At 73.2% G+C, this 57,671-nt stretch carries 52 protein-coding genes (1 of these 52 running past the window's edge); 34 read left to right on the plus strand and 18 right to left on the minus strand.

Features of this window, described 5'->3' with window-relative positions:
- Positions 1-120: 120 nt before the first annotated feature.
- The 10 genes from tsf (at position 121) to Q6350_RS08265 (ending at position 9,815) form a co-directional block, all read left to right on the plus strand.
- Entirely contained in the window at positions 121-960 is an 840-nt protein-coding gene (gene tsf, locus Q6350_RS08220; protein WP_171246293.1) for a translation elongation factor Ts, read from the plus strand.
- Between the two features lie 158 nt (positions 961-1,118).
- The gene (gene pyrH, locus Q6350_RS08225) at positions 1,119-1,883 is read left to right on the plus strand and encodes a UMP kinase (RefSeq protein WP_246246398.1); all 765 of its coding nucleotides are present in this window, start codon (positions 1,119-1,121) and stop codon (positions 1,881-1,883) included.
- Positions 1,884-1,927: 44 nt separating this feature from the next.
- Positions 1,928-2,485: a ribosome recycling factor gene (gene frr / locus Q6350_RS08230; protein ID WP_304607347.1), complete on the plus strand. Its 558-nt coding sequence runs from the start codon at positions 1,928-1,930 to the stop codon at positions 2,483-2,485.
- A complete protein-coding gene (locus Q6350_RS08235) occupies positions 2,485-3,318 on the plus strand; it encodes a phosphatidate cytidylyltransferase (protein ID WP_304603657.1) in 834 nt (277 codons plus the stop codon). Before frr ends, Q6350_RS08235 begins: the two co-directional genes overlap by 1 nt.
- 111 nt (positions 3,319-3,429) lie before the next feature.
- Entirely contained in the window at positions 3,430-4,527 is a 1,098-nt protein-coding gene (gene rlmN, locus Q6350_RS08240; protein ID WP_369810845.1) for a 23S rRNA (adenine(2503)-C(2))-methyltransferase RlmN, read from the plus strand.
- A complete protein-coding gene (locus tag Q6350_RS08245; protein ID WP_171246290.1) occupies positions 4,524-5,075 on the plus strand; it encodes a DivIVA domain-containing protein in 552 nt (183 codons plus the stop codon). The genes rlmN and Q6350_RS08245 overlap by 4 nt, the downstream gene beginning before the upstream one ends.
- A gap of 17 nt (positions 5,076-5,092) precedes the next feature.
- Positions 5,093-6,277 (plus strand): 1-deoxy-D-xylulose-5-phosphate reductoisomerase, encoded by a 1,185-nt coding sequence (dxr, locus tag Q6350_RS08250; protein ID WP_305065926.1) that lies wholly within the window; start codon positions 5,093-5,095, stop codon positions 6,275-6,277.
- Between the two features lie 62 nt (positions 6,278-6,339).
- Positions 6,340-7,605: an RIP metalloprotease gene (locus Q6350_RS08255; RefSeq protein WP_304607350.1), complete on the plus strand. Its 1,266-nt coding sequence runs from the start codon at positions 6,340-6,342 to the stop codon at positions 7,603-7,605.
- Positions 7,606-7,695: 90 nt separating this feature from the next.
- The gene (ispG, locus tag Q6350_RS08260) at positions 7,696-8,856 is read left to right on the plus strand and encodes a flavodoxin-dependent (E)-4-hydroxy-3-methylbut-2-enyl-diphosphate synthase (protein ID WP_304603660.1); all 1,161 of its coding nucleotides are present in this window, start codon (positions 7,696-7,698) and stop codon (positions 8,854-8,856) included.
- 35 nt (positions 8,857-8,891) lie between these two features.
- On the plus strand, positions 8,892-9,815 hold the full coding sequence (locus tag Q6350_RS08265; RefSeq protein ID WP_304603661.1) for a DUF4081 domain-containing GNAT family N-acetyltransferase: 924 nt from the start codon (positions 8,892-8,894) through the stop codon (positions 9,813-9,815).
- A 7-nt stretch (positions 9,816-9,822) separates the two neighbouring features.
- Here Q6350_RS08265 and Q6350_RS08270 read toward each other — a convergent pair whose 3' ends face one another.
- Positions 9,823-10,701, minus strand: coding sequence for an Fpg/Nei family DNA glycosylase (locus tag Q6350_RS08270; protein ID WP_304607352.1), 879 nt, complete (start codon positions 10,699-10,701; stop codon positions 9,823-9,825).
- A 49-nt stretch (positions 10,702-10,750) separates the two neighbouring features.
- Here Q6350_RS08270 and Q6350_RS08275 point away from each other — a divergent pair, with 49 nt between their 5' ends.
- Positions 10,751-12,577: a proline--tRNA ligase gene (locus Q6350_RS08275; protein ID WP_305065927.1), complete on the plus strand. Its 1,827-nt coding sequence runs from the start codon at positions 10,751-10,753 to the stop codon at positions 12,575-12,577.
- 3 nt (positions 12,578-12,580) lie between these two features.
- Here the strand turns inward: Q6350_RS08275 and Q6350_RS08280 are convergent, their stop codons facing one another.
- Positions 12,581-13,822 carry a DUF4439 domain-containing protein gene (locus tag Q6350_RS08280; RefSeq protein WP_304603664.1) on the minus strand — a complete coding sequence of 414 codons (1,242 nt, stop codon included), beginning with the start codon at positions 13,820-13,822 and terminating at the stop codon, positions 12,581-12,583.
- 157 nt (positions 13,823-13,979) lie between these two features.
- Between Q6350_RS08280 and rimP the strand changes: the two genes are divergently transcribed.
- The 12 genes from rimP to Q6350_RS08340 all read left to right on the plus strand — a co-directional run bounded on the left by rimP (position 13,980) and on the right by Q6350_RS08340 (position 27,021).
- Positions 13,980-14,504, plus strand: coding sequence for a ribosome maturation factor RimP (rimP, locus tag Q6350_RS08285; RefSeq protein WP_171246283.1), 525 nt, complete (start codon positions 13,980-13,982; stop codon positions 14,502-14,504).
- A 2-nt stretch (positions 14,505-14,506) separates the two neighbouring features.
- Entirely contained in the window at positions 14,507-15,547 is a 1,041-nt protein-coding gene (gene nusA, locus Q6350_RS08290; protein WP_304607354.1) for a transcription termination factor NusA, read from the plus strand.
- Positions 15,548-15,561: 14 nt separating this feature from the next.
- On the plus strand, positions 15,562-15,909 hold the full coding sequence (locus Q6350_RS08295) for a YlxR family protein (RefSeq protein ID WP_305065928.1): 348 nt from the start codon (positions 15,562-15,564) through the stop codon (positions 15,907-15,909).
- A 183-nt stretch (positions 15,910-16,092) separates the two neighbouring features.
- Positions 16,093-18,978 carry a translation initiation factor IF-2 gene (gene infB, locus Q6350_RS08300; RefSeq protein WP_304603667.1) on the plus strand — a complete coding sequence of 962 codons (2,886 nt, stop codon included), beginning with the start codon at positions 16,093-16,095 and terminating at the stop codon, positions 18,976-18,978.
- Between the two features lie 87 nt (positions 18,979-19,065).
- Positions 19,066-19,497, plus strand: a complete 432-nt coding sequence (gene rbfA, locus Q6350_RS08305) for a 30S ribosome-binding factor RbfA (protein ID WP_304603668.1) — start codon at positions 19,066-19,068, stop codon at positions 19,495-19,497.
- Positions 19,498-19,592: 95 nt separating this feature from the next.
- Positions 19,593-20,552: a tRNA pseudouridine(55) synthase TruB gene (gene truB / locus Q6350_RS08310; protein WP_304603669.1), complete on the plus strand. Its 960-nt coding sequence runs from the start codon at positions 19,593-19,595 to the stop codon at positions 20,550-20,552.
- A gap of 68 nt (positions 20,553-20,620) precedes the next feature.
- Positions 20,621-21,598, plus strand: coding sequence for a bifunctional riboflavin kinase/FAD synthetase (locus Q6350_RS08315; protein WP_304603670.1), 978 nt, complete (start codon positions 20,621-20,623; stop codon positions 21,596-21,598).
- Between the two features lie 91 nt (positions 21,599-21,689).
- Complete coding sequence (gene rpsO / locus Q6350_RS08320) at positions 21,690-21,959, plus strand: 30S ribosomal protein S15 (protein WP_171246276.1); 270 nt, start codon at positions 21,690-21,692, stop codon at positions 21,957-21,959.
- A gap of 212 nt (positions 21,960-22,171) precedes the next feature.
- On the plus strand, positions 22,172-24,418 hold the full coding sequence (locus tag Q6350_RS08325) for a polyribonucleotide nucleotidyltransferase (protein ID WP_171246275.1): 2,247 nt from the start codon (positions 22,172-22,174) through the stop codon (positions 24,416-24,418).
- Between the two features lie 8 nt (positions 24,419-24,426).
- On the plus strand, positions 24,427-25,755 hold the full coding sequence (locus Q6350_RS08330; protein ID WP_171246274.1) for a pitrilysin family protein: 1,329 nt from the start codon (positions 24,427-24,429) through the stop codon (positions 25,753-25,755).
- A 10-nt stretch (positions 25,756-25,765) separates the two neighbouring features.
- The gene (gene dapB / locus Q6350_RS08335) at positions 25,766-26,545 is read left to right on the plus strand and encodes a 4-hydroxy-tetrahydrodipicolinate reductase (RefSeq protein ID WP_305065929.1); all 780 of its coding nucleotides are present in this window, start codon (positions 25,766-25,768) and stop codon (positions 26,543-26,545) included.
- The gene (locus Q6350_RS08340) at positions 26,542-27,021 is read left to right on the plus strand and encodes a hypothetical protein (RefSeq protein ID WP_305065930.1); all 480 of its coding nucleotides are present in this window, start codon (positions 26,542-26,544) and stop codon (positions 27,019-27,021) included. The genes dapB and Q6350_RS08340 overlap by 4 nt, the downstream gene beginning before the upstream one ends.
- A gap of 4 nt (positions 27,022-27,025) precedes the next feature.
- Here the strand turns inward: Q6350_RS08340 and Q6350_RS08345 are convergent, their stop codons facing one another.
- Together Q6350_RS08345 and Q6350_RS08350 are read right to left on the minus strand one after the other, a co-directional pair.
- Entirely contained in the window at positions 27,026-27,487 is a 462-nt protein-coding gene (locus Q6350_RS08345) for a hypothetical protein (RefSeq protein WP_304603673.1), read from the minus strand.
- Between the two features lie 117 nt (positions 27,488-27,604).
- Complete coding sequence (locus Q6350_RS08350; RefSeq protein WP_304603674.1) at positions 27,605-28,780, minus strand: MFS transporter; 1,176 nt, start codon at positions 28,778-28,780, stop codon at positions 27,605-27,607.
- Positions 28,781-28,935: 155 nt separating this feature from the next.
- Here Q6350_RS08350 and Q6350_RS08355 point away from each other — a divergent pair, with 155 nt between their 5' ends.
- Both Q6350_RS08355 and Q6350_RS08360 read left to right on the plus strand, forming a co-directional pair.
- On the plus strand, positions 28,936-29,595 hold the full coding sequence (locus Q6350_RS08355; RefSeq protein WP_171246269.1) for a TetR/AcrR family transcriptional regulator: 660 nt from the start codon (positions 28,936-28,938) through the stop codon (positions 29,593-29,595).
- A gap of 71 nt (positions 29,596-29,666) precedes the next feature.
- Entirely contained in the window at positions 29,667-30,650 is a 984-nt protein-coding gene (locus tag Q6350_RS08360; protein ID WP_305065931.1) for an HdeD family acid-resistance protein, read from the plus strand.
- 3 nt (positions 30,651-30,653) lie between these two features.
- Here Q6350_RS08360 and Q6350_RS08365 read toward each other — a convergent pair whose 3' ends face one another.
- Genes Q6350_RS08365 through Q6350_RS08395 form a run of 7 tightly spaced genes read right to left on the minus strand, consistent with a single transcriptional unit; the run spans position 30,654 to position 38,597 of the window.
- Positions 30,654-32,141, minus strand: a complete 1,488-nt coding sequence (locus Q6350_RS08365; protein WP_304603677.1) for an NAD-dependent succinate-semialdehyde dehydrogenase — start codon at positions 32,139-32,141, stop codon at positions 30,654-30,656.
- A gap of 2 nt (positions 32,142-32,143) precedes the next feature.
- Positions 32,144-32,959 carry an aldolase/citrate lyase family protein gene (locus tag Q6350_RS08370; RefSeq protein ID WP_305065932.1) on the minus strand — a complete coding sequence of 272 codons (816 nt, stop codon included), beginning with the start codon at positions 32,957-32,959 and terminating at the stop codon, positions 32,144-32,146.
- Positions 32,944-33,756, minus strand: a complete 813-nt coding sequence (gene hpaH / locus Q6350_RS08375; protein WP_304603679.1) for a 2-oxo-hept-4-ene-1,7-dioate hydratase — start codon at positions 33,754-33,756, stop codon at positions 32,944-32,946. Before hpaH ends, Q6350_RS08370 begins: the two co-directional genes overlap by 16 nt.
- A complete protein-coding gene (gene hpaD / locus Q6350_RS08380; RefSeq protein ID WP_171247794.1) occupies positions 33,753-34,886 on the minus strand; it encodes a 3,4-dihydroxyphenylacetate 2,3-dioxygenase in 1,134 nt (377 codons plus the stop codon). Before hpaD ends, hpaH begins: the two co-directional genes overlap by 4 nt.
- Positions 34,887-34,915: 29 nt before the next feature.
- Positions 34,916-36,427 carry a 5-carboxymethyl-2-hydroxymuconate semialdehyde dehydrogenase gene (gene hpaE / locus Q6350_RS08385; RefSeq protein ID WP_171247793.1) on the minus strand — a complete coding sequence of 504 codons (1,512 nt, stop codon included), beginning with the start codon at positions 36,425-36,427 and terminating at the stop codon, positions 34,916-34,918.
- The gene (locus Q6350_RS08390) at positions 36,424-37,146 is read right to left on the minus strand and encodes a GntR family transcriptional regulator (RefSeq protein WP_304603680.1); all 723 of its coding nucleotides are present in this window, start codon (positions 37,144-37,146) and stop codon (positions 36,424-36,426) included. Before Q6350_RS08390 ends, hpaE begins: the two co-directional genes overlap by 4 nt.
- Positions 37,143-38,597, minus strand: a complete 1,455-nt coding sequence (locus Q6350_RS08395) for a fumarylacetoacetate hydrolase family protein (RefSeq protein ID WP_305065979.1) — start codon at positions 38,595-38,597, stop codon at positions 37,143-37,145. Before Q6350_RS08395 ends, Q6350_RS08390 begins: the two co-directional genes overlap by 4 nt.
- 131 nt (positions 38,598-38,728) lie before the next feature.
- Between Q6350_RS08395 and Q6350_RS08400 the strand changes: the two genes are divergently transcribed.
- The gene (locus Q6350_RS08400) at positions 38,729-40,108 is read left to right on the plus strand and encodes an MFS transporter (protein WP_304603681.1); all 1,380 of its coding nucleotides are present in this window, start codon (positions 38,729-38,731) and stop codon (positions 40,106-40,108) included.
- Positions 40,109-40,217: 109 nt separating this feature from the next.
- Positions 40,218-42,113, plus strand: coding sequence for an FAD-dependent monooxygenase (locus tag Q6350_RS08405; protein WP_305065933.1), 1,896 nt, complete (start codon positions 40,218-40,220; stop codon positions 42,111-42,113).
- Between the two features lie 414 nt (positions 42,114-42,527).
- Here Q6350_RS08405 and Q6350_RS08410 read toward each other — a convergent pair whose 3' ends face one another.
- The 5 genes from Q6350_RS08410 to Q6350_RS08430 form a co-directional block, all read right to left on the minus strand.
- Complete coding sequence (locus Q6350_RS08410; protein ID WP_305065934.1) at positions 42,528-43,754, minus strand: MFS transporter; 1,227 nt, start codon at positions 43,752-43,754, stop codon at positions 42,528-42,530.
- Between the two features lie 313 nt (positions 43,755-44,067).
- Positions 44,068-45,741, minus strand: a complete 1,674-nt coding sequence (locus Q6350_RS08415; protein WP_305065935.1) for a thiamine pyrophosphate-binding protein — start codon at positions 45,739-45,741, stop codon at positions 44,068-44,070.
- A 196-nt stretch (positions 45,742-45,937) separates the two neighbouring features.
- The gene (locus tag Q6350_RS08420; RefSeq protein ID WP_304603684.1) at positions 45,938-46,444 is read right to left on the minus strand and encodes a GNAT family N-acetyltransferase; all 507 of its coding nucleotides are present in this window, start codon (positions 46,442-46,444) and stop codon (positions 45,938-45,940) included.
- Between the two features lie 20 nt (positions 46,445-46,464).
- The gene (locus tag Q6350_RS08425) at positions 46,465-46,785 is read right to left on the minus strand and encodes an AzlD domain-containing protein (RefSeq protein WP_304603685.1); all 321 of its coding nucleotides are present in this window, start codon (positions 46,783-46,785) and stop codon (positions 46,465-46,467) included.
- Positions 46,782-47,483 carry an AzlC family ABC transporter permease gene (locus Q6350_RS08430; protein WP_304607365.1) on the minus strand — a complete coding sequence of 234 codons (702 nt, stop codon included), beginning with the start codon at positions 47,481-47,483 and terminating at the stop codon, positions 46,782-46,784. Before Q6350_RS08430 ends, Q6350_RS08425 begins: the two co-directional genes overlap by 4 nt.
- Before the next feature lie 105 nt (positions 47,484-47,588).
- Between Q6350_RS08430 and dapA the strand changes: the two genes are divergently transcribed.
- From dapA to Q6350_RS08450, 4 genes are all read left to right on the plus strand, one after another.
- Complete coding sequence (gene dapA, locus Q6350_RS08435) at positions 47,589-48,509, plus strand: 4-hydroxy-tetrahydrodipicolinate synthase (RefSeq protein ID WP_305065936.1); 921 nt, start codon at positions 47,589-47,591, stop codon at positions 48,507-48,509.
- 26 nt (positions 48,510-48,535) lie between these two features.
- Positions 48,536-50,221 (plus strand): ribonuclease J, encoded by a 1,686-nt coding sequence (locus Q6350_RS08440; RefSeq protein ID WP_304603688.1) that lies wholly within the window; start codon positions 48,536-48,538, stop codon positions 50,219-50,221.
- 246 nt (positions 50,222-50,467) lie between these two features.
- Positions 50,468-51,088 carry a DUF4328 domain-containing protein gene (locus Q6350_RS08445; RefSeq protein ID WP_305065937.1) on the plus strand — a complete coding sequence of 207 codons (621 nt, stop codon included), beginning with the start codon at positions 50,468-50,470 and terminating at the stop codon, positions 51,086-51,088.
- Between the two features lie 292 nt (positions 51,089-51,380).
- Positions 51,381-53,948 (plus strand): DNA translocase FtsK, encoded by a 2,568-nt coding sequence (locus Q6350_RS08450; RefSeq protein ID WP_305065938.1) that lies wholly within the window; start codon positions 51,381-51,383, stop codon positions 53,946-53,948.
- Positions 53,949-53,956: 8 nt separating this feature from the next.
- Here the strand turns inward: Q6350_RS08450 and Q6350_RS08455 are convergent, their stop codons facing one another.
- Complete coding sequence (locus Q6350_RS08455) at positions 53,957-55,213, minus strand: CapA family protein (RefSeq protein ID WP_304607369.1); 1,257 nt, start codon at positions 55,211-55,213, stop codon at positions 53,957-53,959.
- A gap of 42 nt (positions 55,214-55,255) precedes the next feature.
- Between Q6350_RS08455 and pgsA the strand changes: the two genes are divergently transcribed.
- From pgsA to Q6350_RS08470, 3 genes are all read left to right on the plus strand, one after another.
- Positions 55,256-55,891, plus strand: coding sequence for a CDP-diacylglycerol--glycerol-3-phosphate 3-phosphatidyltransferase (pgsA, locus tag Q6350_RS08460; RefSeq protein ID WP_304603692.1), 636 nt, complete (start codon positions 55,256-55,258; stop codon positions 55,889-55,891).
- Positions 55,888-56,367, plus strand: coding sequence for a CinA family protein (locus Q6350_RS08465; protein ID WP_304603693.1), 480 nt, complete (start codon positions 55,888-55,890; stop codon positions 56,365-56,367). Before pgsA ends, Q6350_RS08465 begins: the two co-directional genes overlap by 4 nt.
- A 204-nt stretch (positions 56,368-56,571) precedes the next feature.
- Entirely contained in the window at positions 56,572-56,901 is a 330-nt protein-coding gene (locus Q6350_RS08470; protein ID WP_304603694.1) for a helix-turn-helix domain-containing protein, read from the plus strand.
- On the opposite strand, the gene Q6350_RS08475 is transcribed toward Q6350_RS08470, so the two are convergent.
- Positions 56,885-57,671: the 3' portion of a DNA-formamidopyrimidine glycosylase family protein gene (locus tag Q6350_RS08475; protein ID WP_305065939.1), read on the minus strand. 14 nt of this gene lie beyond the right edge of the window; only the last 787 of its 801 coding nucleotides appear in the window; the start codon falls outside the window, past its right edge — the gene reads right to left on this strand; it ends in the stop codon at positions 56,885-56,887. The two genes, Q6350_RS08470 and Q6350_RS08475, sit on opposite strands and share 17 nt — an antisense overlap.

A 57,671-nucleotide genomic window follows, 5' to 3' on the forward strand; every position in this document is an offset into this window, starting at 1 on the left:
CCCGCCGCGGGGGCCGCCACCTCGTCGGCTCGGCGGGGGGGCGGGGGGGGGGGGGGGGCCCCCCCCCCCCCCCCCCCCCGCCTCACCGCCCACCGCACACCAGCACGGAGGACATCCCCCATGGCGAACTACACCGCCGCTGACATCAAGGCCCTGCGTGAGCGCACCGGCGCCGGCATGCTCGACGTCAAGAAGGCGCTCGACGCGGCCGACGGCAACACGGACCAGGCCATCGAGATCATCCGCAAGAAGGGCCTGGCCAAGGCGGCCAAGCGCGAGGGCAACACCGCCTCCGAGGGTCTCGTCGCGGCGACGATCACCGACGCTGCCGACGGCCAGGTCGCCACGATGGTCGAGCTGAACGCGGAGACGGACTTCGTCGTCAAGAACGAGAACTTCGTCGCGCTGGCCGACACGGTGCTGCAGGCCGCCGCGGCCGCCGGTGCCACCGACGCCGAGTCGGCCCTGGCCGCCCCGGCCGGTGACAGCACGGTCGCCGACACGATCGCCGCCCAGGGCGCCACCATGGGCGAGAAGGTCGTGCTGCGCCGCGTCGCGCGCGTCGAGGGCCCGAAGGTCACCGCCTACCTGCACAAGACCGCCAAGGACCTGCCGCCGTCGATCGGCGTCCTGGTCGTGACGGACGCCGCGGGCGAGGAGGTCGCCAAGGACGTGGCCCAGCACATCGCCGCGCTGGCCCCGCAGTACCTGACCCGCGACGACGTCCCCGCGGACATCGTCGAGAAGGAGCGCGAGATCGCCCGCGAGCGGTCGATCGCCGAGGGCAAGCCCGAGGCCGCGCTGCCGAAGATCGTCGAGGGTCGCCTCAACGGCTTCTTCAAGGAGGCCGTGCTGGTGGACCAGCCGCTGGCGAAGGACACCAAGACGACCGTCGGCAAGCACGTCGAGGCGGCGGGCGGCCAGCTGCTCGGCTTCGTGCGCTTCCGCGTCGGCAACTGATGTGACCACGGCCCGGCCGCACCGGCGACGGATGCGGCCGGGCCGTCGTGCGTCCGCTCCCGGTACCTCCCCGGGCGGACGACGGCATCCGATGCCAGGATGCGCCAGGAGAGGGACCCGTACGGGGCGACCCGGACGACGACGAGACGGACGGTGGCATGACGCACTTCGACCAGGACCAGATCGTGACCGGGCACGTCCCGCCGAAGGACGCCGACACCCGGCGGGTGCTGCTCAAGCTGTCCGGTGAGACGTTCGGCGGCGGCGCCGTCGGTCTGGCCAGCGACGTCGTGCGCCGGGTCGCCCAGGAGATCGGCGAGGCCGTGCGCCAGGGCGTGCAGGTCGCCATCGTCGTCGGCGGCGGGAACTTCTTCCGCGGCGCCGAGCTGTCCCGTGCCGGTCTGGACCGGGCCCGCGCGGACTACATGGGCATGCTGGGCACGGTGATGAACTGTCTGGCGCTGCAGGACTTCCTCGAGCAGGACGGCGTCAAGACGCGGGTCCAGACGGCGATCACGATGGGCCAGGTCGCCGAGCCCTACATCCCGCTGCGTGCCATGCGCCACCTGGAGAAGGGCCGCGTGGTCATCTTCGGCGCCGGCGCCGGCATGCCGTACTTCTCCACCGACACGGTCTCGGTGCAGCGCGCCCTGGAGACGCACTGCGACGAGGTCCTCATGGGCAAGAACGGCGTCGACGGTGTCTACACCGCCGACCCCCGCACCGACGCGTCGGCCGAGCGGCTCGAGCACCTCACCTACACGGACGCCCTCGTGCGCGGACTGAACGTGATGGACGCCACGGCCCTGTCGATGTGCCGGGACAACGACGTGCACATGCGTGTCTTCGGCCTGGAGGAGACCGGTAACGTGACCCGTGCACTGCTCGGCGAGAAGATCGGGACCTCCGTCACCACCCGCTGAGCGTGCACCGACCCCCCTAACCATCACGAGCAAGGAGCACCCGGGTGATCGACGACACCCTCCTCGAGGCCGAGGAGAAGATGGACACGGCGATCGAGTTCGCCAAGGAGCAGTTCGGTGCGATCCGCACCGGTCGCGCGAACGCCGGCATGTTCTCCTCGCTCGAGGTGGACTACTACGGCGCGCCGACGCCCCTGCAGCAGCTGGCGTCCTTCAACATCCCCGACGGGCGGACCGTCCTCATCTCCCCGTTCGACAAGAGCTCGATGTCGGCGATCGAGAAGACGCTGCGCGAGTCCGACCTCGGTGTGAACCCGTCCAACGACGGCAACACGATCCGCGTCGTCATGCCGACGCTGACCGAGGAGCGTCGCCGCGACTACGTCAAGCTCGCCAAGACCAAGGCCGAGGACGCGCGCATCTCCGTGCGTGGCGTGCGCCGCAAGGCCAAGGAGCAGATCGACAAGGCGGTCAAGGACGGCGAGGTCGGTGAGGACGAGGGTGCCCGCGCGGAGAAGGAGCTCGAGGCGCTGACCAAGAAGCACGTCGACCTCGTGGACCAGCTGCTCGCCCACAAGGAGAGCGAGCTGCTCGAGGTCTGATGTCCCCCGTCGACGCGCAGCGCCGGCCGTCCCGAGCCGGACGCAACCTCCCCGCCGCCGTCGCGGTCGGGCTCGGGCTGCTCCTGCTGCTCGCCGCCTCGCTCTGGTTCCGGCCCGAGCCCTTCGTGGCGTTCGCGGTCGTGGCCCAGAGCGCAGCCCTGTGGGAGCTGCGCGTCGCCTTCGCCCGGCGTGCGATCCAGATCCCGCTGACCCCGCTGCTCGTGGGCGGGGCCGGCATGGCCGTGTCGGCGTACGCCGCCGGGCCCGAGGCGCTGCTGGTGGCGTTCATGCTCACCGTCGGCGCGGTCGTGGTCTGGCGGGTGCTGGACGGCTCCGGCCCACGAGCGCTGCGGGACGCGGCCGCCGGCGTGTTCGCCGCGACGTACCTGCCGTTCATGGCGGGCTTCGTGATGCTCATCCTGGACCAGCCGGACGGCGAGCTGCGGGTGGCGCTCTTCGTCCTGCTGGCCGTCGCGAACGACGTCGGCGGCTACGCCTCCGGGGTGTTCTTCGGGCGCCATCCCATGGCACCCTCGGTCAGTCCCAAGAAGAGCTGGGAGGGGCTGGCCGGCTCGGTGGTCCTGACCACCACGGTGGGGATCGTCGGAGCGCTGTTCGTGCTGGACGCCCCGTGGTGGCTCGGCATCGGCCTCGGCGTCCTCACCGCGGTCACCGCGACGGCCGGCGACCTGGCGGAGTCCCTGATCAAGCGTGATCTCGACCTGAAGGACATGGGGTCGCTGCTGCCCGGCCACGGCGGCGTCCTCGACCGCCTGGACTCCCTGGTCGTCACCGCCCCGTTCGTCTACCTGGTCATGGCCGCCACGGTCTGAGCTGCGAAGGAACTACTCATGGCACCACCGAACGCCCCCACCGGGGCCGGCGCCGACCTCGGCATCCCCGCGGTGCGCCCCTCCGACGAGACCGCGCCGATGCCGCTGCAGATGGCGCCCCGCCGTCGCGGCAAGCCGCCGAAGCACTTCGCGGACCTCACCCCCGCCGAGCGCGTCGCCTCGGTCGCCGAGATGGGCGAGAAGCCGTTCCGCGCCAAGCAGCTCGCCGCGCACTACTTCACGCACTTCACCTCCGACCCGTCGGAGATGACCGACCTGCCCAAGGCCACCCGGGACCAGCTGGCGGAGACGATGTTCCCGCCGCTGATCCGCCCCACCCGGCGGATGGAGGCCGACGGCGGCACCACCGTCAAGACGTTGTGGCACCTGTTCGACGACGCCAAGGTCGAGTCGGTGCTGATGCGCTATCCGCACCGGACCACGCTGTGCGTGTCCTCGCAGGCGGGGTGCGGCATGGCGTGCCCGTTCTGCGCCACGGGTCAGCTCGGGCTGACCCGCAACCTGTCGACGGCCGAGATCCTCGAGCAGGTCCGGGACGCCTTCCGTGCGCTGGACCGCGGGGAGATCCCGGGCGGCCCCGCCCGCCTGAACAACCTCGTGTTCATGGGGATGGGGGAGCCGCTGGCGAACCCGCGCGCCGTCATCGAGACGGTCAAGGCCCTGGTGGCGCCCGCCCCCGAGGGGTTCGGCATGTCGGCGCGCAACATCACCGTGTCGACCGTCGGTCTGGTGCCCGCGATGCGCAAGCTCGCCGACCTCGGCATCCCCGTCACGCTCGCCCTGTCGCTGCACGCGCCGGACGACGACCTGCGCAGCGAGCTGGTGCCGATCAACACGCGCTGGAGCGTCGACGAGGCGATCGACGCTGCGCGGCACTACTACGAGGTGACCGGCCGGCGCGTGTCCATCGAGTACGCGCTCATCAAGGACATGAACGACCACGGCTGGCGTGCCGACCTGCTCGCGGAGAAGCTCAACGCCCGCGGCAGGGGCTGGGTGCACGTCAACCCGATCCCGCTCAACCCGACCCCCGGCTCGATCTGGACGGCGTCCGACCGTTCCGTGGAGGACGAGTTCGTGGCACGATTGCGCGGGCACGGAATCCCGACCACGATCCGTGACACCCGCGGGAGCGACATCGACGGCGCCTGCGGGCAGCTGGCCGCCGAGGAGGACGACGACGAGTGAGCACGCTCTTTTCCACCGTGTCGAAGATGCGACAGGGGTACGACCCGGACGAGGTCGACGAGTTCTTCGACCACGCCCGACAGGCGTACGAGGGGCAGACCCCCGAGCCGATGACGAACGCGGACGTCGCGGCGTCCACCTTCGACCTGGTGCGCGGTGGCTACAACACCCATGAGGTCGACGCGGCCCTGGACCGCCTGGAGGGCGCCTTCATCGCCCGGCAGCGGGCCGACTTCGTCAACGGCCACGGGCAGGAGGCCTGGATGGCCGCGCTGGCCGAGCGGGCCCGCACGCTGTACGGCCGCCTCGGTCGTCCCGACGGTCAGAAGTTCGCCCCGGCCGAGCGCGGCCAGCAGGGCTACGACATGGACGACGTCGACGCGCTGTGCGACCGGCTCGTGGGGTACTTCGACCGCCAGGAGCCGCTGACGGCGGCCGAGCTGCGGTCGGCCACGTTCAGCCGCGCCAAGGGCAAGGACGCCTACGCCGAGGGGCCCGTGGACAAGTTCCTGGCGCGGGCGATCGAGGTGCTCCTCGGGGTCGAGTGACCTGGGATGATGGGGCCATGCCCCACGCCGCACGCACCCTGACCCTGCTCGGTTCCACCGGATCGATCGGCACGCAGGCCCTCGACGTCATCGACGCCCACCCGGGACGCTTCGTCGTCGAGGCGCTCAGCGCCGGAGGGTCCGACGTGGACGCCCTGGCCGCCCAGGCGGCCCGGTACGGGGTGCGTGCCGTCGCGGTGGCCGACGCCGACCGGGCGGACGCGCTGCGCGAGGCGCTGCGCGGAGCCAAGGGGCCCGGCGCGGCCGAGGTCGAGGTGCTGGCCGGTCCGCAGGCCGCCGCCGAGGTGGCCGGACGCGGCAGCGACGTCGTGCTCAACGGCATCACCGGGTCCGTCGGTCTGCGTCCCACCCTGGCCGCCCTGGCGGCGGGGTCGACCCTGGCGCTGGCGAACAAGGAGTCCTTGGTGGTCGGCGGCGCGCTCGTCAAGGCGGCCGCTGCCCCCGGCCAGATCGTGCCGGTCGACTCCGAGCACTCCGCCATCGCGCAGGCGTTGCGTGGCGGGGCGCGCGAGGAGGTCCGCCGGATCGTCCTGACGGCCTCCGGCGGGCCGTTCCGCGGCCGGACCCGTGACGAGATCCGGACGGTGACCGCGGACCAGGCGCTCGCCCACCCGACGTGGGCGATGGGACCGGTGGTCACGGTGAACTCGGCGTCGCTGATGAACAAGGGCCTCGAGCTCATCGAGGCGCACCTGCTGTTCGACGTGCCCACCGACGACATCACCGTCGTCGTGCACCCGCAGTCGGTGGTGCACTCGATGGTCGAGTTCCGCGACGGCTCGACGATCGCGCAGGCCTCGCCGCCGGACATGCGCCTGCCCATCGCGCTGGGCCTGTCGTGGCCCGAGCGCCTCGACGTCGTCTCGCCGCCGTGCGACTGGACGCAGGCGGCGAGCTGGACCTTCGAGCCGCTGGACGAGCACACCTTCCCGGCCGTCGGGCTGGCGCGGGCGGCGGCCGCTGCCTCCGCCACCCACCCGGCGGTCTACAACGCCGCCAACGAGCAGGGCGTCGCCGCCTTCCTCGACGGGCGGATCGGGTTCCTCGACATCGTGGGCACCGTCGAACGGGTTCTTGGCGAGCACGAGGGCGCGGCAGCGGCGGACGTCACTCTCCAGGACGTCGAGGAGACCGAGACCTGGGCGCGCGCCCGGGCGGACGAGCTGCTCTCCCGCCGCTGAGGCGCGGCGGGGGCCGCCGGACCGGACAGCGACCTCCCAGGAAGGTCGCCTAGGCTGCTGGGGTGGACATCCTTCCTCTCGTCGTCGGCATCGTCGTCATCGTGGTCGGCATCCTCGTCTCGATCGCCCTGCACGAGGTGGGGCACATGGTGCCCGCCAAGAAGTTCGGCGTCCGGGTCAGCGAGTACATGGTCGGGTTCGGCCCGACCCTGTGGTCGCGCCGCAAGGGCGAGACCGAGTACGGCCTCAAGGCGATCCCGCTGGGCGGCTACGTGCGCCTCGTCGGCATGATGCCCCCCGCGCCGGCGGGCCGCCGCCCGCGCGAAGGGTTCTTCGGTCAGGTGATCGCCGACGCTCGCGACGCCAGCGTCTCCGAGATCCGGCCCGGCGAGGAGCACCGCGCGTTCTACCGGCTCTCCACCCCCAAGAAGCTGGTGGTGATGCTGGGCGGGCCCGTGATGAACCTCGTCATCGCCGTGGTGCTGCTCGCGGTGGTCTTCCTGGCGATCGGCATGCCCACCGCGACGACGACCGTCGCGCAGGTCGGCGACGACACCGCCGCGGCGTCCGCCGGGGTCGAGTCCGGGGACGAGGTCGTCGCCTTCGACGGGGAGCCCGTCGAGGACTGGAACCAGCTCGTCGGGATGATCAACGACGCGGCGGGGGAGCCCGTGCCGATGGTCGTCGAGCGGGACGGCGCGCAGGTCACCTTGACCGTCACCCCGACCCCGGCAGAGCGGCCGCAGACCGACGCCGACGGCTACCCCGTCCTCGACGCGGACGGCGAGCCGGTGCTGGTCGACGGCGCGCTGCTGGGCGTGACGTCGAGCGTGGAGCGGCAGGCGCTGCCGGTCTCGTCGGTCCCCGAGGCGATCTGGTTGCAGACCTCGGAGACCGCCAAGGCGATCGTCAGCCTGCCGGTGCGGGTGTACGACGCCGCCTACGAGGCGTTCACCGACGCGCCGCGCTCGCAGGACTCGGTGATGTCCGTGGTCGGCGTGGGGCGCGCGGCCGTGGACACCGCGGGGGCCGAGGACTACTCCGTGCTCGCCCGCGTCCAGCTGATGCTCATGCTGCTCGCCTCGTTGAACGTGGCGCTGTTCATGTTCAACCTCATCCCGCTGCTGCCCCTGGACGGCGGCCACGTGGCGAACGCGCTCTACGAGGGCGGCCGGCGCACGGTCGCCCGGGTGCGGGGGCATGCGCTGCCGGGACCGGCGGACGTCGCCCGCATGATGCCCGTGGCCTACGTGGTGTTCGTGCTCCTCATCGGTGTCGGTGCCGTGCTCATGGTGGCCGATCTGGTCGATCCCGTCCGGCTGTTCTGATCGCGAGCACGGCGTGGTGATCCGGTGACCATCAGGGCGTGACCGGGTCGGCGGTGCACAGCACGGGCAAAACCGCGCGATACTGGCGTGGTGACTGCAGTGAACCTCGGCATGCCCGCACCCCCCGCGCCCACGCTCGCCCCGCGGCGGAAGACCCGCAAGATCAAGGTCGGTGACGTCTACGTCGGTGGCGACGCCCCGATCAGCGTCCAGTCGATGACGACGACCAAGACCACCGACATCAACGGCACCCTCCAGCAGATCGCGGAGCTGACGGCCGCCGGCTGCGACATCGTGCGCGTCGCCTGCCCGACGCAGGACGACGCCGAGGCGCTGCCGATCATCGCGAAGAAGTCGCAGATCCCCGTGATCGCAGACATCCACTTCCAGCCCAAGTACGTGTTCGCCGCCATCGAGGCCGGCTGCGCCGCCGTGCGTGTGAACCCGGGCAACATCAAGAAGTTCGACGACCAGGTCAAGGAGATCGCCCAGGCGGCGAAGGACCACGGCACGTCGCTGCGCATCGGCGTCAACGCCGGCTCCCTGGACAAGCGGCTGCTGGAGAAGTACGGCAAGCCGACCCCGGAGGCGCTCGTCGAGTCCGCGGTCTGGGAGGCGAGCCTGTTCGAGGAGCACGACTTCCACGACTTCAAGATCTCCGTGAAGCACAACGACCCGGTCGTCATGGTGCGCGCCTACGAGCTGCTCTCGCAGCGGGGCGACTGGCCGCTGCACCTCGGCGTCACCGAGGCCGGCCCCGCCTTCCAGGGCACGATCAAGTCCGCCACGGCGTTCGGCGCCCTGCTCAGCCAGGGGATCGGCGACACCATCCGCGTGTCGCTGTCGGCCCCGCCGGTCGAGGAGGTCAAGGTCGGCACGCAGATCCTGCAGTCGCTCAACCTGCGGCCCCGCAAGCTGGAGATCGTCTCCTGCCCGTCCTGCGGCCGTGCCCAGGTGGACGTCTACGAGCTGGCCGACAAGGTGACCGCCGGGCTGGAGGGCATGGCGGTGCCGCTGCGGGTGGCGGTCATGGGCTGTGTCGTCAACGGTCCCGGTGAGGCGCGCGAGGCGGACCTCGGCGTCGCCTCCGGGAACGGCAAGGGGCAGATCTTCGTCAAGGGCGAGGTCATCAAGACCGTCCCCGAGGCGCAGATCGTCGAGACCCTCATCGAGGAGGCGAACCGCATCGCCGAGACGATGGACGCCCCCGAGAACGACGACCAGGCCGGTGCCGTGGTCACGGTGGGCTAGTCACGCACGAGGGCGACGGCCGAGGGGAGCACGCGATGGGATGGCGACCGGCGCTGCGCAGCCGGTCGCCCGCGCCCGGTGACGGGGGTGGCGCCGGGGCGCGGGTCCTCGGGGCGGAGGACCTGGTCGAGGCCCGACGGGTCTGCGCGCGGGAACCTGTCACGGGCGTGCTCGCCGCGGCCCGGCTCGACATCGCCCTGCACGTGGGGCTGGCAGCGGCCGGCGGCCAGGTCTGGGGCTACCCGGCGGCAGGTGACCTGCGCGCCGTGTGCTGGGCCGGGGCGAACCTCGTGCCCGTCGTGCCGTCGGCGCTGGACCGCTCCGACGCCGACGACGCCGTGGCCGCGTTCGCCGCCGTCGCACGGGAGCAGGGTCGGCGCTCCAGCTCGATCGTGGGGGAGCGGCGGACCACCCTGCGGCTCTGGGAGCTGCTCTCCCCGGTGTGGCCGCCCCCGCGCGAGGTGCGTACCGACCAGCCGTCGCTGGTGCTCGACCACGACCCGCAGATCGACCCCGACCCCCGGGTCCGGGTCTCCGACCTCTCCGAGCTCGACCTGGTGCTGCCCGCCTGCGTGCGGATGTTCACCGAGGAGGTCGGGTACTCCCCGGTGGCGGGGGGCGGCAGCGCCTACGCGGCCCGGGTGCGCGCGCTCATCGCCGAACGACGCTCCTACGTCCGGATCGACCCGGACGACACCGGGGCGCCGCGGGTGGTGTTCAAGGCCGAGCTGGGCGCGGTGGCGGGTGGCGTGGCGCAGGTCCAGGGCGTGTGGGTCGACCCGGAGCTGCGCGGGCAGGGACTCGCCGCGTCCGGCATGGCCGCCGTCGTCGCCCTGACGCGGCAGCACGTCGCACCGGTGGTGTCGCTGTACGTCAACGGGTTCAACGCCCCGGCGCTCGCCACGTACCGTCGGGTGGGGTTCACCCAGGTCGGGACGTTCGCCACCGTCCTGTTCTGAGGCCGCGCTACCGCAGCAGCCGCGACATGCGCCGGTCGGCGAGCACGTGCCCCCCGGTCTGGCAGGTCGCGCAGTACTGCAGCGAGCGGTCGGCGAACGAGACCTCGCGCACCACGTCGCCGCACACCGGGCACGTCTGCCCGGTCCGTCCGTGCACCTGCATGCCGCGGCGCTTGGCGTCCTTCAGCTCGGCCGCCGGACGACCCTCCGCGGCGGCCACCGCGGCCGTGAGCGTGTCCACGACGGCCCGGTGCAGGGCGTCGACGGCGTCGTCGTCGAACGACCGCGTCAGCGCGAAGGGGGACACCTGGGCGGTGTGCAGGATCTCGTCGGAGTAGGCGTTGCCGATCCCGGCGATCGCGCGCTGATCGCGCAGCAGCCCCTTCACCTGCTGGTTGCGTGCCCGCAGCAGCTCGCCCAGCACGTCCGCCGTGAAGTCCTCGGACAGCGGCTCGACACCGAGCGTGCGGATCGCCTCCACCGCCTCCGCGTCCTCGACGACGTGCACGGCGACGCGTCGACGGGTACCGGCCTCGGCCACGTCGGCGCCGGCGCCGTCGTCGAACCGGAGGCGGAGCGTGAGCGACGCCCCGCGCGACCCGCCGCCCAGCCGGGGCCGGACCGGCGTGGTCGGTGCCTGCTCCCGCCAGCGGACCCAGCCGCCGCGGGCCAGGTGCACCGCCAGCGACGGGCCGTCGGTGGCGAGCACGAGCCACTTGCCCCGCCGTGACCAGCCGTGCACCGACCGGCCGACCAGGGCCGACAGCGGCGGGTCGTAGGTCTTGAGCGCGGCGACGGCCCCGACGTCGGCGGCCTCGATCGTGCGGCCCCGCGTCCGTCCGTCCAGGAAGCGGGCCAGCGCCTCCACCTCCGGCAGCTCCGGCATGGTCCCAGTGTCGCCGATCCGGCCGGTGCGCGCCGTTAGGCTGTGCCCCATGTCGATCGCGTCCCACCGCAGCGGTGACCTGCTGCGCCTGTCCTCCCTGTTCGTGCGTACCCTGCGCGAGGATCCCGCCGACGCCGAGGTCGCCAGCCACCGGTTGCTGGTCCGTGCCGGGTACATCCGGCGTGCCGCCCCGGGCGTGTACTCGTGGCTGCCGCTCGGGCTGCGCGTGCTCGCGAAGATCGAGGCCGTCGTGCGCGAGGAGATGGACGCGATCGGTGCGCAGGAGGTCCACTTCCCGGCGCTGCTGCCGCGCGAGCCGTACGAGGCGACGGGCCGGTGGAACGAGTACGGGCCCAACCTGTTCCGGCTCAAGGACCGCAAGGACGCGGACTACCTCCTGGCGCCCACCCACGAGGAGATGTTCACGCTCCTGGTCAAGGACCTGTACTCCTCGTACAAGGACCTGCCGCTGGCCCTCTACCAGATCCAGACGAAGTACCGTGACGAGGCGCGTCCCCGCGCCGGTCTCATCCGGGGCCGCGAGTTCATCATGAAGGACGCCTACTCCTTCGACCTCGACGACGAGGGTCTGGCGACGGCCTACGAGAAGCAGCGGGGCGCCTACCGGCGGATCTTCGACCGGCTCGGGCTCGACTACGTGATCGTCGCGGCGACCTCCGGGGCGATGGGCGGGTCCCGGTCCGAGGAGTTCCTCTCGCCGTCCCCGATCGGGGAGGACACCTTCGTGCGCTCCGGCGGCGGCTACGCGGCCAACGTGGAGGCGGTCTCGACGCCGGTGCCCGACCCGGTGCCCTTCGACGACGCCCCGGCGGCCCACGTCGAGGACACCCCGGACACCCCGACGATCGAGACGCTGGTCGACTTCGCCAACGCCCACCACCCGCGGCCGGACCGCGCCTGGACCGCGGCGGACACCCTGAAGAACGTGGTGCTCGCTGCGACCCATCCCGGCGGACGCCGGGAGCTCGTCGTGGTCGGCGTGCCGGGGGACCGCGAGGTGGACGTGAAGCGGCTGGAGGCGGCGATGGCGCCGGCGGAGGTCGAGCCGGCCTCAGAGGCCGACTTCGCCGCGCACCCCGAGCTCGTCAAGGGCTACATCGGCCCGGGCGTCCTGGGCCCTCAGGGCAAGCAGGTCACCGACGTCGAGTCCGGCGAGGTGCGGTCCGCGGTCCGCTACCTGCTCGACCCGCGCGTCGTCAGCGGGACCCGGTGGATCACCGGTGCCGACGAGGCCGGGCGCCACGTGTTCGACCTCGTGGCGGGCCGCGACTTCAGCGGCGACGGCACCGTGGAGGCCGCCGAGGTCCGCGCCGGCGACCCGGCGCCCGACGGGTCGGGGCCCCTCGAGCTCGCCCGCGGCATCGAGATCGGCCACATCTTCCAGCTCGGCCGCAAGTACGCCGAGTCCCTCGACCTGAAGGTGCTCGACCCGAACGGCAAGCAGGCCGTGGTGACCATGGGCTCCTACGGCATCGGCGTGACCCGCGTGCTGGCCGCGCTGGCCGAGGCGAACCACGACGACCGGGGTCTCGCGTGGCCGGCGAAGGTCGCCCCGGCACACGTCCACGTCGTCGCCACCGGCAAGAACTCCGAGGTGTTCGAGGCCGCTGACGAGCTGGCGTCGCGACTGGTCGCCGAGGGTGTCGAGGTCATCTACGACGACCGGCCCAAGGTCTCGCCCGGCGTGAAGTTCGCCGACGCCGAGCTCTTCGGCGTCCCGCTCGTCGTCGTGGTGGGCCGGGGCCTGGCCGACGGTGTGGTCGAGGTGCGGCCGCGCGTCGGGGACGCCCGGCAGGTCGCGGTGGACGACGCGGTCGCCGAGGTCACACGCCAGGTCGAGGAGCTGCTCGCCTGAACTTCACCCGTCCTGGTCGGTCGGCTCCTGCGGGCCGTCCCCGTCCGTCGCCTCCTCGGGGCGCTGCTCCGGCAGCCCCGGGAACGGCACGGGCTCGGCGCCCCAGGCGTCGAGCGTGAGCGCGGACTCGACGAGCAGGTCGACCAGGACGGTGCGGGTGTCCGGCGCGGTCGTGCCGACGAGCGTCGCGTAGGTCGTGGCCAGGTCGTTCTCCACCGAGCGCACCAGCGCGCGGTCGCCCGGTCGGCGGGGGACGGCGTACGCCGCCTGGCGCGGGTCCTGCGCGGTCCCGTCCGTCCCGGCCACGAGCGCCCAGGCAGCGGCCCGATCGGTGTGCACGTCGGCGCGCTCGACGTACCGGGAACGTTCGTCCTCGGGACGGATCGCGGCACGCAGCCGGACGGCGTAGCCCGCCGAGTGCTCGGAGGCCACGAGTGTCCGCAGGTCCGCCGCGGTGAGCCCCTCGGGCACCACCGCCGGCTCCCCGGAGTCCGGCGAGGTGCTGGAGACGCCGGTACGGGCCGGGTCCCCCTCGGCCGGTGTCTCGTCGGCCTCCGCTCCGTCCTCGGGGCCGTCCGGCGGGGCCGTCACGGTGGGCTCGGCGGAACCGTCCGCCCCGGCGTCGTCCCGGGCGTCCTCGGCCGGCGCCGGATCGTCGGCCACCGCGGCGTCCACCTCGGCGGGTCCGGGCAGCTGCGGCACCACCGGCGGGGGCGCGCTGTCGGTGTACTCGCCGACGCGGGTCGCCGAGACGGCCTGGGCCGCGCCGACGGAGGCCAGCAGCCGTGCGAGGGGACCGTCGGCCGTGGTCCCGGCGGCGGTCCGGTTGCGCCCGGAGGCGTCGGCCAGGGCCGCGACGACGTCGTCCGGGCCGACGGCGTCGGCCGGCGAGCTCTGCGGGGACCCGCTCGGCGGGTCCGCCGGCTCCTGCAGCCCGGAGTCGTACACGCCGCCCAGCTGGTCGGCCTGCTCCCGGGAGTCGGCCGCGACACGTTCGAGCTCGGCGACGAGCCGGCGACGGCGGTCGCCCAGCTCGTCGATCACGGCGTCGGCCTGCTCGGCGACGAACAGCGCGTCGGTGACGGCGGTACGGCGCACGATCTCGATCGTGTCCGGCCCCGGCTCGGCAGGCGGGGGCGTCTCCAGCCGCAGCCCGCAGCCGGTGAGCAGCAGCGCCACGAGGACGCTGCCGACCACGACCCGCATCCGGCGGCGGGTCGGGGCGGGCGGGGGCTGCGGTTCCATCGTGCCCCGATCTTGCCACGTCCCGGTGTGACGTTCCTCCACCTGTCCACGCGGGTCGTCGGGCGCACGGTGGGCGGGGGGTTCGTTACGCTGGTCGACGCACAACGACACACCGCCGCGGGACGTCCCGGCGCGGGAGCACCCACGGGAGGCAACGATGGCAGCAGGAGAGGACCGGACCTCGGACGGACGTGTCCGAGCGGTGGTCGGCCCGGTGGTCGACGACGCCGGTCTGTTCCTCGAGGACGTCCGGGTGACCCGGGCCGGCAGCCGGTCGGTGGTCCGGCTGACGATCGACCTCCCGGAGCACCTCGTGGGCAGCCTCGACTCCGACACGCTCGCCGACACGTCCCGGGCGGTCTCCGCCGCGCTGGACGACGCCGACGTGGTCCGCGGCCAGTACACCCTGGAGGTGTCCACCCCGGGTGTGTCCCGCCCGCTGACGGAGCTGCGCCACTACCGTCGGGCGCGCACCCGCCGGGTGCGGCTGACCCTGGACGACGGGCAGGTCGCGGAGGGCCGTCTGACCGGCGTGGACGGTGACGGCGACGACGCGGTGCTGGTCCTCGACGGCGAGCAGCGGGTCGCGTACGGACGGGTGCGCCGGGGACGCGTCGAGGCGGAGCTGGACCGGCGCGAGGACGACGAGGCGGGGACGTCCCGCCAGGGCGAGGAGAGCTGACGATGGACATCGACATGAGCGCGCTGCGGATGCTGGAGCGCGAGCGGGAGATCAGCCTGGACCTGCTGGTCGAGGCCATCGAGCAGGCGCTGCTGTCCGCCTACCACCGCACCCCGGACGCCTACCACCACGCGCGGGTCGAGCTCGACCGCAAGTCGGGGCACGTCACGGTGTGGGCCCGCGAGCAGATCCGGACGCCCGACCCGGAGGACCCGGAGGGCCGGGGCACGATCGAGCTGGGCCCGGAGTTCGACCACACGCCCGAGAACTTCGGCCGGATCGCCACCGCCACCGCCCGCCAGGTGATCGTGCAGCGTCTGCGCGACGCCGAGGACGACCAGGTGCTGGGCACGTTCCGCGGCAAGGAGGGCGAGATCCTCGCCGGCGTGATCCAGCAGGGTCACGACCCGCGGACGGTGCTCGTGGACGTCGGCGAGATCGAGGCCGTCCTGCCGCCGCACGAGCAGGTGCCGGGCGAGAAGTACGTCCACGGCGAGCGCCTGCGCGCCTACGTCGTGGAGGTCGCCCGTGGCATGAAGGGCGCCAAGGTCACGCTCAGCCGCACCCACCCGGGTCTCGTCCGCAAGCTGTTCGAGCTCGAGGTCCCGGAGATCGCCGACGGGTCGGTCGAGATCACCGCCGTCGCCCGGGAGGCCGGGCACCGCTCCAAGGTCGCCGTGCGGTCCACGGTGCCCGGGCTCAACGCCAAGGGCGCCTGCATCGGCCCGATGGGTTCGCGCGTGCGCGCCGTCATGGCGGAGCTGCACGGGGAGAAGATCGACATCGTCGACCACAGCGACGACCCGGCCCGCTTCGTGGCGAGCGCCCTGTCCCCGGCCCGTGTGAGCTCTGTCACGGTCGTCGACGCGGAGGCGAAGGCCGCCCGCGCCGTCGTGCCGGACTACCAGCTCTCGCTCGCGATCGGCAAGGAAGGGCAGAATGCCCGGCTCGCGGCCAAGCTCACGGGGTGGCGGATCGACATCCGTTCCGACGAGGGCACGCCGGGGGCGGTGGCCGACGGGGACGCGGTCGAGGAAGCCTGAGCTGGTCGAGGCCCATGAGCAGTCGCGTTAGACTGGAGGGGATCGGGTCGCGCGACCCTGTTCCGGCACGCCCCGCCACCACCCCGCCACGACCGGTGGGACCGGTGCGGACGTGTGTCGGATGCCGGCAGCGCGACCTGCGGTCGCAGCTCTTGCGGCTGGTCCTCGTGACGTCGGACGACGCCCCGCGCGTCGCGGTCGACGTCCGGGCGTGCCTGCCGGGGCGTGGAGCCTGGATGCATGAGGACCTCGCCTGCTTGGACCGTGCCGTCCGGCGACGGGCCGTCCCGCGCGCACTGCGTGCGGGTGGCCCGGTGGACCTGGAGCCGGTCCGGGCATATCTGGAGCACCAGGACCGTTGAAGAACCTGGGCGGCACCGTCGGTGCCGCCCCCGTCGCGACCGGGCGTCCTCGCCCGGCCGCACACGCGTACGTCGACAAGGAAGCGGGTCAGAAGCCGATGGGCACCCGATGAGTCCCGAACGATGAGTACTCAGTACTAGCGACGGTCCTGCCTGTCTCGGTGGGGCCGAGACAGGAGAGATGTGGCGAAGATCCGCGTCCACGAGCTGGCGAAGCAGCTCGGGGTGGAGAGCAAGACCCTGCTGGCCGAGCTGAAGGCCTCAGGTGAATTCGTCCGGTCGGCGTCCTCGACGCTCGAGGCACCGGTCGAGCGCATGATGCGTGGCAAGTTCACGGCGTCCGACGCCGGAGCGGCCAAGGACGGCAAGTCCGCCAAGCCCGCCCCGAAGAAGAAGCCCGCCGCGCCCAAGCCGGGTGCACCGGCGGCGGCCGGCGAGCAGGCCGCGAAGCCTGCCGCCTCGACGCCCGCCGAGGCGCCGAAGCCGGGTTCCGCACCCAAGCCGGGTGCGGCGAAGCCCGGGGCCGCGCCGAAGCCGGGTGCCGAGAAGGCGCCGGCGGCGGAGACCCCGAAGCCCGCTGCCGAGAAGGCACCGCAGGCCGAGAAGCCCGCTGCTCCGACCCCCGGGTCGGCACCGAAGCCGGGCGCCACGCCCAAGCCGGGTGGCGGCCCCAAGCCGGGTGCACCGAAGCCGGGCGGGCAGCGTTCCGGTGGTGGCGGCCGCAGCGGCGGTCCGCGGCCGGGCAACAACCCCTACGCGTCCCAGCAGGGCATGCAGCGTGGCGGGGGTCCGCGGCCGGGCAACAACCCGTACTCCTCGCAGCAGGGCATGCAGCAGCGGCCCGCGCGCGGCGAGGGCAAGCCGGCCGAGCGCTCCGGCGGTCCGCGTCCGGGTGCCCCGCGTCCGGCCGCTCCGCGTCCGGGCGCCCCGCGCCCGAACCCGGGCATGATGCCGGGCAAGACCAGCATGCCGCGACCGGGCGAGCGTCCCGGCGGCGGTGGTCGCGGCGGCCGTGGTCGCGGTGGCGGCCCGGGCGGTCCCGGTGGTGCCGGCGGTCCCGGTGGCGGTCGGGGCGGTTTCCGTCCCGGTGGCGGCGGCGGGTTCCGCGGCCGTGGCGGCGCCGGCCGTGGCAGCACCCAGGGTGCGTTCGGTCGCGCCGGCGGCAAGCCGGTCCGGGGACGCAAGTCGAAGCGGGCGAAGCGTCAAGAGTTCGAGCAGATGCAGGCCCCGACGCCGGGTGGCGTCTCGGTCCCGCGCGGCAACGGCAACACCCTGGTGCGCCTGCGCTACGGCTCGTCCCTGAACGACTTCGCGGACAAGATCGACGCGAACCCGGCGGCGCTGGTCACGGTGCTCCTGCACCTGGGCGAGATGGCGACCGCGACGCAGTCGCTGGACGAGGACACGTTCGTCACGCTCGGGTCGGAGCTCGGCTACAAGATCGAGATGGTCTCCGCCGAGGAGGAGGACCGCGAGCTGCTCGGGTCCTTCGACATCGACCTGCAGGCCGAGGAGGCCGACGAGACCGACGAGGACCTGGAGGCGCGGCCGCCGGTCGTGACCGTCATGGGTCACGTCGACCACGGTAAGACGAAGCTGCTGGACGCCATCCGGTCCACGGACGTCGTCGCCGGTGAGGCCGGTGGGATCACCCAGCACATCGGTGCCTACCAGGTGCACACCGAGCACGAGGGCGCCGACCGGGCCGTCACGTTCATCGACACCCCGGGTCACGAGGCCTTCACGGCCATGCGTGCCCGTGGTGCCAAGGCGACGGACATCGCGATCCTCGTGGTGGCCGCGGACGACGGCGTGATGCCGCAGACGATCGAGGCGCTGAACCACGCCCAGGCGGCGGACGTGCCGATCGTCGTGGCGGTGAACAAGGTGGACAAGGAGGGGGCGAACCCCGACAAGATCCGCCAGCAGCTCACCGAGTACAACCTCGTGGCCGAGGAGTACGGCGGCGACACGATGTTCGTCGAGGTCTCCGCGCTGCGGCGCCAGGGTATCGACAGCCTCCTCGAGGCCGTCCTGCTGACCGCCGACGCGGCGCTCGACCTCCGGGCCAACCCGGAGAAGGACGCCCGCGGTGTGGCGATCGAGGCCCACCTGGACAAGGGCCGCGGTTCCGTGGCCACCGTCCTGGTGCAGTCGGGCACGCTGCGCGTCGGCGACGCCATCGTCGCCGGCACCGCGCACGGTCGTGTACGGGCGATGTTCGACGAGCACGGCGAGTCCGTCACCGAGGCGGGTCCGGCGCGTCCGGTCCAGGTCCTGGGTCTGGCGTCGGTGCCGAGCGCCGGCGACACGTTCCTCGCCGCACCCGACGAGCGCACCGCTCGTCAGATCGCCGAGAAGCGCGAGGCGGCCGAGCGTGCCGCGCTGCTGGCCAAGCGGCGCAAGCGCATCAGCCTCGAGGACTTCACCAAGGCTCTCGAGCAGGGCAAGGTCGAGACGCTCAACCTGGTCATCAAGGGTGACGTGTCCGGTGCCGTCGAGGCGCTGGAGGACGCGCTGCTCAAGATCGACGTGGGCGACGAGGTCGACCTGCGCGTCATCCACCGCGGTGTGGGTGCGATCACGCAGAACGACGTCAACCTGGCCACGGTCGACAACGCCGTGATCCTCGGCTTCAACGTCCGCTTCGGCGAGCGTGTCGAGGACCTGGCCGAGCGCGAGGGCGTCGAGGTCAAGTTCTACTCGGTGATCTACCAGGCCATCGACGACATCGAGGCCGCCCTCAAGGGCATGCTCAAGCCGGAGTACGAGGAGGCGAAGCTCGGCAGCGCCGAGATCCGCCAGGTCTTCCGGTCCTCGAAGTTCGGCAACATCGCCGGTTCGATCGTCCGGTCGGGCACGATCCGACGGAACACCAAGGCCCGCGTGCTGCGCGACGGCCGCGTGGTGGGCGACGAGCTCACGGTCGAGTCGCTGCGACGCGAGAAGGACGACGTCACCGAGGTCCGCGAGGGCTTCGAGTGCGGTATCGGACTCGGGTCGTACAACGACATCGTCGAGGGCGACATCATCGAGACCTTCGAGATGCGCGAGATCCCCCGCGCCTGAGAAGGTCGGGACGGACGACGGCGCCCCGTCCGCACCGCCGAGCGCGGTGGGGGCGGGGCGCCGTCGGCGTCAGGACAAGGAGGACGGATGAGCGAGAACCCGCGGGCGCGCCGGTTGGCGGACCGCATCAAGGAGATCGTCGCGCAGATGCTCGACACGCGGATCAAGGATCCGCGACTCGGCTTCGTGACGGTCACGGACGTCCGTGTCACCGGCGACCTGCAGCAGGCGTCGGTGTTCTACACGGTCCTCGGCAGCGACGAGGACCGCGACGGCACGGCGGCGGCGCTGGAGAGCGCCAAGGGCATGATCCGCTCCGAGGTCGGCAAGCAGACCGGCGTGCGGCTGACGCCGACGATCGAGTTCCACCTGGACTCCGTGCCGGAGACGGCGGCGCACCTCGACGAGGCGCTGTCCCAGGCGCGGCTGCGGGACGCCGAGCTCGCGGCGCTACGCGAGGGCAAGTCCCCGGCCGGTGACGCCGACCCGTACCGCACGTCGGACGACGACACCGACTGACGACCGCCCCGATGCCGCGGGGAGAAGGTCCGCCGGGCCGGAGCGATCCGGCCCGGCACCTCCTGCGCGTGGCGGTGGGGGAGAGGGGAGATCCCGTGGCCGACCGTGGCACGGCGCGCCCGCCGCGCCGTCCGACGGCGCCGGACGGTCTGCTGATCGTCGACAAGCCGGCCGGCTGGACCAGCCACGACGTCGTCGGGCGTTGCCGGCGGCTGGCGGGCACGCGCAAGGTCGGGCACGCCGGCACCCTGGACCCGATGGCGACGGGTGTGCTGGTGGTCGGCGTCGGTCGGGCGACCAAGCTGCTCACCTACGTGGTGGGCGCGGACAAGGCCTACCGGGCGACGATCCGGCTGGGTGTCTCCACGACGACCGACGACGCCGAGGGCGAGACCCTCGAGGCCCGGGGCGTGGGCGAGGGCGTGGACCCTGCCGCCCTCGCGCGGCAGGTCGCCGCCCTCACCGGCGACATCCGGCAGGTCCCGAGCACCGTCAGCGCGATCAAGGTCGACGGACGCCGGGCCTACGCCCGGGCCCGTGCCGGCGAGGAGGTCGAGCTCGCCGACCGTCCCGTCACCGTGAGCTCGTTCGAGGTGCTCGAGACCCGTCCGGCCACGGCCGACGGCGGCGTGGCGGTGCTCGACGTCGACGTCGAGGTGGTGGTCTCCTCGGGCACGTACGTGCGTGCGCTGGCCCGGGACCTGGGCGAGGCGCTCGGCGTCGGCGGGCACCTGACCGCGTTGCGCCGCACCCGTGTCGGCGGGTACCCGCTCGATCGTGCCCGGACCCTCGACGAGCTCGAGGCCCAGGCCGACGCCGACGGCGTGCTCGCCACCCTCCCGCTCGGCGACGCCGCGCGGAGCACCTTCCCCGTCCGTGAGCTGACCGACGCCGAGGCCCGGGCCCTGGGCTACGGGCAGTGGGTGACCCCGACCGGCATGCGGGGCACCGTGGCGGGCCTGGCCCCGGACGGCACGCTCGTCGCCCTGCTGGAGGACACGACGCGGCGCGGGGAGCGGCGGGCCAAGCCCGTCCTGGTCCTCGCCCCGGCCTGAGCGGGACTATCCTGATCCGTCGGCGTCGTGAGGCGTCGGCCCGTCCGGCAACGAGGAGCGCGATCGGCGTGCAGGTGTTCACGGACCTCTCCGAGGTCCCCGAGGACTTCGGTCCGTCGGTCGTGACGATCGGCAACTTCGACGGCGTGCACCGCGGTCACCAGGCGGTGCTCGCCCGACTCGTCCGCCTGGCGCGCGCCGACGGCTGCGCCGCGGTCGCCGTGACCTTCGACCCGCACCCCGCCGCCGTCCACCGTCCCGACTCCGCTCCCGAGCTCATCACGGGGATCGACGACCGCCTCGAGCTGCTGGCGGAGACCGGCCTCGACGCCGTCCTCGTGATCCGCTACACCCTGGACTTCGCGGAGCAGAGCCCCGAGGAGTTCGTCACGCGCTACCTCACCGGGGCGCTCGGTGCGCGCAGCGTCGTCGTGGGCCACGACGTGCGCTTCGGCCGGGCCAACGCCGGGACGCTGGCCACCATGGTCGACCTGGGCGGGCGCCACGGGTTCGAGGTCGTGGCGATCGACGACGTGGGGGAGTGCCAGCCCGCGCAGGACGGTGCCGGCCAGCGCTGGTCCAGCTCGGCGGCACGCGCCCTGATCGCCGAGGGCGACGTCGCCCAGGCCGCCGACGTCCTGGGCCGGCCCCACCGGGTGCGGGGCGTCGTCGTGCGGGGGGACGCCCGCGGCCGCGAGCTCGGGTTCCCCACGGCCAACCTGGGGGACATCGCCGGCATGGTCCCTGCCGACGGGGTGTACGCGGGGTGGCTGCGCCGGCCCGGGCGGACGGGCCAGGAGCCCGCGGACCCCGACGCGCTGCTGCCCGCGGCGATCTCGATCGGCACCAACCCGACGTTCGACGGCGTCGAACGTCGGGTGGAGGCCTACGTCCTGGACCGCACCGATCTCGACCTGTACGGCGAGGAGGTGGTCCTCGAGATGGTCGAGCACCTGCGCCCGACGGTCCGTTTCGACGGCATCGAGGCGCTGGTCGAGCAGATGACCCACGACGTGGCCCGCGCCCGCGGTGTGCTGCTGTCCTGATACGATGGTCGCTGCCGTAGATCGGCCGCGGATCCAGAGCGCCCGGTGAAGCAGTCCCGGAGCACCGCGCAACGACACCAGAAGGAGAGCCATGCCGCTCGACGCTGCCACGAAGCAGAACATCATCACCGAGTACGCGACTCACGAGGGCGACACCGGCTCGCCGGAGGTCCAGATCGCTCTGCTGACCCAGCGGATCACCGACCTGACCGAGCACCTCAAGGAGCACAAGCAGGACCACCACTCCCGTCGTGGTCTGCTCCTCCTGGTCGGCCAGCGTCGCCGTCTGCTCAGCTACCTGCAGAAGGTCGACATCCAGCGCTACCGCGCGCTCATCGAGCGCCTCGGCCTGCGCCGCTGACGTCCCGCCACCAGCCCGGTCCCTCTCGCAGGGACCGGGCTGGTCTGGTGTGATGTCCTTGTAGACGTAACACCGCACACCGCGCCGCCGGGCCGTCGTCCGGTCCTCGGTAGTGGCCCCCCGATCCGCCGGTTCCCCCGGTGTGCTCCGAGGGCCTCGATCGAAGACCGTCGCTCGGGCGGGCGGCGCCTTCGAGAGCAAGGAGGGCACCCGTGGAGGGTCCCGAGATCCAGTCCGCCGAGGCCGTCATCGACAACGGCCGCTTCGGCACCCGTACCGTCCGCTTCGAGACCGGCCGACTGGCCCGGCAGGCCGCCGGCGCCGTCTCCGCCTACCTCGACGACGAGACCATGCTGCTGTCGACCACCGCGGTCGGCAAGCACCCCAAGGACCAGTTCGACTTCTTCCCGCTGACGGTGGACGTCGAGGAGCGGATGTACGCCGCGGGCCGCATCCCCGGCTCGTTCTTCCGCCGTGAGGGCCGCCCGTCCACCGAGGCGATCCTCACCTGCCGGCTCACCGACCGCCCGCTGCGCCCGCTCTTCGTCAAGGGCCTGCGCAACGAGGTGCAGATCGTCATCACCGTCATGGCGCAGCACCCGGACGACGCCTACGACGTGCTGGCGATGAACGCCGCGTCCGCGTCGACGCAGATCTCCGGCCTGCCGTTCTCCGGCCCGGCCGGCGCCGTGCGCATCGCGCTCATCGACGACCAGTGGGTCGCCTTCCCGAAGTACTCGGACAAGGAGCGCGCCGTCTTCGAGATGGTCGTCGCGGGCCGCAAGGTCACCGCCGCCGACGGTTCCGAGGACGTCGCCATCGCGATGATCGAGGCCGAGGCCACCGACGACGCCTGGAACCTGGTCAAGAACGAGGGCGCCACCGCCCCGACCGAGCAGGTCGTGGCCGAGGGCATCGACGCGGCCAAGCCGTTCATCGCCGCCCTGTGCGACGCCCAGCTCTCGCTGGCCTCGCAGTCGGCCAAGGACGTCGCCGAGTTCCCGCTGTTCCCGGACTACGCCGACGACGCCTACGCCGCCGTCGAGTCCGCGGTCTCCGCCCCGGCCGCCGAGGCCCTGGCGATCGGCGACAAGCAGGAGCGCGAGAACCGCCTCGACGAGATCAAGGCGGGGATGCTCGAGCAGCTCGCCGAGCAGTTCGAGGGCCGCGAGAAGGAGCTCTCGGCGGCCTTCCGCTCCCTGCAGAAGCAGCTCGTGCGTCAGCGCGTGCTGACCGACGGCGTGCGGATCGACGGCCGAGGGCTCGCGGACATCCGCACCCTGTCGGCCGAGGTCGAGGTGCTCCCGCGGGTGCACGGCTCGGCGCTGTTCGAGCGTGGCGAGACCCAGATCCTGGGCGTCACGACGCTGAACATGCTGCGCATGGAGCAGCAGATCGACTCCCTGGGGCCGGTCACGCGCAAGCGCTACATGCACAACTACAACTTCCCGCCGTACTCGACCGGTGAGACCGGCCGTGTCGGCTCGCCCAAGCGCCGTGAGATCGGCCACGGCGCGCTCGCCGAGCGCGCCCTGGTCCCGGTGCTGCCGAGCCGCGAGGAGTTCCCGTACGCGATCCGCCAGGTCTCCGAGGCCCTCGGCTCCAACGGGTCCACCTCGATGGGCTCGGTCTGCGCCTCGACGCTGTCGCTGCTCAACGCCGGAGTGCCCCTCAAGGCGCCGGTGGCGGGCATCGCGATGGGTCTGGTCTCGGACACGGTGGACGGGGAGACCCGCTACGCCGCGATGACCGACATCCTCGGTGCCGAGGACGCCTTCGGCGACATGGACTTCAAGGTCGCCGGCACCCGGGAGTTCGTCACCGCCATCCAGCTCGACACCAAGCTCGACGGCATCCCGGCCTCCGTGCTGTCGGCCGCGCTGGGTCAGGCCCACGACGCCCGTCTGACGATCCTCGACGTCATCGCCGAGGCCATCGACACCCCGGACGAGATGTCGCCGAACGCGCCGCGCGTCATCGCGGTCAAGGTCCCCGTCGACAAGATCGGTGAGGTCATCGGGCCCAAGGGCAAGATGATCAACCAGATCCAGGAGGAGACCGGCGCGGACATCTCCATCGAGGACGACGGCACGGTCTACATCGGTGCGACCGACGGCCCGAGCGCCGAGGCGGCGCGGGCGTCGATCAACGCGATCGCCAACCCGCACGTCCCCGAGGTCGGCGAGCGCTTCGTCGGCACCGTGGTCAAGACCACCTCGTTCGGGGCCTTCATCTCGCTGGCCCCCGGCAAGGACGGTCTGCTGCACATCAGCCAGCTGCGCAAGCTGGTCGGTGGCAAGCGGGTGGAGAACGTCGACGACGTCCTGTCCATCGGCCAGAAGATCCAGGTCGAGATCGGTGAGATCGACTCCCGCGGCAAGCTGTCGTTGGTCGCGATCACCGAGGAGGACGACAAGCCCGCCGACGAGGCCGTCGCCACCGAGGCGAGCGAGGCCTGATCTCACCCATGAGCCAGCACCTGCCGCTCGTCGGAGCGGATCAGCCGGGTGCCGAGCTGACCGCCGGGCAGGACGGTGCGACGATCCGTCGCACCGTCCTGCCCGGCGGTGTGCGTGTGCTGACCGAGCACATGCCGGGGCTGCGCTCGGCCACCGTCGGCGCCTGGGTCGGCGTCGGGTCCCGCGACGAGACCGACGGGCACCACGGATCGACCCACTTCCTCGAGCACCTGCTGTTCAAGGGCACGGCGCGCCGGTCGGCGCTGGACATCGCCGAGGCGTTCGACGCCGTCGGCGGCGAGGCCAACGCCGCGACCGGCAAGGAGCACACGTGCTACTACGCGCGGGTGCTCGACGCCGACGTCCCGATGGCGGTCGACGTCGTCAGCGACATGATGACCTCGGCACGGCTCGACCCCGACGAGCTCGAGACGGAGCGGGGTGTGATCCTCGAGGAGCTCGCGATGGCCGAGGACGACCCCGCGGACCTGGCGCACGAGCGGTTCGCCGCCGCCGTGCTCGGCAGCCACCCGCTGGGCCGTCCGATCGGCGGCACCCCGGACGCGATCCGTGGCGTGCCGCGCGAGGCGGTCTGGGAGCACTACCGGTGGCACTACCGGCCCGAGACCCTCGTGGTCGCGGCGGCGGGCGGTGTCGACCACGACCGGCTCGTCGACCAGGTCGGCGAGGCGTTGTCGGCCGGCGGCTGGGACCTGACCGTCCCCGCCAGCCCGCGGCCGCGGCGGTCGGACGCCCCGGAGTCGGACGGCGTGCCCACCGAGGGCGTGGACGTCACCGTGCACCGCCCGATCGAGCAGGCGAACGTCATCCTCGGCACCACCGGGCTGAGCGCGACCGACGAGCGCCGCTTCACCATGACCGTGCTCAACGCGGTGCTCGGCGGCAGCATGTCCTCGCGGCTGTTCCAGGAGATCCGGGAGAAGCGCGGGCTCGCCTACGCCACGTACTCCTTCGCCCAGGGCCACGGGGGACTGGGGACCTTCGGGCTGTACGCGGGATGCACGCCCGGGCGCACCGACGAGGTCGTCACGATGCTCGGCGCCGAGCTCGACCGGCTGGCCGAGGACGGCATCACCGTCGCGGAGCTCGACCGGTCCGTCGGGCAGCTCTCCGGCGGGCTCGTGCTCGGGCTCGAGGACACCGGGTCGCGGATGAGCCGCCTGGGCCGGTCCGAGCTCGTCCTGGGCGAGCTGATGACCGTCGACGAGTCCCTGGAGCGCATCCGGTCCGTGACCCGCGAGGACGTGCGTGAGCTCGCCGCCGACCTGGCCGCGCGGCCGCGGTCGGTGGTGCGGGTGGGGCCCTTCACGGAATGAGGAGATGATCGTGAGCAGCAGCAGCGCCGTGAGGGTGGCCGTCATCGGGGCGGCCGGCCGCATGGGTGGCCAGACGTGCGCCGCCGTCGAGGCCGCCGAGGACCTGGAGCTCGTCGCGCGCATCGGCGCCGGCGACGACGTGGCGGCCGTCGTCCGCGAGTCCGGGGCCCAGGTCGCGATCGACTTCAGCGTCCCCGCCGCCACCGAGGCGAACGTGCACGCGGCGCTGGACGCCGGCGCCGACGTCGTGGTCGGGACCACCGGCTGGGACGACTACTCGCGCGGCCGGGTGGCCGAGCACCTCGAGCGGCTCGCCGCGGCGGGCGACGGGCCGGGTCCTGGCGTCCTCATCGCGCCGAACTTCGGGCTGTCCGCCGTGCTGGCGATGACGTTCGCCGCCCGGGCGGCGCGCTACTTCGAGTCCGCGGAGGTCGTCGAGCTGCACCACCCGGACAAGGTCGACGCGCCCTCCGGCACGGCACGGCACACGGCGGCCGCGATCGCCGCCGCACGGGCGGAGGCCGGCCTGGAGCCGTCCCCGGACGCCACCCAGAACGGCTGGGACGCCCGGGGCGCGGACGTCGACGGGGTCCGGGTGCACGCGGTCCGGCTGCGCGGTCTCGTCGCCCACGAGGAGATCCTGTTCGGCAACGCCGGCGAGCAGCTCACGATCCGGCAGGACTCCTTCGACCGTGCCTCGTTCATGCCGGGCGTGCTGCTCGCGGTGCGCGAGGTCGGCTCGCGGCCGGGTCTCACCGTCGGCCTCGAGAACGTGCTGGACCTGTCGTGACCTCGTCCGAGCCGTCCCCGGCCACCCGGAGCCGCCCGCCGCGCGGTCTCGTCGGCGCCCTGGCCGTCACCGGGCTGCTGGCGATCTACGTCTGGGCGATCGCCGGACGCGGCGTCGCGATGATCGCCAGCGGCGAGGCGGTGCTGGTCGCGATCGGCGTGGCGGTGCTCGTCATCCCGCTGCTCGTGGTCGGGCTCATCGCCCGCGAGTTCTGGCTGGCGGCCCGGGTGCAGCGCATGGCCGACACCCTCGCCGGGGCCGGCGAGCTCCCGGTCGACGACCTGCCCCGGTCCCCGGGTGGACGCATCGACCGCGACGCGGCCGACGCCGCGTTCGCGGAGGCGCAGCGGGCCGTCGAGGCCGAGCCCGAGAGCTGGCGGGCCTGGTACCACCTGGCCTTCGCCTACGACGCCGCCCACGACCGCCGCCGCGCGCGCGCCGCGTTGCGCCGGGCCTCCTCGCTGTTCTCCGGCTGACCCCTCACCGGGCCGGCCACCGCGTCCAGCAGTACAGGTGGTGGCGGACGTCGGCGGCCCGGCACGCGAGCTCGCCGAGACCCTGGAGGGCCCGTGCCAGCTCCTCGGCGTCGCCCGCGTGCTCGCCCCCGTGCACCCAGCGGTGCGCCGCCTCGCCGAGCTCGTGGGGGGACGCCGCCGCCAGGTGCGCGGCCAGCTCGTCGGCGACGGTGACGACGAACGGGCCCTCGTCGCGGCCGTCGACGACCTGCCCGTGGCGCGCGGCGCCGGTCACCTCGCCGTAAGGCAGCCCGAACGTGGTGCCGGCCAGCACGGCGAGGGCGACGAACGGGTCGACGGACGGCAGGGCCACGGTGTCGAAGAGCGGTTCGCCCGAACCGCGCGTCGGTGTGCTGGGCCCGTCCTCGACCTGCAGCACCGTCGCGGCCAGGGCGTCGGAGGGAGCGGCGAAGTAGTCCGTGATCATCGGTTCCGTCGGACTCGCCAGACGCCGCCGCCTGCTGCTCGGACCTGCGGACCCATCCCCGACCTCGGACATGCGCCCAGCCTGCCATCAGGGTGCTACGGCATCGTCACGCGCGGGTTACCGCGCGGGGTCGTGCGGGAACGCCTGCCGTGCCACGACCACCACGGCACCGGCCAGCGCCATGGCCGACGCCCCGGTCCAGGCGAGGGTCGCCAGACCCGGCCCCGCGACGACCACGGACCCCACGGCCGCCCCCAGACCGATGCCGAGGTTCGAGGTGGCGTTGACGAACGCCCCGGCGACGTCGGCGCTCGCACCGCGGGCCCGCAGCGCCAGCGTCTGGAAGGCGGCCGGCACCGCCCCGAACGCGGCGAGCCAGACGGCCGCACCGACCAGCACCACGCCCTGGTGCGGCAGCCCCAGCGCGACGGCCGCCAGGGCGAGCACCATCACGGCGATCGTGGCGAGGGTCAGGGTCCGTGGCCTGCGGTCCAGGTAGCGGCCGGCCGCCCACAGGCCCAGGATCCCCAGGGCACCGAAGACGAGCAGGGTCGGGCCGACCGCGGCCTCGCCGAGCCCCGTCGCGAGCAGCAGCAACGAGATGAACGTGTAGACGGTGTACTGGCCCACGAACAGCAGGGTGTTGGTGCCGACGACGACCCCGAGGCGCGAACGCGCGCCACGGGCGTCGGAGGAGGCGCCCTCGCCCGCACCCGGCGCGACCTCCACCGGGGGCAGCAACCGGGCGACGAGGACCGCGGTCAGCGCGCAGACGCCGGCCAGGACGGCGAAGGACCACCGCCAGCCGACGGCCGCCCCCAGCGAGGTGGACAGCGGGACGCCCAGGACGAACCCGAAGGTGCCGCCGGTGGTCACGAGCGTCACGGCGCGTCCCGTGTACAGGGGCGAGACCAGCCGGGCCGCGTAGGCGATGGACACCGAGAAGAAGAGGGCGTGCCCGAGGCCGCCGAGCGTCCGGGCGGCCACGACGACGCCGAAGGACGGTGCGACGGCGGCGAGCAGGTTCGCGGCGGTGTAGACGACGACCGTCGTGAGCAGGAGCGGCTTGCGGGCCAGGCGCCGGGTGGCCAGCGTCAGCGGCACCGCGCACGCCGCGACGACGAAGGCGTAGACGGACACCAGCAACCCGGCGGTGGACTCGGGGACGCCGAGGCCACCCGCGAGCTGCGGCAGCAGGCCGACCGGCAGGACCTCGGTCGTGATGGCGACGAAGTTCGCCACCGCCAGGACCGTGATCCCCGCGGCGGCGTCCCGGACGGTGCGGTGTGTCACCGGGACATCCTGTCACCGCGACGTCGGGCCCGGACGTCGGCCGGGGTGGGAGTGGCGGTCATCACGGTTCGTCGACCGGTCGAACGGGTACTTACCGACTGGTCGGGGTTCGCGCGACCCTGGCATGATGGCCACGTGACGGGCGAAGGAGTGCGATGACGACGACGGGTGCGACGCCGCAGGCCGGAGCCGCGCGGGCGGGGGGCTACGCCCGGGGGCGCAGGAAGCGTGAGCAGATCCTGCAGGCGGCGATCACGCTGTTCGGGGAGGCCGGCTTCCACGGCACCTCGCTGCGGGACATCGCCGGTGCCGCCGGCATCTCCCATCCCGGCCTGCTGCATCACTTCCCGACCAAGGCCGCGGTGCTCGAGGCGCTCCTGGAGCACCGCGACGCGGTCGACGAGGCGGACCTCGAGGCGGACCGGGAGCGGGGGACCGACCTCTTCACCGCGCTCGTGCACCTGATGGAGCGCAACGCGCTCCGGCCCGCCATCGTCGACCTGTACACCTCGGTCGCCGCGGAGGCGACCTCCGCGGACCACCCCGCGCACGCGTACTTCGAACGGCGATACGCCCGGACGATCGCGCTGATCGTCGACGAGCTCGCCGCCCGCCGGGACGCCGGCGAGCTCGTGCCCGGACTCGACCTCGAGACCACGGCACGGTCGCTCGTCGCGATCATGGACGGCATGCAGCTGCAGTGGCTGCTCGCCCGCGACCTCCCGCGCGCACAGCGCCCGGACATGGCGGCCACGCTGGGGGCCTACCTCGACCTGATCCTCGTCACCCCGCCGCAGGACGCCCCCGCTCCCTGAGGCTCGCGGGCGCGTCCGCGCCGGTGCGCATAGCATGGCCGCAGGTCAGCAGGCATCGACGAAGGGCTCGCATGGCACGCGACGACGCACCCACCCCGGACGAGACGGTCGACGCGACGCCGCCGGACCCGCACAACCCCTTCCGGCGGATCTGGTGGCTGCCCGTGCTGCGGGGCACGGCCTTCATCGTGCTCGGCCTGCTGCTGATGATCGAGCCGCTCGAGGAGCTGGAGATCCTGCGGCTGCTCATCGGGATCTTCCTGGCGTTCGACGGGGTGCTGGTCCTGGTCCAGTGGGTGGCGCACCGTCGGCAGGTCGGATCCGCCTGGTGGCTCGCCCAGGCGGGCGTGAACATCGGATTCGGTGCCGCCGTGGCCCTGTGGCCGGACCTGACGCCCACCCCGCTCTACTACGTGCTCGCCGTCTGGGCGATCGTGCTCGGCGTGGTGGCGATCATCGGCGGGGCCGCGCTGACCCGGAACCGCGACCTCGGCTGGCCGTGGATGGTCGCGTTCGGGATCACGGCGACGCTGTTCGGGCTGCTGCTGGTCACCCGGCCGCTGGACTCCCTCGACGTGCTCCGGCTCGTGGCGATCGTGTTCGCCCTGTTCGCGTTCGTCGCCGGGGCGCTGGACATCGTCTCCGGGTTCGCCGTCCGGTCGGTGGCACGGGAGCTGAGCAGCCTGCGGGAGCAGGCCGAACGAGTGGGGGTCACCGTGACCGGGGGGTCCGTCCTCGGGTCCGCGAACCCGCAGGTCACCCCCGCGCGGGCCTCCGGTCCGCGGTCCGCCGGCGCCCTCACGGACGGAGGCGGCTCCGGCACATCTCCGGCGTCGGAGCCCGAGGACGACTCCGCCTCGCCCGTGGCACGTCCCGCCACGCCGGGCGCGGACGCGATCACCAGCGGTGGCTCCGCCGCGGACGACAGCCGCACCCCGCCCTCGGCCGGCGAGCACGGCCCGCACGACGCGACGGCCGACGGGACCGAGGAGCGCGCGGACGGCACCGCGACGCCGGAGCGGTCGCCGCGCCGGTGGCGGGGCGACCGCTCCTGAGGACTACGCCAGCGGCATGCCGACGTACTGGGTCTCCTGGTACTCGGCGATGCCCTCGAAGCCGCCCTCGCGCCCGATCCCGGACTGCTTCATGCCGCCGAAGGGCGCCGCGGCGTTGGAGATGACCCCGGCGTTGAGCCCGAGCAGACCGAACTCCAGGCGCTCGGCGAACCGCAGACCCCGGGGGACGTCGCGGGTGAACACGTAGGACGCCAGCCCGTACTCGGTCGAGTTCGCGAGCGCGACGGCCTCGTCCTCGCTGGAGAACGTCGCCACGGGGGCGACCGGCCCGAAGATCTCCTCGCGCATGCAGCGCGCGTCCGGCGGCACGTCGCGCAGCAGGGTCGGGGAGAAGAAGTGCCCGGTGCCGTCCGGGCGGTCACCGCCGACGACGAGCGTCGCGCCGCGCTCGACGGCGTCGTCGACGAACGCCTGGACGGAGTCGACCGCCGACGGCTCGATGAGCGGACCGAGGGTCACGCCGTCGTCCAGCCCGTTGCCGACGACGACGTCGCGCAGCTTCTGCGCGAGCCGGTCGACGAACGCGTCGGCGACGTCCTCGTGGACGTACATCCGGTTGGCGGCCGTGCAGGCCTCGCCGCCGTTGCGGAGCTTGGCGGCCAGCGCCCCGTCGACGGCGGCATCGAGGTCGGCGTCCTCGAAGACGACCAGCGGGGCGTTGCCGCCCAGCTCCATCGACGTGCGCAGCACGTTCGTCGCGGCGTCGCGCAGGAGCGACTGCCCGACGGCGGTGGAGCCGGTGAAGGACAGCTTGCGCAGGCGCGGGTCGGCCAGGATCGGTTCGCTCACCGTGGAGGCCGACCGCGAGGGCACGACGTTCAGCACGCCGTCCGGCACCCCGGCCTCCACCATCAGCCGGGCGAACAGCATCGAGGTCAGCGGGGTGAGCCGGGCCGGCTTGAGGATCGTCGTGCACCCGGCGGCCAGCGCCGGGGCCACCTTGCGGGTCGCCATCGCCAGGGGGAAGTTCCACGGCGTGATGAGGAACGACGGGCCCACGGGGCGACGCTGCACGAACATGCGCAGGCTGCCCTCGGGGGTGTGCGTGTACCGGCCGACGTCCTGGGTGGCCTGCTCGGCGAACCAGCGGACGAACTCGCCGCCGTAGGTCACCTCGCCGCGGGACTCGGCCAGCGGCTTGCCCATCTCGAGCGTCATGACCGTGGCCAGGGTCTCGGCGTGCTCCTGCACGAGGTCGAAGCCCCGGCGCAGGATCTCGGCACGTTCCCGCGCCGACGTCGCGCCCCAGGAGTCCTGCGCCGCCGCCGCGGCGTCCATGGCGGCCTGCGCGTCGTCCGCGGTCGCGGAGGCGACCCGGACGAGCTCGGTCTCGGTGGCGGGGTTCTCCACGGCGAATGTGCCGCCGTCCGACGCGTCGCGCCACTCGCCGCCGATCAGCAGACCGGTCGGGACGGCGTCCAGGGCCTCGGGGACCAGGTCCCGGGTGCTGGGCGTGCTGCTGGTGCTCATGGTCACTCACCTTCCTCGGGGGACGTGCGATGGTCGGCCCGGCGCGCGACGAGTCGGCGCGCACCCTGGGCGACGAGGGTGACGTCGGCGCCCACGGCGACGAACGCCGCCCCGGCCTCGACGTAGCGGTCGGCCATGGCCGGGTCGAACGCGTTGACCGCCACGGGGGTGCCGGCGCGGTGCCCGGCCTCGATCGCGGCGTGCACGGCGGCCACGACCTCCGGGTGGTCCTGCTGGCCCAGGTGGCCCAGGGACGCCGCGAGGTCCGCGGGACCCACCAGCACGGCGCCCACGCCGTCGACGGCGGCGATCGCCTCGGCCGCCTCGACACCCGCGCGGGTCTCCAGCTGGACGACGAGGGTGATCCCGTCGTCGGCACCGTCCAGGTAGCCGTTGACGCCGTTCCAGCGCGAGGAGCGGGCCAGGGCGCTGCCGACGCCGCGGATGCCCGCGGGCGGGTAGCGCACCGCGCGGACGGCCTCGGCGGCCTCGGCGGGGGAGTCCACCATCGGCACCAGCAGGTTGGTGGCCCCCAGGTCGAGGACCTGCTTGATGCGCACGGGGTCCCCGGACGGCACCCGGACGAGCGTGGCCACCGGGTAGGCCGCGGTCGCCTGGAGCTGGCCGAGGACCGTCGTCAGGTCGTTGGGCCCGTGCTCGCCGTCGACGAGGACGACGTCCAGGCCGCTGCCGGCGAGGATCTCCGCGGCGAGCGGGCTGCCGAGGGACGACCAGGCCCCGACCAGGGCTCGGCCCTCGGAGGCGGCGGCGTCCAGGAGGTCGGCCAGGGAGGTGTCGGTGCTCAGACGAAGCGGCATGTCACGGCTCCCAGCTCGGCGTAGTCGGCGTGCACGGTGTCACCGGGGTGCACCCAGGTCGGTCGGGTGAACGACCCGGCCAGGACGGTCTCGCCCGCGGCCAGGAAGTCGCCGTGAGCCGCCAGCTTGTCGGCCAGCCAGGCGACGCCGGCCGCGGGATGGCCGAGCACGCCCGCTGCGACGCCGGTCTCCTCGATCGTCTCGTTGCGGTACAGCAGCGCCGGGACCCACCGCAGGTCGACGTCGTCGGGTCGCACGGGCCGCCCGCCCAGGACCATCGCGCCCATCGCGGCGTTGTCGCTGATGGTGTCGACGATGGTGCGCCCCGGCATCTCGACGCGGGCGTCGAGGATCTCCAGCGCGGGGACGACGCGTTCCGTCGCGCGCAGCACGTCCGTGACCGTGACGCCGGGTCCCTGCAGCGCCTCGCCGAGCACGAACGCCAGCTCGACCTCGACCCGGACGTTGGACCAGGCGGCGTGCTCCACGATGCTGCCCGACTCGAGCACCATGTCGTCGAAGATCACCCCGTAGTCCGGTTCGGTGATCCCGGTGGCCGCCTGCATGGCCTTCGACGTCAGGCCGATCTTGTGCCCCACGACGCGTCGGCCCGCGGCCTCACCGCGCTCGCGCCACGTGCGCTGCACGGCGTAGGCGTCGGCGACGGTCATCCCGGCGTGCCGCGCGGTCAGCAGCGGGACGGGGGTCCGGGTGCGCTCGGCCTCGGCGAGCTCGTCCGCGATCGCCGTCACCGTGCGGTCGTCGAGCGTCCGCTCGCCGTCGGGAGAGCTGCTCACAGCGTCGCCCCGAGCTTGAACCCGTGCTCCGTGTCGCCCTTGCGGGTGTAGGAGAAGCCGTCGGCGCCGATGGTGACCTCCATCTCGCTGTCGTCGGTCCGTGACGTGAGGGGCTGCAGCTCGCCGTCGAGGTCGAGCACGCGGGAGGCGTCCGTGTACCAGCTCGGCACCACGGGGTTGCCCCACCAGTCGCGGCGCTGGTTGTCGTGCACGTCCCAGGTGACCACGGGGTTGTCCGGGTCGCCCGTCCAGTAGTCCTGGGTGTAGATCTCCACGCGGTGGCCGTCGGGGTCGCGCAGGTACAGGTAGAACGCGTTGGACACGCCGTGGCGGCCCGGCCCGCGCTCGATGCTGTCCGTCATCCGCAGCGCACCGAGCTTGTCGCAGATCGCCAGGATGTTGTGCTTCTCGTGGGTCGCGAACGCGACGTGGTGCATGCGCGGTCCGTCGCCGCCGGTCATCGCCGTGTCGTGGACGGTCGGCTTGCGGCGCATCCATGCCGCGTAGGTGGTGCCGGCCTCGTCCTGGATGTCCTCGGTGACGCGGAACCCGAGGTTCTCCATGTACGCCACGGCACGCGGGACGTCCGGCGTGACCTGGTTGAAGTGGTCGATGCGCACCAGCGCGCCCGGGGTGTGCCGGTCGTAGGCCCAGGCGAGCCGCTCGACGTGGTCGACCTCGTGGAAGAACTCGTAGGGGAAGCCCAGCGGGTCCGTCACGCGCACGGAGTCGCCGACGCCCTTGACCCACCCGTCGGTCCGGCGCTCGACCCGGCAGCCGAGCTCGGTGTAGAACGCGACGGCCCGGTCGAGGTCCTCGGGTGTGCGCACGCGGTAGCTGAACGCCGCCACGGCGGCCACCGGCCCGCGCCGGAGCACGAGGTTGTGGTGGATGAACTCCTCGAGGCTGCGCAGGTAGACGGTGTCCTCGTCCTCCTCGGTCACGACGAGGTCCAGCACGTCGACGTAGAACCGGCGGCTGGCCTCGAGGTCGGTGACCACGAGCTCCATCGAGGCGGCGCGCACGACGTCCGGCGGCGGGCTGGACGGGGTGGGCACCGGGTCCGTCGTGCGGATCGGGGACTCGTCGGTGACGACGGGTTCGGGGGTGTTCGGGTCGAGAGTGCTCATGCGGGGCGTCCTTGCCTGGTGCGGGAGTGTCAGTTCTTGCCGAAGGTCGGGTTGTGGACCGCGCCGAGCGTGATGTGCACGGCCTGCTGGTCGGTGTAGAAGTCGATCGAGCGGTAGCCGCCCTCGTGCCCCAGACCGGAGGCCTTCACGCCGCCGAACGGGGTACGCAGGTCGCGCACGTTGTTCGAGTTGAGCCAGACCATCCCGGCCTCGATCGACTGGGAGACGTTGTGGGCTCGCTTGAGGTCGTTCGTCCACACGTAGGCGGCCAGGCCGTAGCGGACGGCGTTGGCGAGCTCGACGGCCTCGGCCTCGGTGTCGAACGGCGTGATCGCCACGACGGGTCCGAAGATCTCCTCCTGGAAGATGCGTGCGTCGGGTGCCACGTCGGCGAACACCGTCGGTGCGACGAAGTTGCCGGTCGGGAAGCCCTCGGGACGTCCGCCGCCGGCGACCAGGCGGCCCTCGGACCGGCCGAGCTCGACGTAGCCCATGACCTTCTCGAAGTGCTCGGGGTGCACCAGTGCGCCGACCTCGGTGTCGGGGTCGTGCGGGTGGCCCACCACGACGCGCCGTGCCTGCGCCGCGTAACGCTCGACGAACTCGTCGTACACGGACCGCTCGACGAGGATCCGCGATCCCGCGGTGCAGCGCTCGCCGTTGAGGGAGAAGACGCCGAAGATCGTCGCGTCGATCGCGGCGTCGAGGTCGGCGTCCGCGAACACGACCGCGGGCGACTTGCCGCCGAGCTCCATCGAGAGGCCCTTGAGATGCGGGGCGGCGTTGGCGAAGATCACCTCGCCGGTGCCGGACTCGCCGGTGAAGGAGATCAGGGGGACGTCCGGGTGCTTGACCAGCGCGTCACCGGCCTCCTCGCCCAGGCCGTTGACCAGGTTGAACACACCGGCGGGCACCCCTGCCTCGGCGAAGATCCCGGCCCACAGCGACGCGGACAACGGGGTGAACTCGGCCGGCTTGAGGACCACCGTGTTGCCCGTGGCGAGCGCCGGGGCCAGCTTCCACGACTCGAGCATGAACGGGGTGTTCCAGGGCGTGATCAGCCCGGCCACCCCGATCGGCTTGCGGTTGACGTAGTTGATCTGGCGTCCGGGCACCTTGAAGGTGTCGTCGCTCTGCGCCACGACCAGGTCGGCGAAGAACCGGAAGTTCTCGGCCGCGCGACGTGCCTGCCCGAGAGCCTGCGTGATCGGCAGGCCGGAGTCGAAGGACTCCAGCTCGGCGAGCCGGGCGTCACGGGACTCCACCAGGTCGGCGATCCGGTGCAGCACGCGGGAGCGTTCGCGCGGCAGCATGCGCGGCCACGGACCGTCGACGAACGCGCGCCGGGCGGCGGCGACGGCGGCGTCGACGTCGGCCTGCTGCCCGGCGGCCGCGGTGAGGTAGGTCTGGTTGGTCACCGGGTCCAGGACCTCGAACGTCTCGCCACCGATCGAGTCGACCTCGTGGCCGTCGATGTAGTGGCGGATCCGGTCCGGGAGCCCGTCGGGGCGGTGCGGTGCGTCGGTGGCGGGAGCGGTCATCGGTCCTCCTGGTGGTGCGGTCGGTGGGCCGCCTGGTAGGCGAGCACCGCGTCGAGGGTGGCGGTGCGGTGACGGCGTGCGGTGAGCTCGAGCTCGGTGGCCTCGACGCGGCCCGCCTGCAGGTCCTCGACGAGGTCGAGGATCCGGTCGTGCTCGGCGACCGACTCGTGCGCCCGGCCCGGCACGAACCCGAACGACGAGTCGCGCAGGACCTTCATGCGGCGCCAGCCGCGGTGGACGAGGTCGAGGACGTGCGGGTTGGGGCACGGCTCGAACAGCACGGCGTGGAACTCGAGGTTGAGCTCGGTGACACGGTGGGGGTCGAAGTCGGCCAGGCTCTGGCGCATCCGGGCGTTGACCTGCCGGGCGGCCCGGAGCTGGTCGGCCGTCAGCAGCGGAGCGGACAGCGCGGTCGCGAATCCCTCCACGAGAGCGAGGGTCTGCATGGTGTGCTGGTACTCGGCCTCCTGGACGAGCGCCACCTGCGCGCCCACGTTGCGCTCGTAGGTGACGAGCCCCTCGGCCTCGAGCCGCCGGACCGCCTCGCGGACGGGGACGACGGAGACGTCGAGCTCACCGGCGATCTGGGAGAGCACCAGCCGGTAGCCGGGTCCGAGCGTCCCGTCCTCGATCCGGTCGCGCAGGTAGGTGTACGCGCGCTGCGACTTGCTCACGCCGCCCGCGGTGAGGCGCGCGTCGTCGGCGGTGGGGGTGCTCACCGGTCGCCCTCCCGCTCGGCCTCGTAGCGCGCGCGCCAGTGCGCGTCCATGGGGAACAGGCCGTCGACCGGTGCTCCCTCGGCCACCTGGCGTGCCACGAAGGCGTCGGCGGCCTCGGCCTCCTCGGCCTCGGCGAGGACCTCCTCGACCAGCGCCGCCGGGATGACCAGGGCGCCGTCCCGGTCGCCGACGACGACGTCACCCGGCTGGACGGCGGCGCCGCCGCAGGCGACGGTGACGTCGGACTCCCAGGGCACGTGGCGGCGGCCGAGCACCGACGGGTGGGGGCCGGCGGAGAAGACGGGCAGGCCGATCTCGGCGACCGCCTCGGCGTCGCGCACACCGCCGTCGGTGACCACGGCGGCCGCGCCGCGCACCTTCGCGCGCAGGGCCAGCACGTCGCCCACGGTCCCGGTGCCACGCTCCCCCCGGGCCTCGACGACGAGCACCTCGCCGGGGCCGACGGTGTCGAAGGCGCGCTTCTGGGCGTTGTAGCCGCCGCCGTGCGCGGCGAACAGGTCCGGTCGGAACGGCACCAGCCGCAGCGTGCGGGCGGGACCGACGAACCGGTCGTCGGGGTGCAGCCCGTGCACCCCTTCGAGGAAGACGTCGGTGTGGCCGCGCCGGCGCAGCGCGGCGGAGAGGGTGGCCACGGCCACGGTGGCGAACCGGGCGCGCTGGTCGTCGGTCAGCACCGGCGCCGGAGCCGGTGCTGCGGTCGCCGGCGGCTCGGTGCCCCAGGCCTCGGCACGCTGCGTCGCGTCGACCGCCGGCTGGGAGCCGAAGTCTCCGAAGGGTGTCGTGCCCGCGGTCACGCGGGTGACCAGGCGTCCGCTGGTGGGCGCGCCGGGTGAGTCGGGGGCGTCCACCTCGACCTCGACGGTCTGGCCCGGCTCGACGACGGAGGAGCCGGCAGGCGTCCCGGTGAGGATCACGTCGCCGGGATCGAGCGTGAAGTGCTGGGACAGGTCGGCGACGAGGCGCCCGACGTCGAACAGCAGGGTCGCGGTCGAGTCCTCCTGGACGAGCTCGCCGTCCACCCAGGTGCGTACGCGCAGCCCCGCGGGGTCGACGTCGTCGGCCGGGATCCAGCGCGGACCCAGGGGAGTGAAGCCCTCGCCGCCCTTGGAGCGCAGGTTGGAGCCCTTGTCCGCGCTGCGCAGGTCGTACAGACCGAAGTCGTTCGCGGCCGTGACGGCGGCGACGTGCGACCAGCCGTCGGCCGGGTCGACCCAGCGCGCCGGGGTGCCGATCACCACGGCCACCTCGCCCTCGAAGGCGAGCAGCTCGGTGCCGGCCGGACGTTCGATCGTGGCGTCGCTCGGCGCGAGCGAGGAGACCGGCTTGAGGAAGTAGGACGGCTGGCTCGGCGTCCGTCCGCGCTGTGCCGCGCGCGACGGGTAGTTGAGGTGGACGGCGATGATCTTGCCGGGCGCGAGGCCGTCGGGCAGCAGCGTCCGTGCCGCGGCCGACGGGCCGGCCGAGGTGTCGTCGTCGGTGACCACAGGAACCCCCTTGTCGTGTCGTATCACTCATCGTATACGATGCGAGCCTCGAGCGGAATCGACAGAGGAGTCCCCGCATGACCGTGAGCACCGTCGCCACGACCCCGACAGATCGGCGCGAGCTGCGCCGGGTCGCCTTCGCGACCGTCATCGGTACCACCATCGAGTGGTACGACTTCTTCCTGTACGCCAGCGCCGCGGGCCTGGTGTTCAGCGCACTGTTCTTCGAACCGGCCGGCTCCGCGGTCGGCACCCTGCTGGCCTTCGCGACCGTCGGCATCAGCTTCCTGTTCCGGCCGCTGGGGGCATTCCTCGCCGGTCACTTCGGCGACAAGATCGGTCGCAAGGCCGTGCTCGTCGTGACGTTGATGCTGATGGGGGGCGCCACGACGCTGATCGGGCTGCTGCCGACCTATCAGCAGATCGGCATCCTGGCCCCGATCCTGCTGGTGCTCCTGCGAATCCTGCAGGGCCTGTCCACCGGCGGCGAGTGGGGCGGCGCCGTCCTCATGGCCGTCGAGCACGCGCCGGACGGCCGGCGCGGCCGCATGGGCGCCTTCCCCCAGATCGGCGTCCCCATCGGTCTGCTGCTCGCCTCCGGTGTGCTCGCGCTCATGACCGGCGTCGTCTCGCCCGGCGACGCGTTCGTCGAGTGGGGCTGGCGGATCCCGTTCCTGCTCAGCGTCGTGCTGATCGTGGTCGGCATCGTGGTGCGGCGCACGGTCGAGGAGAGCCCGGTGTTCGTCGAGATCGCCGAGAAGAAGTCCGCCGCGCGCACGCCGGTCACCACCCTGTTCCGTCAGCACTGGCTGCTCGTGCTGCTCGCCGCCCTGACCTTCGCGGGCAACAACGCCGCGGGGTACATGACCACCGGCGGCTACCTGCAGAACTACGCCACGACCCCGCTGGACGAGGGGGGTCTGGTCGGGATGGACCGCACGCCGGTGCTCCTGGCGGTGGCCGGCGCGTCCGTCGTCTGGCTGGTGTGCACCTACGCGGCCGGTGTCGTCTCCGACCGCATCGGGCGACGCAACACCTACATCATCGGCTGGCTCGCGTTCCTCGGCACCGTGTTCCTGCTGTTCCCGCTGGTGAACACGGGGGACCCGTGGCTGCTGTTCCTGGGCGTCTCGCTGTTCGCGGTGGGCAACGGCTTCACCTACGGCCAGCAGGCGGCCTACTTCGCGGAGCTCTTCCCTGCCTCGATCCGCTACTCCGGGGTGTCCATCACCTACGCGATCGGTGCGATCCTCGGCGGCGCGTTCGCCCCGACGATCGCCGCCTGGCTCGTGCAGACCACCGGCAGCGCCACCTCCGTCGCGTTCTACATCGCGGGGATGATGGTGGTCGCCTTCGCCGCCACCCTGCTCCTGCGCGACCGCACCGGCATCCCGCTCGGACCGGAGCACGAGGCCGAGCAGGTCGCCAGCCCCGTGTTCGGGCTGCCCCGAGCCTGAGACCCCGGCAGGACGGCGCCGGGCGCACCGGCGCCGTCCTGCCGAGGATGTGTTGGATGATCGAACCCCGGCGACGCCGCCGGGACATCGAGGACGATGAGGAGCACCCGTGCAGTTCCACCACCACGGCTACGTGTCCGGCGACCCGCGGGTCCTGCCCGCCGCCGGGACGGGCCTCGACCGGCCCGCCGAGCTGCCCGACGAGGTCGACGTCCTCGTCGTCGGCTCCGGCCCGGCGGGCATGCTGCTCGCCGCGCAGATGTCGCAGTACCCCGACGTCACGACCCGCATCATCGAGCGGCGGCCAGGACGGCTCGTGCTCGGCCAGGCGGACGGCATCCAGCCGCGCAGCGTCGAGACGTTCCAGGCCTTCGGGTTCGCCGAGCAGATCACCGCCGAGGCCTACAACATCGGCTGGATGAACTTCTGGGGCCCGGACCCCGACGACCCGGGCCGGATCGTGCGCACGTCGCGCACGGAGGACTACGGGCTGAAGATCAGCGAGTTCCCGCACCTCATCGTCAACCAGGCGCGCGTCCTCGACTACTTCGCGCAGGCGGCCGCGAACGGTCCCGCCCGGATCGCGCCCGACTACGGCGTCGAGTTCCTCGGGCTCACCGTGCACGAGGGGCCCGACGCCGGCCCGTATCCCGTCGAGGTGCGCGTCCGGGAGACGGCCGGCGACCTGCCGGGCCGGGAGCGCACCGTCCGCGCGAAGTACGTCGCCGGGTGCGACGGCGCCCGCAGCGCCGTGCGCGAGGCGATCGGCCGCCGCCACGTCGGCGAGTTCGCGGCGCACGCCTGGGGCGTGATGGACGTGCTGGTGAACACCGACTTCCCCGACTGGCGCATCAAGTGCGCGATCAACTCCGAGGCCGGGAACATCCTGCACATCCCGCGCGAAGGGGGATACCTCAGCCGCATGTACGTCGACCTCGGCGAGGTGCCCGAGAACGACCACCACGAGGTGCGCAGGACGCCGGTCGAGGAGATCATCCGGCGCGCCAACGAGATCCTCACGCCCTACACGCTCGACGTGGTGGACGTCGCCTGGCACAGCGTCTACGAGGTCGGGCACCGGGTGACCGACCGGTTCGACGACGTCCCCGAGGGCTCGGAGCGCACGCCGCGGGTGTTCCTCACCGGGGACGCCTGCCACACGCACAGCGCGAAGGCGGGGCAGGGGATGAACGTCTCGATGCAGGACGGGCTGAACCTCGGCTGGAAGCTCGGCTCCGTGCTCACGGGGCTCAGCCCCGAGTCCCTGCTCGCGACCTACTCGTCCGAGCGGCAGCCGGTGGCCCAGGAGCTGATCGACTTCGACCGGGAATGGTCCAGCCTCATGGCGCGCAAGCCGGAGGAGATCTCCGACCCGACCGAGCTCGCCCAGCACTACCTCGCGACCTCCGAGTTCCCCTCGGGGTTCATGACCCGGTACGCGCCGTCGATGATCGTCGGCGAGCCGACGCACCAGGAGCTGGCCGCCGGGTTCCCGATCGGCAAGCGGTTCAAGTCCGCCGAGGTGACGCGGGTCGCCGACGGCAACGCCGTCCACCTGGGCCATCACGCCCGGGCGGACGGCCGCTGGCGCCTCTACGCGTTCGCCGACGCCTCCCGCGCCGGTGAGGACTCGGCGCTCGCCGCGTGGGCGGCGTGGCTGGACTCGGCGGAGTCGCCGGTGGCGAGGCACACCCCGGCCGGGGCCGACGTCGACGCCGTCTTCGACGTCAAGGTGGTCTACCAGCAGGCCTTCCAGGAGGTGGACCTCGCCGGTGTCCCCGGGGTGTTCCGCCCGCGGACCGGTCCGCTCGGACTCATCGACTGGGAGAAGGTGTTCGCCGCGGGGCCCACCGTGTGGACCGGCGTCGACATCTTCGCCGAGCGGGAGCTGTCGCGCGACGGCGTGGTCGTCGTCGTGCGCCCCGACCAGTACGTGGCGCACGTGCTCCCGCTGACGGCCACCGACGAGCTGGCCGCGTTCCTGGACGGGGCCTTCGGGAGCTGACACGGACGGCGGGGCCGCCGGCGGCGGCCCCGCCGTCGTGGGGGAGCGGTTCGCGGCGCTGCGTTCGCGCGGCGCCGGTGTCGCCATGGTCGCGGCCGACCGTGCCGGTCCGACCCGAGGTCGCGCCCGGCCACCGTCGCCGAGCCCTGGTCGGAACGCCGCGCCGGCTTCCAGCTCGCGGCCGGCTCCGGGGCGACCTCGACGTGCGAACGGCGACGCCGCCGCTGTCGGCGACGGCCGGCGTGACCGGGTGGGTCCCGGGCGGGGCGGCGGACGGAGGGCAGGTCCGGTCCGGGACCACGAGCCGTCGATGCTCACGTGTGACAGAGCGTTGCGTCCGGTGGAGGGCCTCTCCGTGCTCAGGTGCGGTCCTCGCGCCCGATCGACTGTGCGCCGGTGACGGCACCGCCTTCCTCAGGTGCGGGTGCGGTCGTCCTCGTCGGCGCGGGCTGCTCGCCAGGCGAACACGGTTGACAGCGCAGCCACGACGACGGCGGCGCCGAGGACGGTGGTGATGCCGAGATGGTCCGCCGAGAGCCCTCCGGCGATGCTGCCCACCGGGACCACACCGTAGGTGATGGCGCGTCGCAGCGCGGAGACGCGGCCGAGAACGCCCGGCTCGGTCCGTGCCGCGACGATCGCCGACGTCTGGACGTTCACCACGACGATGCAGATGCCCCACGTCACCGCGTGCGCCGTGAGCAGGGGAAGTGCCCACCCCGCGACCGCCAGGGCGGTCAGGGGAAGGGCAGAGACGACGGTGAGACAGGCGCTCGCGGCCCAGACGACCTGAGACCGGGAGACGCCGCTGACGACTCTCTCCGCGACAAGGCTGCCGACGAGCCCACCAGCGGCACCTGCGGTGACCAGCGCGCCGTAGACACTGGTCCCGATGTCGAGCGTGCGGAGCAGGAAGATGGCCTCGACGCTCGAGAACACCGCGAGGCCGAGGTTGGTGCACGTGCTCGACCAGGTGAGACGGCGGACGACCGGGTCGGTGCGAAATGCGGCGAGACCGTGGACGACGTCGTCGGCGAAACGGCGGACACCCGCCCGGACGCCAGGGGGAGGTCGGTCACCGGAGGGCGTCGTCTCCGTAGGGGCGCTGGTGCCATCCCGTCCGGCGAGGAACACCGCGGCGGCGACCGCTGTGACGGCGGCGACCACCATCAGCGGAGCGGCGTCCATCGCCGCGAGAACAAGTCCCGCCGCGGCCGGGACGACCAGGGCGAGCGCCGTGTCCGCGGACTGCAGGCGGGCGACGAGCCTCCCGACGCCGCCACGACCGACCACCTGAGTCGCTCGGACCATCTGACCGGTCTCGCTGGCCGTGCCGGTCACGCCGATCATGAAGCTGGCCGTGGCGAGGAGCCAGAACGAGAGGTGACCGGTCGCGAGCAGAGCTGCCGTGGCGACGCAGACCCCTGCCCGGACCGTCGCCGCCCACATCATCACGACCCGTGCCTCCGTACGGTCCACGATGACGCCGATCGGTGCACCAAGAAGGAAGAAGGCCAGCGTTCCCGCCGCGTTGAGCATCCCGATCTCGACGGCGGACGCGCCCACGGCGAGCACGGCCGTGACATCCACCACGACGTCGATCAGGTTGCGCGAGGCCGCATCGAACCCGTTGGACAGCACGAGCCTGTGCGCAGGCGTGCCTCGGGGTGACCGTTGCCTCTGACGAAGGCGCTCCAGAGCCGTCCGGTCGTCACGCATCGCGGAATCGCATCGTCGTCGTGGCGGGGCAAGTACCGGAGCGTCGCCTCGATCGTGCTCCGTTGCCCGTTGAATGCGTCCACCAGGTCGGGATGCCCCTGTGGCCTCCCGGGCGAACGCCGACACCTCCGTCGGCGACGGCGACCCGGATCATCGCGACACCGCCGGCCAGGTGCCAGGAGGAACGGCTCATCGCCGGAACATACCGGACATCACGGCGCCGGCGCCGCCGGTGTCAGCGCCGGTTCACGCGCAGGATCTCCTCCTGGTACGGCGCGACGACGGTGGGGGAGACGCGGCAGTCCAGCAGGAGGAAGCGGCGCTCGTCCTCCGGTTCCTCCCGCCAGGTGGCGAGCCGGTCGAGGTCCGCCAACGAGCGCACGACGATCCCCTCGGCGCCGACGGCGCTCGCCAGGGCCGCGAAGTCGGTCTCCGGGATGCGCATCGGCCCCTCGGCGAGCCCCTGGCGCCCGTACACGTGCACCTCGGCCCCGTAGACGGTGTCGTTCCACACGACGGCCACGCCGCGGCCGCCCGCGGTGCGCACCGCGGTCTCGAGGTCGGCCAGGGCCATCAGCCCGCCGCCGTCACCGGTGGTGAGCACCACGGCCGACTCCGGGCGGGCCGCGGTCGCGCCCGGCACGCTGGCCAGGCCGAGCCCGATGGACTGGTACGCGGTGCCGACCATGATCATGCGGTCGGGGGAGGCGACCGGCCAGTACATGTTGGCCCAGCCGATGAAGTGGCCGCCGTCGGAGACGACGACCCGGTCCTGCGGCAGCAGGTGCGCGAGCCGGTGGGCCACCGAGCGGGGGTCGAGGCGTCCGTCCTCCGCGAGGCCGTCGGCCGGCCCGGTCTCGTACTGCCGCGCGGGGGCGGCGTCCACGGACTCACGCCAGCCGGACGGCGTCGCGCCGAGCGCGGCGAGCTCGTCCACCAGCGCACGGGCCACCAGAGCCGCGTCACCGCGGATGAACCCGCCCACGTGCCGGTGGGTGCCGGCCTCGGCGGTGTCCACCTGGACGACCCGCGTGCCCGGGGCGAACAGCTCGCCGAACCGCATCGTGAACTGGTTGAGCGACGCGCCGAACACGACGACGACGTCCGCCTCGTGGGCGAGCTTCATCGCGCCGTCGGCCCCGAACCCTCCGGCCACGCCGAGGTCGTGGCGCGCGTCGGGGAAGATGCTGCGCCCCAGGGCGGTGGTCATCGTCAGCGCCCCGGTGGCGTCCGCGAGCTCGCCGAGCGGTTCGCCCGCCTGCGCCAGCCACGCCCCGCGGCCGGCGAGCAGCAGCGGCCGCTCGGCGTCCACGAGCGCCTTGGCGAGGTGGGAGATCGCCGCCCGGTCGAACGGGCCGTCCGGAGCGGCCGGCTGCGGCAGCACGGGCTGCGGGGCCTCCGGCACGGGCCCTGCCTCGCGCGCCGCCACGTCGTAGGGGACGGCCAGCACCACCGGGACGCGATAGGTGAGGGAGTGCTCGATCGCGATCACCGTGGTCGCGGCGGCGTCGGTGCGCCCGACGGTGTAGGTCCGTGCGCCGACGGCCGCCGCCAGGGCGATCTGGTCCACGTCCCACGGCCGCGGGCCCGACGTCGGCTCGTCCCCGGCGAGCAGCACCAGCGGGACCCGGGCCTGCGCCGCCTCGGCCAGGGCCGTCAGCGTGTTCGTGAACCCGGCCCCGTAGGTGACCGTCGCGGCGGCGATCCGGCCGGACGCGCGGTAGTGGGCGTCCGCGGCCACGACGGCACCGGCCTCGTGGCGCACCGCGGTGAACCGGCAGGAGGTGTCCTTCTCGAGCGCGTCGAGGAACCAGGCGTTGCCGTTGCCCATGACACCGAAGACGTGGTCGACGTGCTGGGCGAGGGTGCGCGCCACGTGGGCAGAGACATGGGTGTGCGAGGTGGGCACGAGATACTCCGGGTCAGTGACGGATGAGGGATGCAGTCCGTATGTGCCCGGGTCGCGCCCGTCGTCGGGCCGCCCGTGCGCCCCTTTTTCGAGCGCAGGCGATCTGTCCACCTTGACCCGGTCGAGTCTAACGGCTCGCCGGACCGTCGGCCAGGACCGGGCGCCTCGTCGCCGACGCCCGCCGTGGGCCCGGGCGTCAGATCGAGGCGGACCAGCGGCGTTCGACGACGTCGCGCACCCCGGTCGCCAGGGACCGTTCCGTCCCGTCGGGGCCGAGCCCGGAGGACGACAGGAACCGTTCCCGGCCCTCGTCGCCGTCGAGGACCCAGGTGACGACCTCGCTCTCGCCGTCGGTACGCAGCCGGTCCACGGCGGCGGCCAGCAGTCGTGAGCCGTGCCCGCCGCGCCGTGCGTGCGGGACGACCTCCAGGGACATCACCTGACCGGGGGCCACCGCGGCGAAGCCGACGACGACCGGGCCGTCCAGCGCGACGAGGACTGCGAACCCCGGCCCGGGCGGCCGGCGGATGGCGTCGGCCCAGCGCTCGGTCATGGCCGCGGTGTCGAGGGCGTCGACGGCGCCCCCCAGCACGTCGGCGTGGGTGGTGCGCCAGGCCTCGACCTGGATGCGGGTCACGGCCTCCTCGTCGCCGGCGACGGCGGGCCGCACCGAGACGTCGGCGGTCTCCTGGAACAGTGCCATCGTTCCACCCTAGTGCGGGCTCAGCCCCACCCGAGCGCTCGCAGGCCGGCCGCGGTGGCGGCGGCGAGCACGATCACCAGGACGAAGGGCGCGCGCAGGGCGAGGGCGACCGCCGCCACGGCCAGCGCCGGCAGGCGGGCGTCGACGACGAGCGCCGTGCCGTCGGCGAACGTCTGCACCACGACGAGCGCCACCAGCAGCGCCACGGTCACCAGCACCGAGGTGCGCTGCACCCGGTCGGTGGCGAGCCAGTGCTGCGGCACGTGGTGGCCGGCGAGCTTGAGGCCGAGGCTGACCACCGAGGCGACGAGCACGGTCAGCCAGAGGGCGGCGGGGGTCACCGGTCACCTCCCGTCCGGGTCCCCGGTGCGGGGGCGAGCAGCCCGACGACGACGGCGGCCGCCGCGGCCGCCAGCACCGGGACGCCGGCGGGCGCGACCGGGACCAGCGCGGCCGCGACCAGGACGGCGAGCCCGGCCACGAGACGACCGCTCCGGGTGGCGAGCCGCGGCCAGACCAGCGCCAGGAAGGCCGCCCCCGCCGCCGCGTCCAGGCCCCACGCCCGGGGGTCGCCGAGGGCGTCGCCGGCCAGCGCCCCGAGCAGGGTGCAGGCGTTCCACAGCACGAAGACGCCCAGGCCGGTCGCCCAGAACCCCGCCCGCACGGCCCGCGGGTCGCGCTGCGCCACGGCCACGGCGGTGGACTCGTCGATCGTCAGGTGGGCGGCGGCCCACCGGCGCCAGCCGCGCAGGCCGAGCAGCGGGGAGACCACCGCCCCGTACAACGTGTTGCGGACGCCGAGCAGGCTCGACGTGGTCACCGCGGCCAGCGGTGTGCCGCCGGCGGCCACGACCCCGATCAGGGCGAACTGCGAGCCGCCGGAGAAGAGCAGCAGGCTGAGCACGGCGGTCTGGGCGACGGAGAGTCCGGCCACGACGGCCAGCGCACCGAAGGAGATGCCGTACAGACCCGTGGCGACGGCCACGCCGGCACCCTGGCGCACGGCGGCCGAGACCGCGGGGGAGAGGGGGCGGGACACCGGGTCATCGAACCACGCTCCCGACCCACCGGTCGCGCCCGGCGCGGCGCGACAATCCGTGGACACCGGCGTCGCATCGGGGCCCTCGACAGGTACGGTGTTCCCATGACACTGCCCGGCACCCCCGAGCGCCCGTTCGGCGCGGTCCTGACCGCGATGGTCACGCCCATGACGGCGACCGGGGAGATCGATCTCGAGGCCGCGGCTCGCCTCGCGACGCGGCTGGTGGACGCGGGGAACGACGGCCTCGTCCTGTCCGGGACGACGGGCGAGGCGCCCGTGACCCACGCCCCCGAGAAGGCGGCGCTGGTGCGCGCCGTCGTGGACGCCGTCGGCGACCGCGCGACGATCCTGTCCGGTGCCGGCTCGAACGACACCGCGCACGCGGTCCGGATGGCCGAGCAGGCCGCCGAGGCCGGTGCCGACGGGCTGCTCGTCGTGTCGCCCTACTACTCGCGGCCCACGCAGGAAGGGCTGTACCAGCACTTCGCGACCGTGGCCGGTTCCACCGACCTGCCGGTGATGCTCTACGACATCCCCGGTCGCGCCGGCGTGCGGATCGCCCCGGCGACCTACGAGCGGATCGCCGCCCACCCGCAGGTCGTGGCGACCAAGGACGCCACCGGCGACGTCGGGTCCGTGCCCGCGCTGCAGAAGCTCACCGGGCTCGCCTGGTACTCCGGCGACGACGGGCTGCTGCTGCCCTTCCTCGCCCACGGCGCGGCCGGGATCGTCTCGGTGTCCGCCCACCTCGTCGGCGACCGCTTCGCGGAGGTCGTGCGACGCTTCACCGACGGTGACCACGCCGGGGCCCTCGAGGTCTTCAGCACGACGCTGCCCGTCCTGGCCGCCATGAACGGCGCCGGTGCGCAGGCCGTCATGGTCAAGGCCGCCCTGGAGCTCCTCGGTGTCCACCACAACCGCGAGCTGCGCCTGCCGAACGTCGCCGCCACGGACGACGACGTCATCGCGCTGCGCGCCTCCCTCATCGCCGGCGGGATCCTCGAACCCGCCACCACCCACTAACGACACGACACAGGCCAGGAGGCCCCGTGAGTCACCCTCACCCCGAACTACCCCTGCCCCCCGAGCTGCCGGCGAACGGTCTGCGGATCGTCGCCCTCGGCGGGCTGGGAGAGGTCGGCCGCAACATGGCCGTCCTCGAGCACCGCGGCCGTCTGCTCATCATCGACTGCGGCGTCCTCTTCCCCGAGGACCACCAGCCGGGCGTGGACCTGATCCTGCCCGACTTCGACTACATCGCCGACCGCATGGACGACGTCGAGGCGATCGTGCTCACCCACGGCCACGAGGACCACATCGGTGCCGTGCCCTACCTGCTGCGGCTGCGCCGCGACATCCCGATCTACGGCTCCCGGCTGACCCTCGCGTTCATCGAGGCCAAGCTCAAGGAGCACCGGATCAAGCCGGTCACCCACGTCGTCGCCGAGGGGGACACGGTCCAGCTGGGGGAGTTCGGCTGCGAGTTCGTCGCCGTCAACCACTCCATCCCGGACGCGCTGGCCGTCGCGGTGACCACCGCCGCCGGCACCGTGCTGCACACCGGCGACTTCAAGATGGACCAGCTGCCCCTGGACGGCCGCGTCACCGACCTGCGGGCCTTCGCCCGGCTCGGCGAGAAGGGCGTCGACCTGTTCATGGTCGACTCCACCAACGCCGAGGTGCCCGGCTTCGTGACCAACGAGGCGGACATCGGCCCGGTGCTCGACAGCGTCTTCGCCCAGGCCGAGAAGCGCATCGTCGTCGCCTCGTTCTCCTCGCACGTGCACCGCGTGCAGCAGGTGCTCAACGCCGCCCACGCCCACGGCCGCAAGGTGGCGTTCGTGGGGCGCTCGATGGTGCGCAACATGGGCATCGCCGCCGAGCTCGGCTACCTGGACGTCCCCCCGGGCGTGCTCATCGAGCTCAAGCAGGCCACCAACCTGCCCGACGACCAGGTCGTGTACATGAGCACCGGGTCCCAGGGCGAGCCGATGGCGGCGCTGAGCCGGATGGCGAACGGCGACCACCAGGTCAACGTCGGCCACGGGGACACCGTGATCCTCGCCTCCTCGCTCATCCCGGGCAACGAGAACTCCGTGTTCCGGGTCATCAACGGCCTGACCCGGCTGGGCGCGCGCGTCGTGCACTCCGGCAACGCCAAGGTGCACGTCTCCGGGCACGCCAGCGCCGGTGAGCTGCTCTACTGCTACAACATCCTGCGCCCGAAGAACGTCATGCCCGTGCACGGCGAGGTGCGCCACCTGGTCGCCAACGCGGCGCTCGCGGTGAAGACCGGTGTCCCGGCCGACCACGTGGTGCTCGCCGAGGACGGGGTCGTCGTCGACCTGGTCGACGGCCAGGCCTCCGTCGTCGGTGCCGTCCCGTGCGGCTACGTCTTCGTCGACGGGTCCTCCGTGGGCGAGGTCACCGAGAGCGAGCTGAAGGACCGTCGCACCCTCGGCGAGGAGGGTTTCGTCTCGGTCTTCGCCGTCGTGGACACCGCCACCGGCAAGGTGCTCGCGGGTCCGCAGATCCTCGCGCGCGGCATGGCCGAGGACGACGCCGTGTTCGAGGAGATCATGCCTGACGTGGTCCAGGCACTGGAGGAGTCGATCGCCGGCGGCGCCACCGACACCTACCAGATGCAGCAGATCATGCGCCGCGTCATCGGCCGCTGGGTGAACCGTCGCCTGCGGCGTCGCCCCATGATCGTGCCGGTGGTCGTCGAGGCCTGACGGCCGCGGACGGGTCGGGCGACTTCACCCGCTCCGGGGATGGTTGGCGCTACTGTGGCGCGACTTGTCCCTTTCTTGGAGTTCGTGATGAATCAGCCTGACCCGTTCGTGCCCCCTGCCGGTGCACTGCCTCCGGCGCCCGAGGCCCCCGGCCCCGCACCCGCCCGCCCGCAGGAGCCGGCCTACGGGGCGTACGCCCCGGCTGCGCCTGCCGCGGGGGCGGTCCGGACGGGTCCCTGGCACCCTGTGCCGGCCGTCCCCGCCGGGCTCGCAGGGTGGACGATCGGCCTGGCCGTCGCCTGGACCGCCTTCCAGGGCCTGGCCTTCTGGGCATCCTTCGCCGCCGCCGACGCGTACGGTCGTGCCGTGGACGCGGGGGCCAGCGTCATGGACGTCTTCACCTGGTACGACGTCGTGAGTCTGCCGTTCCTGATGGTCCAGGTCGCGACGTTCGTCGTGGCCTGCCTCTGGCTGCAGGAGAGCCGGGCGGTGGCCGTCGCCGTGCTGCCGCGGGAACGTCACGTCCGCCGCCCCCTCTGGATCTGGTTCGGATGGGTCGTCCCCGTGGTCTCGCTGTGGTTCCCCTACGAGGTCGTCCGGGACGTCCGGTCCGGGACGACGGGGCTGCGCGGCGCCCCGGGCCTGGGTCTGTGGTGGGCGTCCTGGCTGGTCGCGATGTGGGCGTCGAACCAGACCGGTCTGGCAGGCGTGGGTCTCGGCGTCCTCAGCGACCACCCCTCGATGTTCCCCTTCGTCGAGGGTGCCGCCACCGTCGCCACGGCGGTGGCGTGCGTGCAGTGGATCCGCATCGTCCGCGAGATCACGTCTGCCCAGCGCGCGCGCCTGGAGGCTCCCGCGGCGGCGTGACGTCCGCCACGCCCGCCAGAGGGGACACGCAGGTGTCGGCCTGCGGCGCCGTGAGAAGGGGCGCGGGTACCGTGGAACCATCATGGCGACGCGCATCCCTGCCCGGAAGAGCACCGGGACCTCGCGGTCGGCGGCGCGGACGGGGCGCGGAACCCCGGCGTCGTCGCGCAGCACCTCGGCGCGCTCTTCGTCGGGCAAGCGGTCCACCACGGGCCGGTCCTCCGGCGGCCGCGGTCGCTCGTCCCCGACGTCGCGGGGCCGGTCCCGGTCCGGACCCCCGTGGCCGGTCCGGATGGTGCGCGGCGCCTACCTCGGCGTCGCCCACGGGCTCGGCGCCCTGACACGCACGATCACCAAGGGAGCAAGAGACCTGGAACCCGAGCACCGCCGTGACGGCGTCGCCTTCTTCCTCATCGCCATCGCCCTCGTCGTGGCCGCCCGCGAGTGGTGGGGCATCCCCGGCGACTTCGGCACGTGGGTGCACGCGGTCGTCGCCGGGACGGTCGGTCTGGCAGGTGTCGCCCTGCCCGTGCTGCTGATCTGGATCGGCGTGCGGATCATGCGGCACCCCGAGCGAGGCCAGGCCAACTCACGGGTCGCGATCGGTGTCAGCCTGCTGGTGGTCTCCGTGTGCTCGCTGGTGGCGATCGCGGAGGGCACCCCCTCGCCCCGCGACGGGTTCGCCCAGGTCCAGGACGCCGGCGGGATCATCGGCTACCTCGCGGCCACACCGGTGGTCATCGGGGTGACCGAGTGGGTCGCCGTGCCGCTGTTCCTGCTGCTCGGGTTCTTCGGGCTCCTCGTCGTCACCGCCACGCCGGTGCACCGCATCCCCGAGAGGGTGCGGGGCCTGTACGACCGCTTGACCGGGAACCACGGCAGCGCGCAGGACGACGGCCTCGAGCTCGCCGACGGCGTGTCGAAGCACGACGGCAGCGAGGACCGGCCCGCCCGCAAGAAGCGCACCCGGCGGATCCGGTCACCGCGCACCGGACGGGCCGCCAAGACGGCCGCCGCCGACCTCGACGAGTACGCCGGGGACCACGCCTTCGACAAGGCCGCGACCCTCGACGCTCCGGCGCCGGGCGGTGCCGCACCCGCCGATCCCGGGGCGACCCAGGTGATCTCGACCGGGTCGGCCACGTCGCCGGCCCCGGTGGACAGCGCGGCCCCGGCTCCGGCGGCCCCGGCCGCGCGCGACCCGCTGCCCGCCCCGCAGGGCCGCGCCGAGCAGCCGATGCTCTCCGGTGACACCGTCTACCTGCTGCCGTCCGAGGACGCGCTGGTCGAAGGGGCGCCGCACAAGAGCCGGTCGGCCGCCAACGACCGGGTGGTCGCCTCGCTCGAGGAGACCTTCGAGCAGTTCGGCGTGGACGCCCAGGTCACGAACTTCACGCGCGGTCCCACGGTGACGCGGTACGAGGTCGAGGTCGGCCCGAAGACCAAGGTCGAGCGGATCACCGGGCTGAGCAACAACATCGCCTACGCGGTCGCCAGCGCCGACGTGCGGATCCTGTCGCCGATCCCGGGAAAGTCCGCGATCGGCATCGAGATCCCCAACACCGACCGCGAGACGGTGGTGCTCGGTGACGTGCTGCGCTCGTCGGCGGCGCGACGGACCGAGCACCCGATGGTCATGGGCGTCGGCAAGGACGTCGAGGGCGGCTTCGTGGTGGCCAACCTGGCCAAGATGCCGCACATCCTCGTCGCCGGTGCGACGGGCGCAGGCAAGTCGAGCTTCATCAACTCGATGATCACCTCGATCCTCATGCGGGCGACCCCGGAGCAGGTGCGGCTGATCCTCGTGGACCCCAAGCGCGTGGAGCTCACGCTGTACGAGGGCATCCCGCACCTGATCACGCCGATCATCACGAACCCCAAGAAGGCGGCCGAGGCGCTGGACTGGGTGGTCCGCGAGATGGACGCCCGGTACGACGACCTGGCGACCTTCGGGTACAAGCACATCGACGACTTCAACGCCGCGGTCCGCGCCGGCAAGGTCACGCCGCCGCCGGGCTCCGAGCGCAAGGTCGCCGCCTACCCCTACCTGCTGGTCGTCGTGGACGAGCTCGCGGACCTGATGATGGTCGCACCCCGGGACGTCGAGGCCGCGATCCAGCGCATCACCCAGCTCGCGCGGGCGGCGGGCATCCACCTCGTGCTGGCCACCCAGCGTCCGTCGGTGGACGTCGTGACCGGTCTGATCAAGGCGAACGTGCCCTCGCGGCTGGCGTTCGCGACGTCGTCCCTGGCCGACTCCCGCGTCGTGCTCGACCAGCCCGGCGCCGAGAAGCTCATCGGTCAGGGTGACGCCCTGTTCCTGCCGATGGGTGCCTCCAAGCCGATGCGCGTCCAGGGGGCCTGGGTCAGCGAGTCCGAGGTCCACGCGGTCACCGAGCACGTCAAGTCGCAGCTCAAGCCCATCTACCGCGAGGACGTGACCGCCCCCGCGGCCGCCAAGAAGCAGATCGACGAGGACATCGGCGACGACCTCGACGTGCTGCTGCAGGCTGCCGAGCTCGTCGTGTCGACGCAGTTCGGCTCGACGTCGATGCTGCAGCGCAAGCTGCGGGTCGGTTTCGCCAAGGCCGGGCGTCTGATGGACCTGCTCGAGTCGCGCGAGATCGTGGGCCCGTCCGAGGGGTCCAAGGCGCGCGAGGTGCTCGTCCAGCCCGAGGGTCTGTCCTCCGCACTCGCCCTGATCCGGGGCGAGACGCCCGCCGAGGCCGCCTACGACCAGGACGCCGAGACCGCGGCGTCGGGCGACCCGTACGCCGACGGCACGGACGGCCACCGTCCTCCGGTGGCGGCGGAGTACCACGACGGCGCCGACACCGACGCCGAGCACCCCGTGCGCTGAGCGGATCGTCATCCGCCCGCGGGGACGCGGGGCAGGACCGTCGGCTGGTCGCCGGTGGGCCGGGGAGGCTCGGACCGTTCCCGAGCCTTCCCGCCGACCGCGTCCGCCACCAGCTCGTGGCGGACGCGGCGTTCGCGCCGGTCGAGCGTCGTGCTGCGGGGAGGCGACCCGTCGAGCACCTGGACACGGTGCCCTGCCGGGATGTCGACCGTGCTGGCGGTCCAGCGCACGTCGGTGACCAGGGCCGGCGCGCTCGGCCGCTCCTCGGTGATCGTCGCGGTCAGCAGGACACCGCTGCTCGTCCGGGCGTCGCAGCACGAGGCGCTCTGGTTCGACAGCAGGTTGCCCAGCCCGTGGGCGACCCACATCCCCGCACCGTGCGGGCCGCCGTCGAGTCGTTCGATGCGCTGGGGCACGTGGGCGTGGTGGCCGATGACGAGGTCGACCGCCCCCGAGGCGGCCAGCGCGGCCGCGACGTCGACCTGCTGCTCCGTGAGCACCTCCGTGTACTCGGTCCCGGCGTGCACGCTGACCACCACCACGTCGGCGCCACCCCGGTCGCGCGCCTTCTCGGCGGCCCGGACGAGGGCATCGGTGTCGATCAGGTCGACGGCCCACGGTGCCTCGGACGGCATCGGCAGACCGTTGAGCCCGTACGTGGCCGAGAGGTGCGCCACCACCAGCGAACGCCCCGATCGCTCCAGCTCGTAACGCTGCGGTCTCGACTGCTCACGGTGGGACCGGGCGGTGCCGACGTGGCCCATGCCCGCGGCGTCGAGGGCGTCCAGCGTGGTCACGACGCCGGCGTAGCCGCGGTCGACGGAATGGTTGGAGGCGGTGGAGCACCCGTCCCAGCCCTGGTCCGCCAGGGCCGGCACCAGCTCCGGCGGTGCGCCGAAGATCGGGTAGCCGCTGGGGGCCGTGCCGTCGGGCGCGACCGGCACCTCGAGGTGGCACAGCGCGAGGTCGGCACCGGCCACCCAGGGGTCGAGCCCGGCGAGCAGCCGGTCGAAGCGTTCGCCGCCGGCGGCGGAACGAACGACGGGGCCGTGCGGGAGCAGGTCCCCGGCGGCCAGCACCGTGAAGGTGACCGGGGGGACAGGTTGCGGGGGTGCGATCTTGGCCCGCGCCACGTCCGGGGAGACCGTCACCCGGGGAGCGGGGGGCGGGGCGTCCGGGGTGAGGACACCGCAGGCTGCCGTCACGGTGAGCACGGTGACGGCGAGCACGACCAGGGAGGTCCTGCGCGGGGCGACGTCGGCCACGGTGCGAGGCTATCGCGGTGGCGGTCCCAGTAGGCTGGTGACATGCCCGACGCTGCGCCCTCGCCCTGGAACATCGCGAACATCGTCACGATGATCCGTATCGCCCTCGTCCCGGTCTTCGCGGCGGCGCTGCTGGTGGACGGCGGTGAGTCGGTGACGTGGCGTCTGGTGGCGACCGCGATCTTCCTGCTGGCCGCGCTGAGCGACAAGGTCGACGGCCACCTGGCGCGGTCGCGCGGCCTGGTGACGGACCTCGGCAAGCTCCTCGACCCGATCGCGGACAAGGCCCTGGTGGGCACCGCGCTGGTCCTGCTGTGGTGGCCGCTGGGCGAGCTGCCCTGGTGGGTGCCGACGGTCATCCTGGTCCGCGAGCTCGGGATCACCCTGATGCGCATGGCCGTGCTGAAGTACGCCGTCATGCCGGCCTCCCGCGGCGGCAAGATCAAGACCGTGCTGCAGGTGGTCGCCATCGCGCTCTTCCTGCTGCCGCTCGCGCAGCTGCCGGACGCCGTGGGTGTCGTGGCGTGGGTCGTGATGGGCGCGGCGATCGCCGTCACCGTCGTCACCGGCGTCGACTACGCCGTCCAGGGGCTGCGACTGAGTCGCCGGGCCCGGCTGGAGAGGACGCTCGGCCGTGCGGACGACCAGCGCTCTCCGGGCGGCCGGTCGGACGGATGACGACCGCGCGTGACGTCCTCGGGGCGGTGGCCGCCCGGGGGTGGACCCTCGGTGTCGCCGAGTCGTTGACCGCCGGGATGGTGGCCGCCGAGCTCGCCACGGTGCCCGGTGCCTCGGCGGTGCTGCGCGGCGGCGTCGTCGCCTACGCGACGGACCTCAAGGCGTCTCTGCTCGGGGTCGACCGTGCGCTGCTGGCGTCCCGGGGCGCCGTGGACGCGGACGTCGCCGGCGCCATGGCCCGGGGTGCGCGTGCCGCGACCGGCGCGGACGTCGGGCTCGCGACGACCGGGGTCGCCGGGCCCGACCCGCAGGACGGCCGTCCACCCGGCCTGGTCTTCGTCGCCGTCGCCACGCCGGGAGGGACGGTCGTGCGTCGCTGCGACCTGGCCGGCGACCGGGCCGCCGTCCGGTCGGGGGCGGTCGTCGCGGTCCTGGACCTGTGCCGCACGACCCTGGGCGACGCCGCGCCGGGGTGAAGGAACCGTGCGTGGCCCGGGGGGATCCTGGACGACCCGGTGCGTCGGGAACACGGCCGTGGTGTCGTGCGTTGGGCAGGTGTGATCGCCAACAGGCCACGAAGCGGTATCGATGCGACTCCCGGGCGACGCGCCCCGCGTGCGTCGGGGTACGGTAGTGCCAACCCTCGTCAGGGGGTGCCGGCGGAAGGAAGGGGGCGTGACATGGTCGTCCTGCGACAGGAGATCGGTGACGTGCTGCGCGACGCGCGGCAGCGTCAGGGGCGCACCCTGCGTGAGGTGTCCTCGGCCGCACGGGTCTCGCTGGGTTATCTGAGCGAGGTCGAACGCGGGCAGAAGGAGGCCTCCTCCGAGCTGCTGGCCTCGATCTGCGAGGCTCTCGACATCCCGCTGTCCCTCGTGCTGCGCGAGGTCAGCGACCGTATCGCGGTCGCCGAGGGGCTGCTCGTCCCCGACACCATCCCCACGGACGTGCTCGCCGGGATGCTCTCGCGCGGAACCGTCGAGCGCGAGGACCTCACGCCGGTCGGCTGACCGCCTGGCAGGTGGGGCACCAGAACACCGGCCGTTCGTACGGCGGTTCGTTGGCCTGCCCGACGGCGACCGGTGTCCGGCACCGCCGGCACGGGTGACCCAGCTTGCCGTGCACCGCGCGCGGCACCTCACCGAGGCCCTCACGTCGCCCGACGTCGACGCTGCGTCCGACCAGTCGGCGCGCGGTCACGAGCAGGGCCCGGACCTCCTCGTCGTCGAGGGAGTCGGCGGGCGCCCACGGGTGCATCCGGCGGTCGAAGAGCGACTCCGCCATCCAGATCGTGCCGACTCCTGCCACGACCGACTGGTCGAGGAGCACGTCGCACAACGGGCGGTCCCCCTGCCGGTGCCAGCGGTCCAGCGCCGTGGTCAGACCCGCCGTGCCGAAGTCCGCTCCGAGCACGTCCGGGCCCAGGTGTGCCAGCAGCCGGGGCTCGTCGTGGGTCCGCAGCAGGTCCAGCATCCCGAGCCGCCACCCGACGCACGTCCACCGTGCGGTGGCGAGCACCGCCCGGACCTCGGGATGGCGGGCCGCGGCGGCACGGTCGCTCGTCGCCACCACGCGCCAGGACCCCTCCATCCGCAGATGGGTGTGCAGGGTGCGGCCGTCGTCGAACCGGGTCAGCAGGTGCTTGCCGTAGGAGACGCACCCCGTCACCGTCCGGCCCGTGAGGTCGGTGCCTCCCGTCCCCGGCCAGCGCAGCTCGGCGCGGACCAGCGGCCGACCTCGCAACGCCTGGTCGAGACGCTCGGCCGTGAGCCGCAGGACG

It is taken from the genome of Isoptericola sp. b515, assembly GCF_030588125.1.
Classification (GTDB): domain Bacteria; phylum Actinomycetota; class Actinomycetes; order Actinomycetales; family Cellulomonadaceae; genus Isoptericola; species Isoptericola sediminis.

Bases quoted from the DNA above. Each gene is read 5' to 3' on its own strand.
- tsf (WP_171246293.1), top strand. From the start codon at position 121: ATGGCGAACTACACCGCCGCTGACATCAAGGCCCTGCGTGAGCGCACC.
- pyrH (WP_246246398.1), top strand. From the start codon at position 1,119: ATGACGCACTTCGACCAGGACCAGATCGTGACCGGGCACGTCCCGCCG.
- Q6350_RS08235 (WP_304603657.1), top strand. From the start codon at position 2,485: ATGTCCCCCGTCGACGCGCAGCGCCGGCCGTCCCGAGCCGGACGCAAC.
- rlmN (WP_369810845.1), top strand. From the start codon at position 3,430: ATGGCGCCCCGCCGTCGCGGCAAGCCGCCGAAGCACTTCGCGGACCTC.
- dxr (WP_305065926.1), top strand. From the start codon at position 5,093: ATGCCCCACGCCGCACGCACCCTGACCCTGCTCGGTTCCACCGGATCG.
- Q6350_RS08265 (WP_304603661.1), top strand. From the start codon at position 8,892: ATGGGATGGCGACCGGCGCTGCGCAGCCGGTCGCCCGCGCCCGGTGAC.
- Q6350_RS08270 (WP_304607352.1), bottom strand. From the start codon at position 10,701: ATGCCGGAGCTGCCGGAGGTGGAGGCGCTGGCCCGCTTCCTGGACGGA.
- Q6350_RS08275 (WP_305065927.1), top strand. From the start codon at position 10,751: ATGTCGATCGCGTCCCACCGCAGCGGTGACCTGCTGCGCCTGTCCTCC.
- Q6350_RS08280 (WP_304603664.1), bottom strand. From the start codon at position 13,822: ATGGAACCGCAGCCCCCGCCCGCCCCGACCCGCCGCCGGATGCGGGTC.
- rimP (WP_171246283.1), top strand. From the start codon at position 13,980: ATGGCAGCAGGAGAGGACCGGACCTCGGACGGACGTGTCCGAGCGGTG.
- nusA (WP_304607354.1), top strand. From the start codon at position 14,507: ATGGACATCGACATGAGCGCGCTGCGGATGCTGGAGCGCGAGCGGGAG.
- Q6350_RS08295 (WP_305065928.1), top strand. From the start codon at position 15,562: ATGAGCAGTCGCGTTAGACTGGAGGGGATCGGGTCGCGCGACCCTGTT.
- rbfA (WP_304603668.1), top strand. From the start codon at position 19,066: ATGAGCGAGAACCCGCGGGCGCGCCGGTTGGCGGACCGCATCAAGGAG.
- rpsO (WP_171246276.1), top strand. From the start codon at position 21,690: ATGCCGCTCGACGCTGCCACGAAGCAGAACATCATCACCGAGTACGCG.
- Q6350_RS08330 (WP_171246274.1), top strand. From the start codon at position 24,427: ATGAGCCAGCACCTGCCGCTCGTCGGAGCGGATCAGCCGGGTGCCGAG.
- Q6350_RS08345 (WP_304603673.1), bottom strand. From the start codon at position 27,487: ATGATCACGGACTACTTCGCCGCTCCCTCCGACGCCCTGGCCGCGACG.
- Q6350_RS08355 (WP_171246269.1), top strand. From the start codon at position 28,936: ATGACGACGACGGGTGCGACGCCGCAGGCCGGAGCCGCGCGGGCGGGG.
- Q6350_RS08360 (WP_305065931.1), top strand. From the start codon at position 29,667: ATGGCACGCGACGACGCACCCACCCCGGACGAGACGGTCGACGCGACG.
- Q6350_RS08365 (WP_304603677.1), bottom strand. From the start codon at position 32,141: ATGAGCACCAGCAGCACGCCCAGCACCCGGGACCTGGTCCCCGAGGCC.
- Q6350_RS08370 (WP_305065932.1), bottom strand. From the start codon at position 32,959: ATGCCGCTTCGTCTGAGCACCGACACCTCCCTGGCCGACCTCCTGGAC.
- hpaD (WP_171247794.1), bottom strand. From the start codon at position 34,886: ATGAGCACTCTCGACCCGAACACCCCCGAACCCGTCGTCACCGACGAG.
- hpaE (WP_171247793.1), bottom strand. From the start codon at position 36,427: ATGACCGCTCCCGCCACCGACGCACCGCACCGCCCCGACGGGCTCCCG.
- Q6350_RS08400 (WP_304603681.1), top strand. From the start codon at position 38,729: ATGACCGTGAGCACCGTCGCCACGACCCCGACAGATCGGCGCGAGCTG.
- Q6350_RS08420 (WP_304603684.1), bottom strand. From the start codon at position 46,444: ATGGCACTGTTCCAGGAGACCGCCGACGTCTCGGTGCGGCCCGCCGTC.
- dapA (WP_305065936.1), top strand. From the start codon at position 47,589: ATGACACTGCCCGGCACCCCCGAGCGCCCGTTCGGCGCGGTCCTGACC.
- Q6350_RS08450 (WP_305065938.1), top strand. From the start codon at position 51,381: ATGGTGCGCGGCGCCTACCTCGGCGTCGCCCACGGGCTCGGCGCCCTG.
- pgsA (WP_304603692.1), top strand. From the start codon at position 55,256: ATGCCCGACGCTGCGCCCTCGCCCTGGAACATCGCGAACATCGTCACG.
- Q6350_RS08465 (WP_304603693.1), top strand. From the start codon at position 55,888: ATGACGACCGCGCGTGACGTCCTCGGGGCGGTGGCCGCCCGGGGGTGG.
- Q6350_RS08470 (WP_304603694.1), top strand. From the start codon at position 56,572: ATGGTCGTCCTGCGACAGGAGATCGGTGACGTGCTGCGCGACGCGCGG.